This is a genomic window from Paenibacillus oenotherae (genome assembly GCF_019443105.1).
Lineage (GTDB): Bacteria > Bacillota > Bacilli > Paenibacillales > Paenibacillaceae > Paenibacillus_Z > Paenibacillus_Z oenotherae.
This window is the reverse complement of the sequence record NZ_JAHZIJ010000005.1, coordinates 173015-230685: the sequence shown is the minus strand read 5'-3', so window position 1 is coordinate 230685 and position 57671 is coordinate 173015. Positions and strand designations below refer to the sequence as shown.

Genomic DNA, 57671 nt, shown 5'->3' with positions numbered 1-57671 from the left:
ATCGGGTACGTGGAAGGACCTGACCGATACGGTTAATTACATGGCCAGCAATCTGACGATCCAGATGCGCAATATCGCAGGCGTTACAACGGCGGTGGCCAATGGCGATCTGTCGAAGAAGATTACGGTAGATGTGAAGGGCGAGCTGTTCGAGCTGAAGAATACGATCAATACGATGGTGGATCAGCTCAATTCGTTCGCCTCCGAGGTTACGCGCGTGGCGCGTGAGGTTGGTACGGACGGCAAGCTGGGCGGTCAGGCCCAGGTGCGTGGTGTTGGCGGGATCTGGAAGGATCTGACCGACAACGTTAATATAATGGCGACGAATCTGACGGATCAGGTGCGGGGAATCGCGAAGGTCGTAACGGCCGTCGCCAACGGCAATATGAAGCAGAAGCTGAATGTGGAAGCGAAGGGCGAGATTGCGGAGCTGACGGATACGATCAACAATATGATCGATACGCTGGCGACCTTCGCCGATCAGGTCACGACTGTAGCCCGCGAGGTAGGCGCAGAAGGAAAGCTTGGCGGACAGGCGAACGTACCCGGCGCAGCAGGCACCTGGCGCGACCTGACCGATAATGTTAACTACATGGCGAGCACATTGACTACTCAGGTGCGGGCCATTACGAATGTAGCAACTGCGGTGACGAAGGGGGATCTGTCGAGGACGATTGACGTTGCTACAGCTGGTGAAGTAGCTACACTCAAGGATAATATTAACGAGATGATCCGCAATTTGAAGGAAACGACCCGGATCAATACGGAGCAGGATTGGCTCAAGACCAATCTGGCGAAGTTCTCCCGGCTGCTGCAAGGGCAGCGGGATCTCAACGCCGTATGCCGCATGATCCTGTCAGAGCTGGCTCCGCTTGTATCGATGCAGCATGGCGTGTTCTACATCAATGAGCCGGCGGGCGGCGAGCAATCGCTCGCGCTGTTCGCCAGCTATGCCTATCAACAGCGCAAGCATCTGTCCAACAAGTTCCGCGCCGGCGAGGGGCTGGTCGGACAATGCCTCATTGAGAAGCAGCGTATTCTGCTGACTAATGTGCCAAGCGATTATGTTGCGATCTCATCCGGACTTGGCGAATCGCCGCCGCTTAATATTGTGCTGCTGCCGATTATTTTCGAGGATCAGGTGCTGGCTGTACTGGAGCTTGCATCATTCCGCTCCTTCAGTGGAATCGATATCGCATTCCTTGATCAGCTGACAGAGTCCATCGGTATTGTCATTAACACGATGCAGGCCAATCAGCGGACGGAAGAGCTGCTTATGCAATCCCAGTCGCTGACCGAGGAGCTGCAGAAGCAGCAGATGGAGCTGCAGAATACGAATGAGGAGCTGGAGGACAAGGCGAAGCTGCTCGTCATCCAGAAGGCTGAGGTGGAGAGCAAGAACAATGAGGTCGAGCTTGCCAAGCGCTTCCTGGAAGAGAAGGCGGAGCAGCTGGCACTGACGTCCAAGTACAAGTCCGAGTTTCTGGCGAATATGTCGCATGAGCTTCGCACGCCATTGAATTCCTTGCTGCTGCTCGCTGAACAGCTGGCAGAGAACCCCGATGCGAATCTGACGGAGTATCAAGTGAGATTCGCCAAGACGATTCAGGATTCCGGCATCGATCTGCTCCATCTGATCAATGATATTCTTGATTTGTCCAAGATTGAGTCAGGCACAGTGGCTCCGGATTATAATGAGCTGTCGATAGCGGCGCTTGCCGACGGTTTAGACCGAACCTTCCGCCATCTGGTGGATCATAAGGAGCTGGACTACCGGATTAAGACAGATCCCGATGTTCCCGGGACAATTGTGACCGATGCGAAGCGGCTGCAGCAAATTTTGAAGAATCTGCTGTCCAATGCCTTCAAGTTCACGCAGAAGGGACAGATTATGCTGCTGATCCGCCGGGCTTACGACGGCTGGAATGTGGAGAATGAGACGCTGAACAGGGCCAAGATGGTGGTTTGCTTCTCTGTCAGCGATACGGGAATCGGCATACCGGAGGAGAAGCAGGGCATTATATTCGAAGCCTTCCAGCAAGCGGACGGCAGCACCAACCGCGAGTACGGGGGAACAGGTCTGGGCCTTGCCATCTCCCGCGAGATCGCCACGATGCTGGGCGGAGAGCTGACCCTTCACAGTGCGGTGAACATCGGCAGCACCTTCAACCTGTACCTGCCGCTGAATGAGGTTGTTGAAGCTGATCCCAAGCCAAGATATGTGCCGGAAGTGATCGATGTGACGCCGCCCAAGCGCGGGCGCAGCTTCAGTCTGATTCCGGACGATGAGATCGTGGATGACAGGGACCATATTGAGCCGGGCGACCGCGTGTTTCTGGTCATCGAGGATGATCTGAAATTCAATGAGATTCTGCTGGGGATGCTGCGCAAGAAGGGGATCAAGGTTGTTATTACAGCCAAGGGCTCCAATGCGCTTGAGCTGGCGCACAGGTACAATCCTGTAGCCATTACGCTGGATCTGCGGCTGAAGGATACCGACGGGTGGCTTGTAATCGAGCATCTGAAGAATGACCTGAAGGTTCGGCATATTCCGGTGCTTGTTATAACCGTCGAAGAAGATGAGATCGAGCTGATGCGCAAGGGTGTCAAGGATTACATCTGCAAGCCCGTCAATAATGAAGAGCTGGATAACGCGCTGGACAAGCTTAATGAATATGCCGATAGAACTGTGCACAATCTGCTGATTGTGGTCAATGACGGGCAGCGGCGCAAGCAGTATGTAGAGATGATCGGCAATTCGGATGTCAAGATTGTCGCCGTCGAGACTGCCAGGAAGGCGCTGAACCAATTGAAGGCGAAGGACTTCGATTGTGTGCTGGCCGATAATGATCTGCCGGATATGAATCTGCCCAAATTCGTAAGAGAGATGCAGCTTAACCATAAGAATAAGTATACCCCTGTCGTCATTCACCCAAGCAGAAAGCTTACAGGGGATGAAGAGAACGAGCTGGAGGAATTAATGAAGTCAGCTGTGGTCAAGGAAGTGCGGTCACAGATGCAAATGATGGACGAGACGACCTTATTCTTGCACCGTCTGGCGGAGAATTTGCCGGATGGGGCAAGGGAGAAGCTGCTCAAGCATCAATCGGATGAAATGATTGAATACAAGAAGGTGCTTGTGGTCGATGACGATATCCGGAATATTTTCGCATTGACGACGATTCTGGAGCGGCATAATATGAAGGTAATTCCAGCAGAGAACGGACATGACGCCATCTCCATTCTGGAGGAATCCTCAGATATTGATATTGTCCTGATGGATATTATGATGCCTGTGATGGATGGCTATGAAACAACCCGCGCTATCCGCCAGCAGGAGCGGTTCAAGGATCTGCCTATCATTGCGCTGACAGCCAAGGCGATGAAGGGTGACCGTGAGCTGTGCCTGGAGGCCGGGGCCTCCGATTATATCACGAAGCCGGTCAACAGCGCGCAGCTGTTATCGATGATCCGGCAGTGGCTGGATCGCCAATCGGATGATAGCTAATCTAATTGCAGTCGCTCCCTACAGCAGGATGGCGCCTGCAAGTCAGAGAAAGGGGCAGTTGATTCATGATCCGGATCGGATTATGCGGATGGGGCGACCATCCCCGCTTGTATAAAGGCGTCCGGGCGTCGTCCCGCGATAAATTGCCAGCGTATGCGCATTGGCTGTCGACCGTTGAGGTCGACAGCTCTTTCTATGCGGTGCAGGCTCCGGTCTTGGTACAGAGATGGAGCGATGGGACGCCTGCGGATTTTCGCTTCGTTGTGAAGGCCTATCAAGGGATGACGGGACATTCGCGAGGACGTCCCTATGGGTTCTATGACAGCGAGGAAGCGATGTACCATGCTTTTCTTGAATCCATTGCGCCTATGAGAGAGGCGGGCAAGCTTCTGGCGGTATTATTCCAATATCCGCCGTGGTTTGATTGCACACGGACCAATGTTGAGGTGCTGCGTGCAGCAAAGGCCCGGATGGGCGATACGCCCTGTGCATTGGAGTTCCGCCACCAGAGCTGGTTCGCAGGAGTCATGCGGGATAGAACGCTTGAATTTGCCAGGCGGGAAGGGTGGATACATACGGTCTGCGATGAGCCGCAGGCAGGAGAGGGCTCCGTACCGATCGTCGAGGCTGCATCCGATGATCGACTGACCATTGTCCGGCTGCATGGACGGAACAAGGAAGGCTGGGTATCCGCCGCCGGGCAGCCGAATTGGCGGGATGTCCGCTACTTGTACCGCTACAGCGAGCAGGAGCTGGAGGAGTGGGCGGAAAGAGTGAAGCGGATCGAGCAGCTTTCCAGTGCGGTGTGCGTGCTCTTCAATAACAATTCCGGCGGCGATGCGGCGGATAATGCGCTGCGGCTTATGGAGATGCTTGGCCAGCTGCCGCCAAGGGGTTCTTTTGCATCGGGGATGGAGGAGCAGGTTGAACAGCTGGACTTGCTGGATTTATTCGATTGAAGGTTCATTCTGCGGGCAGGTGGTAATGTATAGATGTGGTTTGCCAATCACATAATAGAGCTGAATGTCCCTCGTTGACAAAAACAACTGTAACTGATATGATTACAGTACAAAGCGGGGTGCTGCAAAGCATGAACAGCGAATTTACGATTGCCGTACACAGTCTGGTCTATCTGGCTCATAAGAATGATCGGATGGCTTCAAGCGAAGCGATTGCCGATAATGTGGCCACGAATCCGGCTAGAATACGTAAGGTGATGAGCTGTCTCCGTCGCGGCGGTTATGTCGACACGCGGGAAGGCGCTGGCGGCGGATACCGGTTAACGCTTGATCCTGCTGTAGTCACCTTGGCTGATGTATATCGTCTCATGGCGCAGGGCTCTGTTATTCCGAGCTGGTGCTCGGGTGATCCGGATTCGGATTGCGTGGTGGGCTCCAACATGCGCGAGGTTATGGACGGGATCTTCTGCAAGGCGGAGAAGCAGATGGAAATTTATTTTGACGGCATTACGATCTCCGATGTACTCGGCCAAATTCATGAATGCGAAGAATGCTGAGGAGCGTGCACGATGGATCAGGTGTGACGGGAACTCCCTTATCATACACGGAGTCAGGAATAATTTAGAGAGGATGATTTCATATGGCAGTAGCATTGACGAAAGACAACTTCACTCAAAGCATCGAGAATGGCGTATCTCTGGTGGACTTCTGGGCACCATGGTGCGGACCTTGCAAAATGCAGCTTCCAATCGTCGAGGAGCTTTCTTCTGAACTGGAAGGCAAAGCAGTCATCGCAAAAATCAACGTGGATGAAGAGCCAGAGCTGGCTTCTAAATTCGGCGTTATGAGTATCCCGACGCTGATCCTGTTCAAAGATGGCCAACCCGTTGACAAAATGGTCGGTCTGCAGTCCAAAGATGCGCTCAAAAACAAAATCTCCGGACAACTGTAAGAAGCACCATCTGTAAGAAGCAATGCAAAGGCAGCGAGTATCGCTGTCTTTTTTGCGTGCGGTCATCTCCCGATCGGCAGAAAAGTAGAAATTTTATGCAACTTTTTGAAAATGTAAGCGTTTTATTGTATAATGGAGGTAGTAATCGACAGATAACGACGTAAAGCATATAGGGGGCATGATGATGATGATGAACAAACGGAGCAAAAGAAAAAAGCATTGGCTGCTGGCATTATCTGCCGCGGTTGCATTAACTGCAGCTGTGCCGGGCATTGTTCATGCCGATAAGGCCGTCCCGTCCAGCACACCGGCAAATGGTGGCGTGATGGAGGCCAAGACAGGATCTGAGCTGAATTGACGGGGAAGATGAAGCGTTCCATGATAAGACTTGAAATAAGGATCAGCTGAGTTCCCAAGGGGGGCCGGGCTGATCCTTTTGAATATCAGGCTGACTATTTGTCTGTCTTCTTCTTCACATTGGAGTAATTGCTTACAGACTTCGCGTCCTCGATCGTATCATTCACGAACGCCATGTCCTGATTCTCGGCTTTCATTTGCGTCGTTCCTTTGTAGTTTCCCTGATGCGTATTATTTTCCAATGCATTCACCTCCTGCTGGGTTAGTGATACCACCACCTAGTGTGCGCGATTCCTTGAGATGCCATGCAAAGTAGTCATCAGATGCTTCACTACTATATTATGGAGGTAAGGCAGTATGTATTGTACAGCATGTGGCACGAAGTGTGAGGGACCACAGACATTTTGCGGAAGCTGCGGTCATACGCTCGAAGCTGCGGCTCCAGCGCAGCAGCAAACCAAAACCCCGTCGGCAGATGTGCCGCAAGAAACAGGATCGGCCTCTGTGTCAGATACTGTTCCTGCCAGTGAAGGGGCTAACCATACATTCATTAAGGGCGTTGTTGCGCTTCTTATCATTGCGGTTATTATCTATGTCTTTGCCCAGAATAATCAGTCGGGCTCCGAATTTGCCTATCAGGGGATTGAGCTTGGTGACAGTCTCGACAGCGTGAAGGAAAAGCTGGGTGAGGGTGAAGAGGGAGACACATCGAATCCGGTCGGAGTTATCATGTACAGTTTTGATGATGGTGATATGCAGATTATGATCCGAGATGGTAAGGTTCACGGTATTACGCTGCCCAAAGAGGGGCAACGGCTCGACAATGGAATTGCAATTGGCGTCTCGACAGTCAAAGATGTGATAGAGGAATACGGCGAGGATAAGCTGAGGAATTTTCTTGATAATCAGGATACGATTATTTATATGACGGAGGATGCTATTATTGGCTTTGGAGTGATTTCTTCAGGGGATGATATGTACGAGGGAGATCGAGTTACCAACATGCAGGCATTTGATCGAAACACCCTTGAACGTCTGTCCGGGCAAGATTTCGAGAAAACCTTGAGCAGCGAGCCGCTGAAGTACAAGAGAGAAGCTGCCGAATAGGCGGATCAATAAGCAGACTTGCAAACGCGGTTGAGATTGTCCCGTTGACGGGCAGACTCAACTGTTTGTTTTTTATGAGGAAAAATATGACATGAGAGGAGTAACTTTTCCCGGTGATCTCCGTCTATTCTAATGATAAATGATGGGTAGAAAAGGGATGGGGATATGAAGAGATCTGCATATGTCATGATTGGAATGATGATCGGCATTCTGATCAGCTTCGGGATCGGAGCAAGCGGGGGCAGGCTGGACAGCCTGATCGGCAAGGGGATACAAGGCGAACGGGAGATGTACTTGAATGGGGAGAAGATCGGCACTGCCGTTATTTTCGACGGACAGACCTTTATTCCCGTGCGGTCAATGAATGGTTATTTTGGCATCAACTTCACATTGGACAGCAAAAAGATAGCGTTCGGTTCGGAACCGATCTATGCTATGCGTCCTGCCAAATATAGCTTGTACCAGATCAAATATTCTCGCAGCAAGCAGGAAGAATTGCTGAGAACGACAATTATGGAGATGAATAAGAAGCCGTCACTGTCGTTGGCGGAAAAAAATCATATCGCACTTCTCCGATTTTTACTTGCGAAGTATGAGCTGTGGGAAACAGAATTTCTTCTGGAAAATTCCTGATTCACCCGGTTGTTGATATACTGTAATAGGAATGAAAGGAGCGGCCTGCATGCCTAGAGAAACGATTCTGCTTGTCGATGACGAACCGGAAATTATTAAGCTGATCGAAATCTATCTGAATAATGAAGGATATCATCTGCTGACTGCCTCCAATGGTTTTGAAGCGTTAAGCCAGCTGAATGCAAACCATGTGGACCTGATTATACTTGACGGCATGATGCCGCTGATGGACGGATTTGAAGCGTGTATGAAAATACGCGAGGAGAAGGATACTCCGATCATTATGCTCTCAGCCAAAAGCCAGGATATAGACAAAATTACAGGGCTCAGCATAGGTGCGGACGATTATGTTACGAAGCCCTTCAATCCGCTGGAGCTGATGGCAAGGGTCAAGTCCCAGCTTCGAAGACATAGACGGTTTGGCAGCGTGCGAGAGGAGAATGAAATTGAAATTGACGATCTCGTCATTAATTTTGCCACTCATAAAGTAACAGTCGAGCGACAGGAGATCAAGCTGACTCCAAGGGAATTCGCGATTCTGAAGCTGCTGGCCGTCAACCGCGGCATCGTCCTTAGTATGGACAAGATCTACCAGGAGGTGTGGAATGAGCCCTTCATGGTGTCCAAGAACACCGTAATGGTCCATATCCGCAAGCTCCGCGAGAAAATAGAAAAGGACTCGCAAAATCCCCGTTATATTAAAACGGTATGGGGCATCGGGTACAAGATAGACAATGAGTAACGGACGGGAGGCTGCGCGTTGAATCAGAAATGGTTATATACAATTCGGTGGAAATTCCTTTTCTTCGGCATCATGAGTGCAGCCGCCACTGCTCTGACGCTCTATCTGGGCTATCTCCTGGCCCGGTTCCTGATCACTTATCCGCCGTTCATCCGTCCGCTGAGCTGGATCGTCAACAATATCGGGTCAACGCCTGTCATGATTGTAGCGGGTACGGGGGGATTCATTGCGTTGTTCTTCGTGATGAGCGGGAGCACGATCCGGTATTTGGAGGAGATTAACGACACCTTGCAGGAGATGGGCGAAGGAAGATTCAGCAATAAGCTCCCTGTCCGGACAGGCGATGAGCTGGGGCGGATTGCGGGCAGCATTAACCGGATTTCCAGTGAATTGCAGCATGCGCTGGGCGAGATCACCTCCGGTCTGCAAGCTATCGCGGGCGGCCGGTTCGAGCATCAAATTCCGGTCAAGACGGGAGAGCTTGCGCGGGTGGCGGAGAGTATTAATCAGATGTCGGCGGAGCTGCACCGTTCCATTCAGGATGAGCGCAATGCGGAGAAGACTAAAAATGACCTGATTACAGGCGTGTCGCATGATCTGCGAACGCCGCTCACTTCAATTCTGGGGTTCCTGGAGGTCATCGAGCAGGATCGCTATAAGGATGAGGTGGAGCTCCGTCATTATGTGAATATCGCCTATGAGAAATCGAAAAGCTTAATGAAGCTTATCGAGGATTTGTTCGAATATACCCGGATCGCGGGCGGTCTGCCGCTCAAGCGGGCAGAGCTGGATATCTCCGACTTCGTCAAGCAGTTGGTGGAGGAATATTCGCTGACCTTCGAGCAGGCTTCCATGGCCTGCCGCATTGAGGAAGCGCCGGAACCTCTTGTTATTCTGGCGGATGGCGATATGCTGGTGCGCAGCTTTGAGAATCTGCTGACCAATGCTATACGTTATGGTCACGAGGGCCGCTATGTTGATATTGTCATTGCGCGCTCCGGGGATCAGGCGATTATCCGCTTCATCAATTATGGCGAGCCGATCCCGCAGCATGACCTGCCGTATTTGTTCGATCGCTTCTATCGCGTCGAGCGGTCCAGATCCAAGCAAACCGGCGGCACCGGTCTTGGGCTTGCCATCACCAAGAGCATTATTGAAGCGCATGGCGGCGTCATCAGGGCAGAGAGCAGCCGGGAGCGGACGGTGTTCGAGGCTGCTTTTCCCCTCCACGATGCCGAACTTAAAGATTTGTAAGATAAACTTAAGCGTTTGTTAAGAACTCACGAACAGGGCTGTTAAGATTTCTCTTCTATACTTCTATCAGATGATGGGAGGCGGGAGAGGGACTAACAGCCCTGTTTGCTTTGCGTTCCCTGACATGGCTGCATGAGAGCAGGCAGGCATTGGAGAGGAGACCGTTGCTATATGCGCAAGTGGAAGGGTCGGCTTCAGCCGGCAATACTGCTGCTGATTGTTATTGTGGCTTTGGCCGCTTGGTTAAGAATTGATTTCGTCGCTTCGGTGTCTCATCATGTTTCGCACGATACGATTCATTACGATGCCATGATTCGGCAATGGCTGGAATCAGGCATCTACGCCTATAAGGATACGGAGCCGAACGCGCAGGTGACACCGGGCTACCCGCTCTTTATGGCTGCTGTCTATAGGCTTGTTGATTACACGCAGCATGACCCGTTTCTCTATATCCGTTATATCCAGGTGCTGATGGGAACTGCTATGGTCGTGTTTGTCTATCTGATCGCCCGCCGCTTGAGCGGCCCCTGGACAGGGCTGATCGCAGCAGCGACTGCGGCTGTATATCCATCATTCATATGGGCAACCGGTGCGATCCTGACGGAGACGCAAGCTGCATTGCTGTTCACCCTCTATCTCTACCTGCAATTGATAGTTTTCGACGGGAAGAAAGCAAGATATGCCCTGCTGGCCGGAGGCGCGATGGGGCTGACCGTGCTGACGCGCCCGGAGTTCCTCGTTCTGATGGGAGCAAGCTATCTCTTCTATTGGCTATGGAGCAGGGAAACGGCGCGTACGGCCAAGCTGCTGCTGTTCACGATACTGGGCACAGCTATTGTGCTTTCTCCCTGGGTGATCAGAAATATGGTGACTCTGCATAAGGTGGTAGTCGCTTCAACACAGGTGAATCCTTTTGCGGCGGGTACTTATCCCGATAAAAATTACGAAGACGGCCTGGTTGACCGGCATGGAAAGACCCAGATGGAAGTTGCTGTGGAGCGTCTGAAGGTCGGCTTCTCAACTAAGCCATGGGAATTTACGAAGTGGTACACGGTCGGCAAGCTGAAATACATCTATGCGAAAATGTTCTATGGCAGCGGGCACCAGCCCTACTATCCTGTCATTCCTTACGGCAGATGGCTCCATATGGGTATTGTCGGAATGGGGATCATCTCCTGCCTGGCATTGATCCGCAGCTGGAGGCAGCCCGCCGCGCTCGTTGTCGTGCTGTTGATTGTCTTATCGGTCACCAGGCTTGCTTTCGTACCGGAATATCGCTACAACTTTACGGCAATGCCGCTGCTCATTATTATCGACAGTCTGGTCGGCATGATGATGCTCAGCCGGCTTGCAGCCGCATATCGGATGAAATGGCGAAATTACTTACCTGGAGGAAGAAGAAATGAACAAAGAGATTTTGATCATCATACCGGCCTATAACGAAGCGGAGGGCATACGACAGGTCATCGCGGAAATTCGCGACGCTGTTCCTTATGCGGATATTCTCGTCGTCAATGACGGTTCGAGCGACCACACCGGCTTATTGGCCAAGCTGGAGGGTGCGCTGGTCGCCAATCTGAGCTGCAATCTCGGGATCGGAGGAGCGGTCCAGACGGGTTATCGGTACGCAGCGGCCCGCGGCTACACATTCGCGGCGCAGATGGACGGTGACGGGCAGCATAATCCGGCGGACTTCGCCCGCATGCTGGCGGCTGCGCGTTCGATGAATGCGGATATGGTGGTAGGCTCCCGTTTCGTAGAGAAGCAGGGCTTTCAGTCAACGGCGATCCGGAAGGTCGGGATCAGACTGCTGTCGGGACTGCTGACCGGGCTGCTCGGCCGGAGGGTGACGGATCCGACCTCAGGCTACCGCATTTGCGGCAGAAGGGCCATCGCCTTGTTCGCCCGTGAGTATCCGACGGACTATCCCGAGGTGGAGGCGCTTGTCCTGCTCGATAATTTCCAATATTCCTTTCACGAAATTCCTGTCGTGATGAGCGAGCGTTCCACGGGCACTTCGAGCATTACGTCCCTGAAATCGGTTTATTACATGGTCAAAGTGATTCTCGCGGTGCTGATTACTAGATCGAAGAAAAGAAAGTGGCGGATCGGCTATGAAAATTGACGTTTTTTTCATTAGTTTTCTTATCAGTATCGGTTTTATGGGTACGATTCTCTACCTTATTCGCGGCCGCAAGCTGAGGGAGCAATATTCCCTGCTATGGCTGCTGCTCAGCTTTATTATGATGGTGCTGTCGTTATTTCCCGGCCTGATCGATTGGCTGGCGGGGCAAATTCAGGTTGTTTATGCACCTTCGCTGCTGTACCTGCTGGGGCTTGCCGGGATTCTGTTCATTCTCCTTCATCTGACGATGGCTGTCTCGTCATTGACGAACCGGGTGATTGTGCTGACACAGACGGTTGCCCTGCAGGAGCAAATGCTGATGGAGCGCGATGCCAAGGAACAGGTTGAAGTGCAGGCTCAAATCCAGGAGGGACTATGAACGTTATTCGGCAAGTTGTATTGATCACAGCTGTGACATTGCTATCATTGACATTACTATCTCCGCTCTCGGCGCAGTCCTTGCAGCAGTTGCAGAATTCGGCGGCCGCTGTCAGTACGGGTGAACTGATCTTATATATGAACAGCAGCGTTATGGAGCAGGACGGGCGCAAATACAATGCGGCCCGCGCGCTCACTGTGAAGAAGGGAGTGACGTATGTCAGCTTGCGCGCGCTTACGGAGCGCTTGCAGGGGAGTATCGCCGCTGTTCCCAAGACGAAGGAAACGGTCGTTACCATTGGCGGCACCGAGCTGCGATTGAAAGCCGGAAGCAGCGTTATGCGTGTGAACGGGACGGCGTGGAAGCTGCGGGGTGCTCTGTATGCTGACCGGAACGTGCTGATGATACCAGTGACCGATATGGCGAAGGCGCTGAATATTGCCTATACAGTACCCCTCAATAGCAAAACAATCGTGCTTCAGCTTGCGTTCAAGCCTGTTGTTTCATTCACCGCTGGGCCGGATGAGATTATCGCGGGGGAGACCGTCGTAAACTATGCGACGATGTCTTACTCGCCGAGAGGTCTCGCGATCACCGATGAGCGATGGGAAGGCCGGCAGGAGATGTTCACAGAGCCTGGCGATTATATCGTGCGGTATTCCGCGATGGATTCCGGAGGACAATGGAGCGAGCCTTATGAACTGACGATAAAGGTTGTGCCCCCGAATACACCTCCGGTCGCCTCATTCTCGACAGATAAAGAGGAGTACCGGATGGGCGAGCCGGTTGTCATCAGGGATGAAAGCTCGGATGCGGATGGTGATACCATTGAGCGGAAGTGGAGCAACGGCTTCCCGGCATATTTTGAACCGGGCGAGGTGACGATTGGCCTTACCGTTACAGATGGGCGGGGAGCCTCGGCGGACTCAAGCAAGACAATCCGCATAACGGATGAGAAAATGTACGCGGAGGATGAATTTTACAAGCTGTTCGCGGATATTGGGAAGAGCTTCAGCATTAACAGCGCATCGGTCAAAAATATGGAAGCGATCCCCTTCACATACACGACGGAGCCAGCTACCCTTTTTCGCAGCAGCGGACCTGAATCGGTCTACTCTGAAGGGATTCTGTACCGGGATGATATTGCCGGCGATGTCCGTTTTATGCTTCATCATAAGAACAAGCTGGGGGCTAAGGCGAGGCTGTACATCCTCGCGCAAAATTTGGAAAGTGAGCCGGCCAGCCTATGGATAGGAGCCAGCGGCTCGGCCGGGCCAACGCCGATGCCGGAATTCGCGGGACGGATGTCACTTGCACGGTATTACGAGGCGACAGCAGCGGGAGACAATTCCAGGGAGCTTGTATTGGCGCCAGGGGAGAGCAAAGTTCTGTTCGAGGATATAAGCAGAAAGGCGATGCTGCAGGATGATATTATAACTTTCCACGGGGATGTCTACAGCAGCTCGCGCATTCGTTATACAGCATTGCTGATCGGCGCCGAGCGCGAGCCGATTGCGGCTGTGCCGCTGCTGCCCGCACTTGACCCCCGCCAATCGATTGTGAGGGGCACCTTCGAAGGCGCGACGCGCGTATTCGATTATGCCGGTGTGATCGGTGACCGGACGACGAAGCTTTCCTTGACCGACAATGCGGCAGATCCGTTCATGTCAGGGATGGACGGCTTGAACGGCATGCCAGCCACCAATTCCGGCAATTACGGGCTGCTGTACAAGGTTGTGCTGCGCAATGTCGCTCCGCGCTCATTGATTGCATTCAACCCGCGCGGAGGTTCCTATACGGGAGCGGCGCTAGTTAATGGGAATGTGGTCAGCTTCGCGCATCTCGGCACGGAGCTTTCAACTAATCAGGCGAGCGTGCTGTACCGGACGAAGGATAATGTGGAGACGGTCGAAATCTGGATTACGCCTTCAGCAGGAAGCAATATGCCGTTCTGTCTGCTGTTCATGCCGCTGCCGGAAGAGAAGCAATGAGGCGGCAGATGAACGAGAAACGGAAGATCAGAATAGTTGCTTGAACGGCTGGAGGCGACACTGGGTCTTTCAATGTTGGTTGTCTTCGTCTATAATGGCGGGAGACTATTTAATTAGAGGAGTTGTATAGCTATGCCACTCTCCTGTGGTATCGTCGGACTGCCGAACGTAGGCAAATCGACTTTGTTTAATGCAATTACGCAAGCGGGTGCGGAATCCGCAAATTATCCTTTCTGTACAATTGACCCGAATGTCGGTGTAGTAGAGGTTCCCGATGAACGGCTTGATAAATTGACCGAGCTTGTGACGCCGAACAAAACGGTGCCGACAGCGTTTGAATTTATCGATATTGCAGGTATTGTAAAGGGCGCCAGCAAAGGCGAGGGGCTCGGCAACAAGTTTCTGGCCCACATCCGCGAGGTTGACGCGATCGTTCACGTCGTGCGCTGCTTCCAGGATGAGAATATTACGCATGTCTCCGGCAAAGTTGATCCTATCGGAGATATTCAGACGATCAATCTGGAGCTCGTTCTGGCTGATCTGGATTCCGTCGAGAAGCGTATCGACCGTTCCCGCAAAAACTTAAAGGGCGGCGACAAAAAGTATGTGCAGGAGATTGAGGTGCTGGAGCGGATCAAGGAAGCGCTCTATGCGGATAAGCCTGCTCGCAGTTTGGAGCTAAGCGAAGATGAGCGGTTGCTCGTCCGTGACCTGCATCTGCTTACGATGAAGCCTGTGCTGTATGCAGCTAATGTGAGCGAGGCGGAAGCGGCCAATGCGGACGGGAATCCTTTCGTGCAGCTGGTTCGGGAGTTCGCTGCGGAGGAAGGCGCGGAAGTAGTGCCGATCAGCGCGAAGGTGGAAGCGGAAATTTCCGAGCTGGAGGGCGAGGACAAGGAGATGTTCCTTGAAGAGCTCGGGCTTGCGGAATCCGGCCTCAACCGGTTGATCCGTGCTGCATACAAGCTGCTCGGTCTGTACACCTACTTTACGGCGGGTGTTCAGGAGGTTCGGGCGTGGACAATTCGCAAAGGAATGAAAGCGCCGCAGGCTGCGGGCGTTATTCATACGGACTTTGAGCGTGGCTTCATACGCGCCGAGGTTGTCTCTTACGATGATTTGGTCGCCGCAGGCTCGATGAATGCTGCCAAGGAGAAGGGACAGCTGCGTCTTGAAGGCAAGGAGTATGTTGTGAAAGACGGCGATGTAATGCATTTCCGCTTCAACGTATAGAAGCTGCTGACAGAGGACCCGGGCGACCGGGTTCTTTTGCGCGTGAAGAGGGCTCGGGCCCGGCGCGCGGTGCCATCGCGGCACGCGGTGCCGGGTGCTGGGTGCTCGGTCACACGTCGGCAGCAGGGTATGCTGTTTTTTCTCTTTTGCCCACTATCCCCAAAGCTCAGAGAGAAGAGAACCCGGTGCTCGAAAAGAGTAAGGAATTAAGAAAGGGTTGCTGCACTTCTGTTGCTTGGCTTGCGCATAGAGCGGGTGCATTCACGCTATTGCCTGTCGCGATCGCTCGGCTGAGCGAAGGGGATAGTGGCCCAAGGCGGGGCTGAGCCGCTGCTTCGTATTGTTTTCCTGAAAAAGTCACGTTTATGGAATGTACCGCGATATGTTATACTAATAAGAACGACATGATGGCAAAAAATTAATGACTGTAGAGGTGAATAGCTGTGTTGGACCGTTTGCAAGCGCTCGCTGACCGATATGATAAGTTGAGTGAGCTGTTGTGCGATCCGGATGTGGCAAGTGATCCTAAGCGGCTGCGCGATTTGTCCAAGGAACAATCGGATTTGCAGCCTGTTTATGAGGCATATACGGAATATAAGGGGATCATCGACCAGCTTGAGGACGCCAAGGCAATGCAGGGCGAGAAGCTTGATGATGAGATGCGCGAGATGGTAAAGATGGAGATGGAGGAGCTCACTGGCCGCAGGGATGAGCTGGAGCAGGAAATTCACGTGCTTCTGCTTCCTAAGGATCCCAATGATGACAAGAATGTTATTGTGGAGATTCGCGGCGCGGCTGGCGGGGACGAGGCGGCATTGTTCGCGTCTGACCTGTACCGGATGTATATGAAGTTCGCCGATTCCCAAGGCTGGCGTGTGGAGCTGATGGAAGCGAATGAAAGCGATCTGGGCGGCTATAAAGAGGTCATCTTCATGATTACAGGCAAGGGCGCCTATAGCAAAATGAAATTCGAGAGCGGCGCGCACCGCGTACAGCGTATTCCGGTGACAGAGTCGGGCGGACGGATTCATACATCAACCTCGACTGTTGCTGTTATGCCCGAGGTTGAAGAGGTCGAGATCGAGATTCTTGATAAAGATATTCGGATTGATACTTTTTGCTCCAGCGGAGCTGGCGGGCAGTCCGTTAATACGACCAAATCGGCTGTTCGTGTTCTGCACGTTCCGACAGGCATTATGGCGCAGTGTCAGGACGGCAAATCGCAGAATGAGAACAAAGCCAAAGCGCTGCAGGTGCTGCGTGCGCGCATATCGGATATTCGCCGTCAAGAGGAAGAGGCGAAATATGCGGGTGAGCGTAAAAGCAAGGTTGGCACAGGCGACAGAAGCGAGCGGATTCGTACTTACAACTATCCGCAAAGCCGTGTAACGGATCATCGCATTGGTCTGACGCTGCACAAGCTGGATTCTGTAATGAATGGCGATATGGAAGAGATTATTAATGCGCTGACGCTCACCGCGCAAGCGGAAATTATGGAGCGCGAGAACCTGGCTTAATGCGCGGCTGAACGGAAGTGGCGCGGGCAGAAGATTGCCAGGGGAGCAACGCATGGTGCAATGGATATAGAGAGGGGCGCTGGTCATGAGAGACATGATGGATGGCGCTGGTTTCGGTGGTGGCGGAAGTCCGTCCCGGCAGCCGTTAACGATTGGGGAAGCCTGCATGCAGGCTTCTTTGTTTTTGGAGGGGCGCGGGGTTGGTGAACCGCGTGCGAATGCAGAGCGGCTGATCATGCATTTGCTCCGTTTGGAGCGGGCTGAGCTGCTGCGGGACTGGCGGGACGTATTTCCCGCAGATCTGACTGCAGCATGGGAGCGTCTGGTGAAACGGAAAGCTGACGGGGAACCCGTGCAGTATATTGTCGGCGAGCAATGGTTCTATGGCTTGCCGTTTGCCGTGACGCCGGCCGTCCTTATTCCACGGCCGGAGACGGAGCTGCTCGTCGAGGCCGTCATTGCGGCCGCTGACCTGCTGTGGCCGGAGGCGGCCGCTGGTGGAGGCGGCGCTGGTGGTGATAGCAGAGGCGGCAGCGACAGTGGTGAAGGCGGCAACGATGGCAGCGACGGTAGTGAAGGCAACGGCGATGGCGATTGTGGTACAGGAGACGGCAGCGGGGGCGGCGCCCCGCTTGGCAGTGGCGTGCCGACGGTGGTTGACGTCGGCACCGGCAGTGGCGCCATAGGCGTGACGCTTGCGGTGCAGCGTCCGCTATGGCGCGTGCGCGCGTCCGATCTGTCGCCGGACGCGCTGGCAGTCGCCCGCACGAACGCCGCCAGCCATCGGGCGGCGGCCCGCATGGCGTTCGTGCAGGGCGACCTGCTCGCGCCATTCGCGGAGCGGCGCGAGAGCAGCGAAGGTGCAGCGGATGCCGATGGCTCCGCTGGGCTTCGCATCGATGTGCTCGTCTCCAACCCGCCGTATATACCGGCTGGAGACATCGCTGGCTTACAGCGTGAGGTGCGCGATCATGAGCCGCGCCTAGCATTGGATGGCGGCTCGGATGGCCTCGCGCCATACCGGCGCATGCTCGCGCAGCTGCCGCAGCTTGCTGCGGTGCCTCGCATCGTAGCATTCGAGCTCGGCCTCGGGCAAGCCGAGGACGTGGCAGAGATGCTGCGCGCCTACGGTGCGTGGCGCGACATTCGTATCATCCGCGATTATGCCGGAATTGACAGGCATGTGATAGCTATTGACGCTGCACCTTCGCTGATCTGAATATGTCACAGTCACAGTAGCAGTAGCAGCTATACTTGTGATGTCACTGTGATTTGGTCGCAGTTCAGTTGCATGGTTGGCTGCGGTGTGGCTACGGTTGCAGGGTTAGTAGTTAGTAGTTAGTAGTTAGTAGTTAGTAGTTAGTAGTTAGTGGGTAGTAAATGTGAAGTGTAGTAGTTGAATAGTTGTAGGGTGCGGTAATGTGGTTATACTCGACAGGTAGAGAAAAAGCCTGCGTAAATACAGGAATTTCGGTTGAATTAGCCATATTTATTAGAATAACTGCGACACTGCAGGAATATCAGCTAAATTTGACCTATATCGGGCAAATACGGAATAATTCCTGCGTTTTGGCAGGCAATTGATCCCCAGCAAGCCAGAATGAGAGAAAGCCTGCACTATTGCAGGAATGCTCGACGCATAGACGTAGACGTGATCCTCCCTGGCACTATTGCAGGAATGCTCGACGCATAGACGTAAACGTGATCCTTCCAGGCTCTATTGCAGGAATGCTCGACGCATAGACGTAGACATGATCCTCCCTGGCACTATTGCAGGAATGCTCGACGCATAGACGTAGACGTGATCCTCCCAGGCACTATCGCAGGAATGTTCGACGTTTGCGTGGAATCGTTCCGCTAGGCTAAGGAAGCTCAGGCAGCTTCCTGCCGCTCAGTGCAGAGCAATGGCTCTATTCCAAATTGTTTTCATAGAGTCGATAGGTTTAAAGAGAAGAGAGTGCGGACATACTGGAACTATAGTCGTTCCGGGACGCAAGCTGGTGCACCGACGGGTGCCGCAAAGGAGCTTGTTGAATATGATCCGCACTTATTCTCGTTTTCCTTATCGTTCGTCGTATGGCTACTTGTTTCTAGCATTGATTATGCTGTTACTAAGCTGGGAGAGTCAAAAAGCCGATGCTGCTATTGCGGGCGGCGACATTCCTCAGGAGTCTATCCGTCTTCGCATACTTGCCAATTCTGATTCTGCAGCTGATCAAGCGGTCAAGAGACAGGTCCGTGATGCGGTCGTTGCTGAAATTAATAGTTGGATTGAAACTTCCGGCACGCAAACAATCGAGGAAGCACGCCAATCTATCCGTGGACATATGAAGGATATTGAAGGGGTAGTGGCGGCTGAACTGCGTGAGCGCGGATTTACATACAGCTTCAAGGCAGAGCTTGATATTGTCCCTTTCCCAACTAAAATATACGGCAGCAAGGTGTATCCGGCAGGAAATTACGAGGCGCTGCGCATTACGCTCGGCAATGGCGCCGGAGAGAACTGGTGGTGCGTGCTTTTCCCGCCGCTGTGCTTCGTTGATGCAGTTAGCGGTGAAGCGTCGGCAGCAGGCTCCGATCAAGCGGCAGAGGCCGCAAAGGCCGAACAAAAGACAGAGACCAATCAAGTGAGCGAGACTGTCCACAGTACTGTCGTTGATTCAATAGCCGCGGCTGCTGCAGGGCAGGCTGAGACTGCTGCCATTGGAGCAGAGGAAGCGCCGGAGGTTAAATTTTTCCTCTGGGAAATGCTTGAATCACTCTGGGGATTCCTCTCCGGTCTGTTCAGCTAAAGGTTGTCTCTCATCGCTCTGTTCAGTCAGAGGAGGCGTTCTCCATCGGGTTGTTCAGCTAAAGGTTGTCTCTCATCGCTCTGTTCAGTCAGAGGAGGCGTCCTCTCACCAGGTCTGTTCAGCTAGAGGCTGCTCGCTGATCGGCTTGTTCGCCTGCCAGGCCGTTCTCTGCTCGGTCATGCAAGAAGAAAGAGGTCGCTGCGGGCGGCCTTTTCTTGATCCTGCCTCTTATTCTCTTCAGTGAGTAAAGCTATGCGGTTTGCGGGTATGGTATAATAGGAGTTATTTGGCGTAATTCTAATACATTAAGGATTGAATTGTTGATGAGCTTAACACAACTGTGGCGAGTGGACGCTGATCCTGCGAATGCGCAGAACGGGGAACAATATGCCGAGGCTGCCCAACTGCTGCAGGGAGGCGGAACGGTCGCTTTTCCAACGGAAACGGTATATGGATTAGGTGCTGATGCCTGCAATACAACGGCGGTGGAGCGGATTTTCGCTGCAAAAGGAAGGCCGTCAGACAATCCGCTTATTGTACATATTGCTGACATGAAACAACTGGATGACCTCATACTGCCCACTGGCCAGCTGGCCCGGATGCTTATGAACCGATTCTGGCCCGGACCGCTTACGATTGTACTGCCGGTCAAGCCTGGTGCTGTGTCGCCAAAGGTTACCGCCGGACTGGACACAGTAGCGGTGCGCATGCCCGCACATCCTGTAGCGCGCCAGCTGATCGCCGCATCGGGACGCCCGATTGCAGCGCCAAGCGCGAATCGTTCGGGACGTCCCAGTCCGACCACAGCAGCGCATGTAATCGATGATCTGGACGGACGGATTGACGCTGTCTTGGACGGCGGGACAGCCGGAGTAGGCCTTGAGTCAACGGTCATCGAACTGGTGGACGAGGAAACGGTGCGAATTTTGCGTCCCGGCGGGGTAACCGCTGAACAGCTGCTTCAGCTTGCGGCAAAGGTGGAATATGATTCATCCAGCGCACCCGACGCTTCCGGGCACAACGACGGAGGAGGCGCTGCCGAGCCTGGGTTAGAGGCGCCGCGCTCGCCAGGGATGAAATATACGCACTACGCTCCGCGCGGAGATATGCAGCTCGTTCAAGGCGAGGCCGCCGAGGTGGCCGCTTGCATTCAATCGGCTGCAAGGCAGGCGCGATCCCGTGGCGAACGGACAGGCGTGCTGGTCTTCGCGGAGCATGCCGCTCTGTACGGGGAAGAGGAGCATGTCATCGTGCTCGGCCGATTATCGGCTCTGGATGAGGCGGCGCAAGGCCTGTATGCTGCGCTTCGTGCATTTGATGACCGCCAAGTGCAGCGAATATGGGCGGAGACCTGTCCGGAAGCGGGGATCGGCCATGCGCTGATGAACCGGCTCTCCAAAGCTGCCGGACATCGAATCACCCGAGTGTAGCCGAGTAGCTCTATCTCTCACCTGTCCTCTCTTCCAAGACGACCGTGAGCCGTCATCTTTCCAATCTTGTCCGCATATGCTTGGAGGGAGAATGCGAACAGGGGGAATTCGGGTGATGGAGGCGGGCATGGAGGCCGGGCAGCTGCTTACACTGCTCATCATAGCACTGGCTCTCGGTATGGATGCTTTTTCCCTCGGTATCGGAATTGGGCTTCGCGGGATACGGCTGCGGGATATTATCAAATTGAGCGCAATCATTGCGCTGTTCCATATAATAATGCCGTTAATGGGCATAATTACGGGCAAATATGTCAGCTCGATGCTCGGCAATGTGACGACGATCGTAGCTGGAGGACTGCTGCTTCTGCTGGGCGCCCATATGATCTACAGCTCTTTTCGCGGGAGCAATGAGTTGATTATTGATCATCGCTCGGGGCTCGGCGTACTTCTTTTCTCCCTGAGCGTCAGCATCGACTCCTTCTCAACAGGCATCTCTCTGGGGATGTTTGCTGCGGATATATGGCTGACGGTGCTGCTGATCGGATTTTTCGGCGGATTGATGTCCATCCTGGGGTTGATGCTCGGCACAAAAATCAGCTCCAGCCTTGGTGAATACGGAGAAGCTTGCGGCGGTGTCATTTTATTTACCTTTGGGCTGCTGTTTCTTTTTTAATGACATGACATGATCAAAGGAGTGCGATTGCTTTGAAACGGATCTTGTTCGTATGCACGGGCAATACGTGCCGCTCGCCTATGGCGGAAGCGATGTTAAAGGAACTGGCTAATAAAAGCGGGCTCCAGCTTGAAGTCCGTTCTGCGGGTGTTTCTACGATTGACGGATTGCCTGTCTCCACACATGCCCAAACGATATTGCGCAGCCGCAATTATCCTTCCTCAGGCAGCTCCAAAGCACTTGACGGCGGTTCGATCGGCTGGGCGGATCTGATTCTTACGATGACAACGGGGCATAAGCGCAATCTGCTGCAGCGGTTCCCCCAAGCGGTGGACAAGACGTTCACGCTCAGAGAATATGTTGCCAGCGATGAGTCTGTCCTGACGGATATTGCCGAGCTGGAGGCATTGTATACGGAATGGCAGATGAAGCAGGCGCTTGGGCAGCAGTTGGGCGGCGAGGAACGGGGCCGTCTGCTGGAGCTGGAGCAGCGCATCCCGAGCTTCGATATCGCCGATCCTTTCGGCGGATCGATTCAGGTGTATGAGCGAAGCGCGGATGAGATCGAGCAAATGCTGCACAAATTGATCGACAAGCTTGCAGCGTTATAAAATCGGTGTTTAGCGCATTGATTTTCCGGCGGCAATCCGTTATGATAAAGGCACATACAAGGTTTCCGATGTAACTGGCGACGAAAGTGGATGAAACCACGGTGGAGCATCGGATCATACGGCCGGTCGCCTGGGCAAAGAGCAGCGTGTAGTATACACGTGTTGCTCTTTTTTCGTTTTTTTCCATGGAATCAGGTATACTAGTATCGTTATGATTCGACAAATTATGCTTTGGGCTGCCTAGGCTCTGAAGCAGGTTGACGAGCAAGCTCTGCCCGCAGTTTCGGGGCCGGGATTTGCAACAACGTTTAGGAGGGTTATACGTTATGAAAATCGCCATTGGCGCTGATCACGGGGGATATCGCCTGAAAGACGAGCTGGTTCCGCTGATGCAGTCGCTTGGCCACGAAGTGGTGGATGTGGGCTGCAGCTGCGATCAATCGGTAGATTATCCCGACTACGCACTTCCGGTCTGTGATCTGGTTGCGCAAGGCAAGGCGGATCGCGGTATTCTTGTATGCGGTACGGGCATTGGGATGTCCATCGCTGCCAACAAGATCCCCGGCATCAGATGTGCGCTCGTCCATGACACATTCTCGGCCAAAGCTACACGCGAGCACAACGATACGAATGTGCTGGCGTTAGGCGAACGTGTCATTGGTCCCGGACTGGCACAGGATATTGTTCGAATCTGGCTGGAGACACCGTTCTCCCACACTGATCGTCATGTCGGACGTGTTAACAAGATTAAGGAGATTGAATCCAAATACGCCTCTCACCCTTAAAGGAGCGGGATAGCGATGAGTGAACAACAAGTACTTAACTTTACAACACTTGCAATCGACGTGGAAAAGGTGGTTCGCGAGCTGGCCGAAGCCGCCGGACTGCGCGCAGGAGAGCTGCTGATACTCGGAGTAAGCACAAGCGAGGTGCAGGGGCAGTATATCGGCACGTCAGGCACATTGGAGACAGCGGAGGCGATCTATCGGGGCGTCGAGGCTGCTCGGCGCGATATCGGATTCCATCCCGTCTATCAATGCTGCGAGCACTTGAACCGTGCACTTGTCATGGAGCGGGGGGTCGCTGAGCGATTGGGACTGGAGCTGGTCTCCGCGATTCCGATGCCAAGAGCAGGCGGGTCGATGGCGGCTTACGCCTACCGCCAGCTGGCGGATGCCTGCCTGGCAGAAACCGTGCAGGCTCATGCCGGTATCGATATCGGCGATACTTTTATCGGCATGCACTTGCGCCGGGTAGCGGTGCCGGTGCGTCCTTCCATAAGGACAATAGGCTTCGCGCATGTCACGATGGCTTATTCGCGCCCCAAGCTTATCGGCGGCAGCCGCGCCGTCTATACCGTAGAGGAATCTGCAGGCGGCACGTGCGATTAGCAATGGATATATAGAGTTTTTTTCGATTATTAAACCAATCAGGCGTACGCACAGAGCGCAGGATCATACCAAGGAGGATATTAGACAATGGAAAATTTGCGTAAACAAGACCCGGAAGTACTAAAGGCACTCGGACTGGAACTGCAGCGTCAACGCGACAACATCGAGCTGATCGCATCAGAGAATATCGTATCGGAAGCGGTTCTGGAAGCGATGGGCACCGTACTGACGAATAAATATGCGGAAGGCTATCCGGGCAAACGCTACTACGGCGGCTGCGAGCATGTCGATATCGTGGAGGATATTGCCCGCGAGCGTGCAAAAGAGCTGTTCGGCGCTGAGCACGTGAACGTGCAGCCACACTCCGGAGCGCAAGCGAACATGGCTGTATACCTTGCGGCGTTGCAGCCGGGCGACACGGTTCTTGGTATGAACCTCGCTCACGGCGGACACTTGACGCACGGCAGCCCGGTTAACGCATCCGGCTTGCTCTATAACTTTGTTGCTTACGGCGTGAATGAAGAGAGCTTCACCATTGATTATGAAGAGCTCCGCAAGCTGGCATTTAAGCACCGCCCTCGTATGATCGTTGCTGGCGCATCTGCGTATCCGCGCATTATCGATTTCGAGAAAATCGGCCAAATTGCCAATGATGTAGGCGCATTGTTCTTCGTCGATATGGCTCATATCGCTGGACTTGTAGCTGCTGGTCTGCACCCGAACCCAGTACCGCACGCGCACTTCGTAACGACAACGACGCACAAAACGCTTCGCGGTCCTCGCGGCGGTATGATTCTGTGCCGCAAGCCGTGGGCGGCTGCGATCGATAAAGCTGTATTCCCTGGTTCCCAAGGCGGACCGCTCATGCACATTATCGCTGCAAAAGCGGTTGCGCTTGGTGAAGCTCTTCAGCCATCCTTCAAAGAGTATGGCAAGAACGTTGTAGATAATGCTAAAGCATTGTCCGAGGCACTTATTGGACATGGTATCAACCTTGTATCCGGCGGTACGGACAATCACCTGATGCTGATCGATCTGCGCAACTTGAATATTACGGGTAAAGATGCTGAGCATGTACTGGATTCCGTTCAAATTACGGTTAACAAGAACGCGATTCCGTTTGATCCGACAAGCCCGTTCGTAACAAGCGGTGTTCGCGTTGGTACGCCAGCGGCATCGGCTCGCGGTATGGGTGTGGAAGCGATGAAAGTGATCGCGGAAGTTATTGCGATGACGCTCAAGAATCCTAAGGATGAAGCGGTACTTGAAAAGGCTCGCGGCATGGTTCGTGACCTGACTGCACAATACCCGCTGTACCCTGGTATGACTTACTAATTATTTCTATCGGTGAAAGCTGCTTCCGCCGTCTGTGATCAGACGCTGCGGAGGCAGCTTTTTTTGCGTTGCATCAAACTCCAAATATCAACATTGATGTTTACAATAGTTGACAATAATATACTATTTAGCTATATTATTTTTTGATTAGCAAATTTGGAGGTTTTTAAATGTATGATGCGATTATCATTGGGGCAGGGCTAGGCGGTCTTACAGCAGGAAGTATATTGGCGAAGAACGGCTATAAGGTACTTATGCTTGAAAAACACAGGATTGTCGGGGGTTTCGCCACGATATTTCGCAGGAAAAAATGGGCTTTTGACGTATCTCTCCATAGCTTGTGTGGACTTGCGGAGGGAGGAAGAATGAATAAAATTTTTCATGATTTAGGTATATTAGACAAAGTTAAATTCCATCGTTCTACAGTACTTTACAAAGCTTGGTTCCCTGATTTTGAAATTCATGCGGATGGGGACTTGGAAGTCTACAAATCTACCTTATTCGCGCACTTTCCCGAAGAAAGGGAAGGAATTAATGGATTATTTGATACATTCCTCCAAATAAGAGATGAGATTCTAAATCCAAAGGGTCCGATAGACGCATTAAAAAAATATCATGAAGCTACTTTGCAGGATATGATAAATGAATTTATTACAGATTTACGGCTTCAATCCATTATTGGCCAGTTATCTGGTTATTTCAGTTTGCCCCCTGCCGAACTTTCGGGAATTATGTTTGCCTATGCGTGGACGGACTATCACATTTATGGAGGCTTCTACCCGGATGGAAGATCGCAGGATATTTCTAATGCATTAAGAGACGTTATCCTTGAGAATAACGGGCTTATATTGACTGGGGAAGAGGTTACAGAAATAAAGATTGATGGAACGGCTTTGAAAACTGTACATACAAAAAAAGGCGGAGTCTATCAAGCAAGCAAGGTGATCTCGAATGCAGATCCTCTTCAAACGCTATCGCTGGTGAAATCAGACAATCCGATTTCCAAGAGATTCGTTGATAGAGTGAGCGGCATCGTGCCCAGCTATTCCTGTATACAGCTCTATCTTATTGTTGATTGCAACTTTGCCGAGGAGTATGACGAACGCAATCATGAAGTATTTGTGAACGAGGACTACCATATTAATGGGGTCACCGAACATATCTCTAATGGACACTACGATAAGATGTCATATTGTATTACCCTCTATGACAATTTAGTTCCGAACTATCAACAAGCAGATGGATCAACGATTATTTTAACGCAATGGGTGGATTATGAAGATTGGGCTCATTTAAGCGAGGAAGATTATACGGATAAGAAACGCAAGTTGACTGATCTTCTAATCGCCAGGCTGGAAAAGCTGTACCCCTCTATTAGCACAAAAATATTGCATGCAGAGCTAGCGACTCCCAAAACAGTAAAGCGATACACCAATCATTATAACGGAGCTGTTTACGGCGCAGCGCCTACTGTTGCTCAATCGATGAATAGAGGCGTATCACCTGTAACCCCCATCAAAGATCTATTTCTTATCGGGGGCTGGGTACGGCCTGGCGCAGGGTACAGCGGAGTGATCTCCGGCGGGTATGATCTGGCTAATTTGATGCTTGCAAATAAATAATAGTCGCAACTACGCTCCTTCCAGTCCTATACAGTATGCTTTGAAACCGTTATCAATGAGGTGAACCCATGACTTTGGATCAGCAGTGCAGATGGAATGATACGGAATGGGAATATAACCAGGAAGAGACCGTGCATCGCCGTATTGAGCAGCAGGCGGCGCGGACGCCGGAGCAGGTGGCGATTCTCCATAAGGAGAGGAGCATGACCTATCGCGAGCTGAATGAGAGCGCGAATCGGCTGGCAGAGAAGCTGAGAGCGGGAGGCGCGGCCCGGGGGACGTTGGTCGGCGTGATGGTGGAGCGCGGTCCGGACATGCTGGTCGCGATTCTGAGCGTGCTCAAGACCGGCGCAGCGTATGTGCCGATTGACCCGGAGTACCCGGTGGAACGGATCGGGTACATGCTGGAGGACAGTGGAGCGGAATTTTTGCTGACGCAATCCGGCCTGGCGGAGGGACTTGCGTTCCAGGGCAGGACGCTGGATGTTGGGGATGCGGAGAATTACATCGGGGACGGCGGCAATCTGAACGCTGCAAGCGAACCGATGGATCTGGCTTATGTGATCTATACATCGGGATCCACCGGCAAGCCCAAGGGTGTCATGATTGAGCATCGTTCTGTGGCTAACTTCGTCGAGGGAATGGTCAACGCCATCGCATTCCGGGAAGGGAAGACGATTCTTGCCTTGACGACGGTCTGCTTCGATATCTTTCTGGTCGAAACCTTGCTGCCGCTAACCTGCGGGATGCGGGTGGGAATCGGCGGTCTGGAAGAGCAGCGCGACCCGCGCGCATTGGCCCGTCTGATCGAAGCATTCGAGGTAGACATGCTGCAGGCGACCCCGTCCAGAATGACGCAACTGCTGCTGCGAGAGGCGACAGCGGGACGGTGCTTGGGCAGGCTGTCCGAGATTCTGCTTGGCGGGGAAGCGCTGCCTTATCCATTGCTGGAGAAAATAAGAGGATACACAACAGGGAGAATCTACAACATGTACGGCCCGACGGAAACGACAATCTGGTCGGCGGCACAGGATGTCACGGCAGCGGAGAAAGTGGATATCGGCAAGCCGATTGCCAACACCAGAATGTATATTGTGGATGACAGCGGCCAGATGGCGCTCCCTGGTGTTACGGGAGAGCTTGTCATCGCGGGGGATGGCCTGGCAAGGGGATATAAGAACAGGCCGGAGCTTACAGCAGAGAAGTTCGTTCGTCATGCCTTAGAACCGCGAGGGTTGATATACCGGACTGGAGATTTGGCCAAATGGGCCTCTGACGGCAGTATTGAAGTGCTGGGCCGGGCAGACCAGCAGGTGAAGATTCGCGGATACCGTGTCGAGGTGGGAGAGGTGGAGTCGATCCTGGCCCGGCATGAGAGCATCAGCGACATCGCGATCGTGGCCAAGGAGGAGACGGACGGCTACAAAAGCTTATGTGTGTTCTATGTTTCGGACACCGAGCTGGCATCTGGAGAACTGCGGTCCTATGCCCAGCGGCATCTGCCGGGGTATATGGTTCCCTCTTACTACTTCCAACTGGATGAGATGCCGCTTACTTTGAATTATAAAACAGACCGTAATGCACTCCTTCGCCGGCTGGAGCGCAAAGAAGCGGAAGTGGACACGGCGCGGCAAAATACAAGTGTCAGCAATCAACTGGCCGAGATTTGGTCAACGGGGATCGGGATCGATACAGTAGCTGACAACGACCACTTCTTTGCTGTTGGAGGAGATTCGATGAAGGCGATTAAGGTCGTCTATCAGGCGAATCAAAGGTTCTCGACAGTGCTGGAGGTTGCGGATCTATATCATTATCCCGTTTTTGCCGATTTTGCCAAGCGCGTCTCGGATCAGTTGTCCAAGCCTCGCGAGCCGGTCCCGCTATATGAGGATCAAAGGAAGCACGTATTGCAATGGAGGGAAGAGCTCCTCAGGCAGTCGGAGGGAGCCCCGGATGCGGAAGCGGAGCCTGCAATAATCGACATCTATCCGCTTTCGGATATTCAGCACGGAATGGTGCTTCAATCGCTCATACATCCCGATCGATTTGTTTATCATGAGCAGTATGTTTTTTATCATACCGATCCGGGCGGGCATCAGCTGGAATTGCTCCAAGAAGCGCTAGGGCAGCTCGTATTGCGGCATCCAATGCTGCGAACCAGCTATGAGTTGAACCGCTATCCGGTTCCGATGCAGCTTGTCTATTCCGCTGTGGAGATCCATTTGACAGTCAATGATCTTCGCCATCTGGACGTTGCGGGGCAAGAGAAGGTCATTAAAGCATATTTGGAGCAGGACAAACGGAACCCGTTTGAGCTGACGAAGGCTTCAAAGCAGCCTTTGTGGAGGCTCGCGATATTTCCGTTATCGGCGGATGGTTCGGCGTGCATGTGCTTGACCTTCCATCATTCCATTATGGATGGCTGGAGCATCGGCTTGTTTATGAAGGAGTATTTGCAGATATATGAAGATCTTAAGCAGGGGAACAGCGCTAGTCCCGTACATAGGATCAACAGCACTTATCAGGATTATATTGTTGAACAAATGTATGTCCGAACGAACGAAGAGCATTCCGCTTTCTGGAAGAGAGAGCTGGAGAATTACCCGGAAATGCAATGGTTCGGAGAAAGCAGTGCCGATGAGCGCGCGGAGCATAACCACATCTATGAATTCCCAATTGAAGAGCGGTTAATGCAGCAGATGGCTCTTTTGTCCGATGGGCTGCAGATGAGTATTCAAAGCGTCTTTTTCGCTGCCTTTTCATACATGATCCAGATGCATGCGGATGACAAGAATGTAGTCGTAGGATTGGTCGGGCATAATCGGCCTGTCAGCAGTGACAGCGATGGGATTATCGGCTGTTTTCTCAACACACTTCCTGTCCGGATCGCATTCACTCCAGCTCCAGTTACGTGGCAAGACTGGATATGCCGAATCAATGACAAGGTGGCGGAGGCCAAACGGTTCGGGCGATATCCGCTTATGAAGATGCTGGAGGATTGCAAGGGGAGCAGGAGCCGTTTATTTGACACCTTTTTTAACTATACAGATTTCCGTTCATTTCCAAGCTGGCAAACACGTCACACATCACTTCGTATCGATCATCATGAACAGACGGAGACCGGATTGGATTTTCATGTTGTTGAGGAGCCTGACCGCACTTTTGTCCGCATCCATTACTTGCCTTCCTTCGTTGCTCATGATGAAGTGCGGGTGATGGCTGCTATTTTCCGGCAGATGCTCTCCTTGTGGGGAGAGCATGCCCAGGCGCCAATTGATCATGTCCAAGTATTCCTGGAAGAGCACACTCGTCCGATTCAGCTATGGAATGATACGGAATGGGAATATGACAGGGAAGAGACCGTGCATCGCCGTATCGAGCGGCAGGCGGTGCGGACGCCGGAGCAGGTGGCGATTCTCCATAAGGAGAGGAGCATGACCTACCGCGAGCTGAATGAGGGCGCGAACCGGCTGGCAGAGAAGCTGAGGGCGGAAGGCGCGGCCCGGGGGACGTTGGTCGGCGTGATGGTGGAGCGCGGCCCGGAAATGCTGGTCGCGATTCTAAGCGTGCTCAAGACCGGCGCAGCGTATGTGCCGATTGATCCGGAGTACCCGGTGGAACGGATCGGGTACATGCTGGAGGACAGTGGAGCGGAATTTTTGCTGACGCAATCCGGCCTGGCGGAGGGACTTGCGTTCCAGGGCAGGACGCTGGATGTTGGGGATGCGGAGAATTACATCGGGGACGGCGGCAATCTGAACGCTGCAAGCGAACCAATGGATCTGGCTTATGTGATCTATACATCGGGATCCACCGGCAAGCCCAAGGGTGTCATGATTGAGCATCGTTCTGTGGCTAACTTCGTCGAGGGAATGGTCAACGCCATTGCATTCCGGGAAGGAAAGACGATTCTTGCCTTGACGACGGTATGCTTCGATATCTTTCTGGTCGAAACCTTGCTGCCGCTAACCTGCGGGATGCGGGTGGGAATCGGCGGCCTGGAAGAGCAGCGCGACCCGCGCGCATTGGCCCGATTGATCGAGGCATTCGAGGTAGACATGCTGCAGGCGACTCCGTCCAGAATGACGCAGCTGCTGCTGCGAGAGGCGACAGCGGGACGGTGCTTGAGCAGGCTGTCCGAGATTCTGCTTGGCGGGGAAGCGCTGCCTTATCCATTGCTGGATAAAATAAGAGGATACACAACAGGGAGAATCTACAACATGTACGGCCCGACGGAAACGACAATCTGGTCGGCGGTACAGGATGTCACGGCAGCGGAGAAAGTGGATATCGGCAAGCCGATTGCCAACACAAGAATGTATATTGTGGATGACAGCGGCCAGATGGCGCTCCCTGGTGTTACGGGAGAGCTTGTCATCGCGGGGGATGGCCTGGCAAGAGGATATAAGAACAGGCCGGAGCTTACAGCAGAGAAGTTCGTTCGTCATGCTGTAGAACCGCGAGGGTTGATATACCGGACCGGGGATTTGGCCCAATGGTCCCCTGACGGCAGTATTGAAGTGCTGGGCCGTGCAGACCAGCAGGTGAAGATTCGCGGATACCGTGTCGAGGTGGGAGAGGTGGAGTCGATCCTGGCCCGGCATGAGAGCATCAGCGACATCGCGATCGTGGCCAAGGAGGAGACGGACAGCTACAAAAGCTTATGTGTGTTCTATGTTTCGGACACCGAGCTGGCATCTGGAGAACTGCGGTCCTATGCCCAGCGGCATCTGCCGGGGTATATGATTCCCTCTTACTACTTCCAGTTGGATGAGATGCCGCAAACTGCCAATGGTAAAACGAACAGGAAGGAATTGCAGAACCGGGCGGATGCACAGAGCCTCAAGAAGCCGCCGGTTGCAGCGCGTACAGAGCTGGAGCGAAGGTTGACGGATATTTGGTCCCAGTTGCTGCAAAGAGACAGCATTGGTGTAAACGAGCATTTTTTTGAAGTGGGCGGAAATTCAATCTCTGTCCTTCAATTGTTGGAGCAGATTCAGCAGCTGGATAACAAGATAACGGGCTCTGATATTTTTTCGTATCCAACGATTCAGAGAATGGCTGAATTTATGGAACGCTCTCAACAGTCGCTGCAGTATCGTCCGGTAGTCTGTTGTTTTCCGCAGCAGTATGCGGCCCGTCTTCATGAACCCGGTGCCTCCGGCTTTCAATCATCCATGGATGCAGCGACGCTTCGGGACATGGAGAGGTTATCGGATCAGCATCACGTACAACCAAGTGATCTATTTGCCGGGGCATTCGCCTATTTATTGAGCAAAGTTGCGGATCAAAGCAAGCTGGAGGTCCATTATCATTGGGGCGGCGAGGAGATTTCTGCACTTCGATTCGATATGGAAGCCGAGACTTCGATGTCCTCCCTTTTCCAGAGTGCGCGCGATCAGAGACAACAGGCTGTACCCGTCGATTCTGAGAAGCTGCTCCTTATGCGCAGAATGAGAACGGCCAAGGCGGATCATGATACGGTGCCTGTAATGCCGTTAATAGCCGCTTATGGCGGTCAGGCAGCGGGTGCCACATTGGAGGAATATGATCTCATCCTAAAAATTAAAGAAACGCCTGAATTCCAGGTGATTTGCGAATTTCGGCCGGATAAGCTTAACCGCGACAAACTTAAATCGTTCCTTAACAATTACGTGTTTCTTATCAAAAAAATGAGTGCGCCAGGGGGATTGAGCGAATGAAAAGAATCGCTTTGATATTTGCGGGGCAGGGCTCGCAATATGTAGGAATGGGCAAAAAGTGGATCGACCAGCCTGTCGTCAGTCGAACGTTCGAAGAGGCGAACGATACGCTAGGGTTCGATTTGACCAAATTATGCTTTGAAGGAGATCTGCAGCAGCTGACTCTGACCGAGAATGCGCAGCCTGCTATCGTCACGGTCAGTGTTGCCGCATTCAGGCTTTATATGCAGGAGATTGGCATCGAACCGGTGCTGAGTGCCGGACATAGCTTGGGAGAATATTCAGCGTTATGCTGTGCGAATGTCATTTCGTTTGATAATGTGCTGCGCCTCGTGCGGCTTCGCGGAAAGCTTATGCAGGAAGCGGTGCAGAGCGGCGCTGGCGCAATGACGGCAGTTATCGGGGTGCAAAGATCGCTTATCGAGGAAGTATGCACTGATATGAGTACTGCTGGGGAGTTTGTCGGCATTGCGAATGTCAACTCGAAGGAGCAAGTAGTCATCTCGGGCCATTTGCCTGCAGTGCGCCGGGCAAGCCAGAAGCTTGCGGATGCTGGCGCGAAAGTAGTGGAATTAAACGTCAGCGCCCCATTCCATTCGCCTCTGATGCAGCATGCGGCTGACGGAATGGAGCAGCAATTGAAGGAGACAATCTGTTCTCCGATGAAGTGGCCGGTCATATCGAATATCGACGCCAAGCCATACAATCATTTTGACGCTGCCAATCGTTTGATCCGGCAAATTACGAATCAAGTGGAATGGGCACACACGATGGATTATATGGAGAACCAGGGAATTGAGCTGGCAATTGAGATGGGGCCTCAAACCATACTGAAAAAACTGGCGTCCCAGCATGAAGTCGGCTTTCCGGTGTTTGCTATGGATCAAGACAACAGCATGAGCGCGATTCAGAAAGAACTGGAAGGCAGCTTGAGGCCGATTAAGACTGATTTTATATCCAGATGCCTGGCGATTTCGGTCTGCACTAAAAACAGAAACTTCGTAGAAGAGGAATATAAGCGCGGGGTTGTTGAGCCTTACCGCAATATGCAAAACCTGCAATCCCAATTGGAAGAAGCAGGGCAGAATCCGACGCCGGAGCAAATGAGAGCGGCATTGCTGCAGCTTCGCACATTGTTTGAAACCAAAGGGGTTCCATTGCAGGAGCAGCTCGAGAGATATCAGCAGCTATTTCTTGAGACCGATACGCTGCAGATGTTCAAAGCTGAGTTTTTGACCACGCTCGTAGCGGCAGGGGATCGCACCAATGGCTATTGATTGGATCGATCTTCCCGATCTTCAAGAGGATCATAAGCTCTTTGGCGAAACGGGCCAGCCTATGGAGCTGCATAATCGGGATATCGCCATCATCGGCATATCAGGCCGAATCGGCCATCTGGAGAATATAGCGGACATCTGGGAATTCCTCTCTACGGGGCAAGATGGCATTCGCCCGCTATCTTCCGAGCGGCATCAGGATATCGCTGATTACATGAAGGCGAAGGGAGTCCATGCGCACACCTATAACCGCGGCTCTTATTTCAATGAAATTGATAAATTTGACTACCGGTTGTTCTCCCTGTCTCCAATGGAAGCGGGCTTGATGGATCCCAACCAAAGAATTTTTCTGGAAACGGCTTGGTCGGCAATCGAAGATGCGGGCTATATGAACAGAATCAAAGGGAGCCGTACAGGAATTTTTGCCGGTTTCAGCGGCGACTTTGGCGGCGATTACAAGGAGTGGGTCCAGCAATTCGCCCCCTCCCTCAAGGGAGTATCCACAGCCGGGAATATCAAATCCATTATTGCAAGCAGAATTGCGTATTTATTGGATCTTAAAGGGCCGAGCCTGCTGGTGGACACGGCATGCTCTTCCTCTCTGGTAGCTGTGCACCTGGCTTGCAAAAGTCTTCAGCATCGAGAATGCGAGATGGCGCTTGTCGGCTCCATTAAAGTTAATTTATGTCCTGTGGCAGAGGATACGCTCCGTGAAATCGGCATCCAATCCAGCGACTTTAAGACGCGGACCTTTGATCATCAATCCACTGGCACCGGCTTCGGGGAGGGCGCGTTTGCCATTCTTCTCAAACCGCTCCATAAAGCGCTTGAGGATCAGGATCACATCCACGCTGTAATAAAAGGAAGTGCCGTGAACCAGGACGGAATGTCAATAGGCGTCACGGCGCCGAACGCTCTGTCGCAGGAAGATGTATTGCTGCGGGCTTGGGAGGATGCGGGAGTTGATCCGGAGACCGTGTCCTACATCGAAGCGCACGGCACCGGAACGAAGCTGGGAGATCCGATCGAGGTGCAAGCCATTCATCATGCGTTTGACAGGCATACGGCAAAACGCGGATTTTGCGCAATCGGTTCGATTAAGTCCAATGTCGGTCATCTGGATCATGCGGCTGGCCTGGCAGGGCTGCTTAAAGTGGTTTGTGCATTGAAGCACCGGACGCTCCCTGCCACTCTCCATTTCAGAAGAAGCAACAGTGCGATTCATTTTATCGATTCCGCGCTGTATGTGAATGATCGGCCTCAAGCATGGGATGCGGCAATACGAAGAGCAGGCGTCAGCGCCTTTGGGCTGAGCGGCACGAATTGTCATGTCGTGCTGGAGGAGCCGCCGCAAATGGCGCAAACCTGCTCCGATGGTCCGGGCGTGGCAACGATTTCGGCTCTATCGAAGAAAGGGATTGCCAGCATGATTGGCAAGCTTGATGAATGGGTTCGCTCCAACCCTGCCGTCGACGTGGAGAATCTTTGCTACACGCTCAATACGGGAAGAAAGCATTTCAACCATCGGTTGGCCGTCGTGTTCTCCAACAGGCTGGAGCTGTCTGATAAACTCCGGGACTTAATTAAACACGGCGTTGATGCTGGCATTGAAGGCTGTCATTTCGCTTCTTACAAGCTGGTGGGCTTGAAGAAAAAGACTGCAGCTGCAGGTGAAATAACCGAGGAGACGATTCGCGGTCTGGCAAGAGAAGCGGATCTGCTTATCCAGGATAACAGTGAGCTCAGGGACATCGGCTTTCTTGGCGCATTAAGCGAGTTGTACATACAGGGAGCTGACATCGCATGGACTTCTGTATATCCTGCTAATTCCGGAAGAATCCTCCCTCTTCCCACCTATCCTTTCGATAAACAGCGGGTTTGGCTGCCGAGCAATGAGCCGCATGGGGCTGTTCCGGAAATTCGCCGCATAACCTCGTCAGTGGACGGAGACATCTATGAAACGGAATTGAATGCCGACCGCCATTGGATCTTGTCTGAGCATCAAGTGGAGGAGAGCTTCGTCGTTCCGGGAACCGCGTATTTGGACATGATCAGAACGATCATGATGACTACGGAAGAGGTTCTCGCCAATCAGTATGTGCGGTTCGAGAACGTGCTGTTTGTTAAACCATTCGCACTACAGCGGGATCAGGCAAAAGTATTGCAAATCCTTATACGCCACAAGGGAGCAATGAAAACATTCACGGTTGCAAGCCAATCCTTGGACGGATCATGGGATATTCATGCAGAGGGCGGCGTGATGCTGGCTGATCCTGTATCGATACCCGGCAGAGTCGATCTTAACGGCATGATGCATGATGCCAATCCTATTCCGTTGAATGATGAGAATCTGGTTTCGGCCAAAGAGGTCATTACCGGAAAACGCTGGGACAATATGGTCGGCATTTATGAGAAAGGCAGCGTAGTTCTGTCGCATTTGAAACTGCGTGAAGAATTGGCCGGAGACCTGGAGCATTATGCAGTCCATCCCGCATTGATGGACAATGCGGTTCATCTGTCCATGAACTCCGGCAAGCAGCATCTGTATTTGCCCTGGTCTTACAAGGCGATTCATATGTATAAGCCGTTCCCGGGGGAAATTTACAGCTTAATGTCTAAAGTGAAGGAAAATGAGGAGACAGCTACGTTCAACATTGGGATTGTCGATGCCGAGGGCGAGCCGGTGGCGGGCATTGAGCAGTATTCGATGAAGAAGGTTTATTCGAGAAAAGCCGGGCCGCATAGCGGAGACGGCAAGTTCTATGGCGTTAATTGGGTCAGCAAAGCCCTGCAAGGGAATACGAAATCAATTGCAGACAAAGTATTTATTATTTTGCTGGACGGGAAAGGAATCGGACATGCCCTTGCAGAGGCTCTTCACATATGCGGAGCGCGGATTGTGAAAGTCCGCTATGGAGAGGCATTCGATAGACTGCCCGATGGCACATTCACGATGCGCCCTGTGGAGTCGGACTGCATACGTTTATTGGAGCAGTTCAAGGAAACGGAGCTTGGCGGAATCATACATCTGGCCTCCATTGCAGCAGATGCTGAATGGGCAGCGCTCGATGGGCTGAACGGCTCAGTGGAAACGATGATCGAGGGCCTGTTTCACCTGGGGCGCGTCTTAGCCAAAAGAAAAGCAAGGGTGGATCTGTCCCTCATTACACAACATGCCAATGCGATAGATAAAGAAGAGAAAGCGGCCAATGATGCAATAGCGTCTTCATTAATCGGCCTGGCGAGAGTAATTGGCCAGGAGAATTCGCACATTGTTTGCAGAAGTCTGGATATTGGCTCCAGCTTCAAGATAGAGCAGATCCTCCCGGAGTTGATTACTGACCATGCAGATTACGAGGTTGTACTCCGGGATGACCAGCGCAGAACGCCTTGTCTGAAGCCTGTTCTTATCGAAGAGGCCTCATTGAAACCTGACCTCTACAGGGAAGGCGGGGTCTATGTCATAACAGGCGGGCTTGGCGGACTAGGACTGGAGATTGCGAGGCATATCTCAAGCGGCAGAAGGCTGAGAATTGCATTGATCAGCCGGAATGCTGCATCAGTGCCCCATCATCTTCCGGAGCATCCCGCGAGCCGTATTTTGAATGCCATAGAGCAAGGCGGCAGCGAGGTGCGGAAGTATAGCGCCGATATCTCTGACGAGCAGGCCGTAACCGCTGTGCTGGACAGAATCCGCGTTGAATTGGGGCCGATCTCCGGCATATTCCATGCTGCTGGCGTAGCGGGAGACGGCATCCTTGTACGTAAAGAAATGAGCGCATTTCAGGAAGTGCTGGCTCCGAAGATACGGGGAACGTGGCTGCTGGATCGTTATACGGATCACGACCCGATTGATTTTACAGTTCTTTTCTCGTCCGTTACTTCATTATTGGGCGGAGTAGGACAGGGGGATTATACCTGTGCCAACGCCTTCATGGATGCTTATGCAGCAGGCAGTGCCAATAAAGGCAGACGGATGTTGAGCATCCATTGGCCGCCATGGAAGGAAACCGGGATGGCGGTCAACTATGGCGCCAACCATGATCGCGGCCTGTTTAAGGCGATAGCTACAGGGGATGCCTTAACCGCAATGGATTCAGCAATTGCCAGCCCATATAGCCGTCTGATTATAGGCGAGTTGAATACTGCTCCCGACGGGGAATATGTCCGTTTCAATTACGGTATAAATACGGTTCCGGTTGCTGCTGAAGCCCCGCTCTCCAGTGAGATGAAGGAGCAAGGGAAGCCGTCAGGACAAACGCCGGCAGCAGTGGGAGAGCGGGCAGTAAAGGAAGGCAGGAAGCATTCGCGGAGTATTGCAGATGACATACGGGATGCCTGGCAGACGGTTCTCGGCCTGCCGGAATTCGATGATGAGGACACATTCAGTGATCTGGGCGGCGATTCCATTATTGCAACCCGATTGTTGAAGGAACTGAATCATTACTTTCCTGGCGTATTTGATATAACCGATATGTTCACCTATTCAAGTGTCAAGGAAATGACAGACTATGTTGCTTCGACCGTTCAAGAAAACCTGGGACCAAGTGACTCTCAAGCTTCACAATCCAACCAATCGGCAGATCCTCATGATGATATCGATTTGCTGCTGGCCAGATTGGCAGAGGGAGAAATCGCCGCAAGCGAAGCAGAGCAATTATTTCGCGCCCATAAGCGAGATAACAAGCAGATGTAGAGCTATAAGAAATCGATTGAAGAGAGATGAACAAATTGGAAACCATAAGAAAGTATATATTTGATCAGGTAGCAGCGCAAAAGCTGACGCCCCTTGAAGCCAAAGGACTGTTGAATGAACTTGTAAAGTCGGAAGGGCAGGAGAAGCAGCCGATTGCTATTATCGGAATGGCCTGCCGTTATCCTGGAGCAAGCTCGCCGGATGACTATTGGTCGCAGCTGTCTGGCGGAGTTTGTTCGATCGGAAAGTTCCCGGACTTGCGAAAGAGGGACATCGACACCTATTTGTCCCAGCCTTCGTCGGCGCTTCTGTTAACTGAAGAACCGCTGGAGAACCTTAGCGGGGATATCTACGGGGAAGGAGCTTTTCTGGATCGGATTGATTGCTTCGACGCTTCCTTTTTCTCTATCCCGCCTTCAGAAGCCAGCTTTATGGACCCTTACCAGAGAATTCTGCTGGAAACAGCGTATGAGGCGATGGAAGACGGCGGATATGGCGGAAAAAGCCTGCATGGCAGCAGGACCGGGGTATTCGTGGGCAGGGATCATACGGAAACGCCCTACTACAAACTCGTATCCACGGCCGATCAGCTGCATCTTACAGGCTCATATGCAGGGATACTCTCAAGCCGGATATCGTATCTGTTCAATCTGAAAGGGCCAAGCATCGTACTGGACACGGCCTGCTCTTCGGGGCTTGTCGCGGTTCATACCGCATGCCGATCCCTGCAGAGCAAGGAATGCGATATGGCAATAGCCGCAGGAATCAATCTCATATTCTTCCCTAATAAAAATCATTCGCTGAATATGATCGAATCCAGGCAAAGCAGGGTCAGAACATTCGACAATGGGGCCGATGGGACGGTACTGGGGGAAGGAGCCGGTGTTGTTCTGTTAAAACCGTTGAAACAAGCATTGCTGGATCGGGATCATATCTATGCTGTAGTCCGGGGCAGCGCAATCAACAACGATGGCGCTTCAAACGGAATAACAGCTCCGAATCTGGAAGCGCAGGAAGAAGCTATTATTCGCGCGTTGGAAGATGCAGCTGTTCCTGCTGAATCTATCAGTTATATTGAGGCGCATGGAACCGGAACCGCGCTGGGGGATCCTATCGAAATTAAAGGCATTACGAATGCCTTTCGCAAGCAGACGAGCAAGAGGCAGTTCTGTGCAATTGGCTCGGTAAAAACCAATATCGGGCATACGGTAGGAGCATCTGGCCTCGCGTCTCTGATGAAGGTTGTATTGTCTCTCAAAAATAAAGAGATTCCGGCAAATTTATTCTTCACGAAAAGCAATATGCACATTCCTTTTGAAGACAGCCCTCTGTATGTCAACGATAGAGCTATACACTGGGAAAGCTCGAACACATTGCGCAGAGCAGGTATTAGCTCCTTCGGATTCAGCGGTACGAATTGCCATCTCATCGTGGAGGAGTTTCAAGGGGAGGAGAATAAGCACGGAACAGACGGCAGCGTCTCCTCTCCCGCACTATTCGCCTTCTCGGCGAAAAGCCTGGAGGGTCTTCGCACACTGGCTCACAAGCACTACGACTATGCAGGCCGGGCAGCAGAGGCGGATTACCTGGATTATTGCCGTACCTCGCTGGCAGGCCGGGGGCATTACGCCTATCGCTATGCGCTGGTCGCAGACTCCTTTAAAGAGCTGAAAAGCAAGCTATCCTTTATTCTGAATCATTGTGGCGATGAAGCAGAAGACGAGGGGATCTTGTACGGCTATCACCAGGTCGTGCCCAATCTGAAAAGCGAAAGAGCCCGCGGCGATGTAACCGAAGCCGAAAAGCGTCAATTGGGCAGTGCGGCCGAGCAATTGGTTGAAGCGTATTTGGCCGATGGGTCCATGCCGTACGATCGCAATCATGCTCGCCATCTCTGGTCACAGGTGGCCCGATTGTATATTGGCGGTGCTGACTTGCGCTGGTTTGAAATTTTGAGAGGCCAATATGACAAATGCAGCATTCCGACCTATCCACTGGAACGCAAGCGCTTCTGGGCTTCCCCGCGCAAATTCGCTGACTCTTCTGCAAGCATGTCTTCTGATTTGCTGCACAGGCTTGTCTCGGATTCGGTGAATGGGCTCGTATTCGAAACCGTCTTTGATACCCGCAAGCATTGGGTGCTGTCGGAGCATAAAATTCTTGGCCGGTATGTCGTTCCGGGTACCACGTATCTGGAGATGGTTACACAGGCATGCCGAACTTTTGGCGCGATGTTCAGCTATCGCAATATTCTGTTTCACAGTCCGCTCATCCTGAATGATGATAGCCGCATGCTTGTACAGACGACGGTGACGAAGCCCGATGCCAATAATGAGGTCAAGTTCACGGTGGCGAGCAGGCAGGATGACAGCTGGGTTGTGCATGTTGAAGGCGAGGGAGTTGGCCGGCAGTCGGCAGCCCCTGCTTACAATCTGAACGAGATTCTTCAGCACTGCACAGAGACAGAAGGGCTTCTGGAAGATGAAGACAGGCAAAAGCCGTTTGCACTTGGCCCAAGATGGCAGAATATACGGAGCTTTCGCTACAAGGGCCATCAATTTCTCGTTGAATTGCACTTGCCAGATTCATTGACCGAGGATTTGAGCGCTTATTGCCTCCATCCTGCTTTGTTGGATAGTGCTGTCAATGCCGTCAGCCAACGATACGGGAACGGGATGTACCTGCCGCTGTCATACGGAGAGCTGGCCATATACAAGCCAATCCCGCAGACGTTCTATTGCTACCACAGATTAATAAGCAATCCGGACCACCAGGAGGCGATGTTATTTGATATTGCGCTGCTGGATTCGGAGGGTGAAGTGATCATCGAGATCAAGAGCTTTGCTATTAAGAGAGTTAATGATACCCGTCTCTTTACTATGGATGCTTCGAATTCGCTGCCTGATTTGCACCGGATAACATGGAAGCCGGTGCAGATGGCTGATATCTCCAGCATATCCGTGAATCAGAAGCGCATCTTGATTGCAGCCTTCGAGGAGGATCCGTCGCGTGAGGTCATCGCTGAACTGCGGAATTCGGGACATGAAGTAACCGTTATTCGCAGAGGTGAGCGCTTCTTAGCCAGCCTGGATCAAAAAGAGATCACAGTTAGTGATTCGGAAGAGGATTATGACAGAGCATTAGCTTTAGTAGCCGACTCGGCACTGGATCATGTCCTGTGCATTCCATCGTGGAACAGCTCTTTCATCCCCGAGGAAGCGAACGATCGCATGCAGCGATATATGTTGAACTTCCAGCGTTTGATTAAGTGTCTGCTGAACAGGGAGCATCGGGAACATAAATTGCCGCTTACGATTCTCTGCCAGCATGCGAATGCGGTCACTAATGAGGAAGCAGCCATTGACCCGGTCTTATCCGGCATTGCCGCAATGGGGAAAATTATCTCGAAAGAGTACCCGCAGTTCATTTGCAACAGCATCGATACGGATAGTGAAACCTCTACAGCACTGGTGTGCGCCCATTTGTTTGCCCAGGATGACAAATATTTGGTTTCCTTCAGATCCGGGATCAAATATGTGCCGCATCTCGTCCGATATCCGGCGCCGGCAGCAGGGAATGAACAATCCGCTGATGGAACAGCGGGCGGCCTGTATGTGGTAACAGGCGGGCTGGGCGGTATCGGTCTTGAAGTGTCCGCTTACCTTGCAAGCAAGGAAAAAGCCGTGCTCGCTTTATTGAACCGCAGCAGATTTCCAGAGCGTGATGAGTGGGACGATCTCCTGCAAACGAATGAGGAGCCCCGGATTTGCGAGACGATCAGGAAGATTCTAAAGCTGGAAGAAAACGGATCGCGGGTTCTTCTTATTCAGGCGGATGTCACCGACGCTGCGGCTATGGAGAGGGCGGTAGAAGGCCTTCGCGCTGCTTACGGCCGTATTAAAGGGATTGTCCATTGTGCAGGTGAAGCGGGACAAGGGTTTCTGCTATTCAAGGACGCATCTGCTATCGGGAAGGTATTGGCACCGAAGATTGAGGGCGTCTATCTGTTGGATCATCTGACGCGCAATGATCCCCCTGACCTGTTTATGATGTGCTCTTCTGCTATGTCATTGACCGCAGAGCCGGGGCAAATGGATTATGTTGCGGCGAATGCCTTTATGGATGCTTATTCGGATTACCGCAATAAAGCCGGACTGAGAACGATTTCGATCAATTGGCCTTCGTGGAAGGATGTCGGGATGGCAGTCAGGTTCGGGGCGGATGCCGACTCATGGATCTGTGCGATGAGCAATAGCGAAGCAATAACCTGCTTGAATCATATCTTCGAGTCCTGCTCGGGCACAGTTGTACCAGGACGGATTCAGAAGGACGCCGCTTCGAAGGAGGAGACCGCGCCGTATTTCGACTATGCGGGCTACGCCTCTCAAGGCGAGAAGAAGCAGTATGCAGCGGTGGAAGAAGAGAAGGGGATGGAGATCACTTTGCTGGGAAGACACAATCAGGGCTACTCCGAGGTCGAGAAGAAATTGGCGGAAATATGGTCCCATGTTCTTGGTGTCGCCGAAGTCAGCATCTATGACAACTTCTATGAGCTGGGCGGCGATTCCATACTGGCGACAAAATTTATTGTAGAGGTCGGCAAGCATTATCCCGGCAAGGTTAATATTACGGATTTGTTCTCGCATCCTTCGATCGCTCATTTATCGCAAATGATAGGGGAGCGTTCCCAGTTGGAGCAAGCAACAAGCTCATCCGTGCCGGAAGAGAATGAGTCGATGGTTGAGATATTGAAGAAGCTGGAAAGTGGCATGATTTCGATCGATAGCGCCCAGCAAATGACGCTGAAAAGTCGGACAAGGGAGTGATATGGCAATGAGTCAGATCGGGAAATACATCCTATCGCAATTTTCGGAGAAGAAACTGTCTCTAAATGAAACAACAGCTTTATTAACGGAGCTGAACGGCTTGAATGGCGAGCAAGAAAATCGTGAAATCGCTATTGTCGGAATCTCTTGCAACTATCCGAGCGCCAGCAACCCCGATGAATTCTGGGAATTGCTAAGTCAGGGAAGATCGGCCATCGCCCCTTTCCCCCAGTCCAGAAGAGCGGATGTGGAGCGGTTCCTGAAGGCTGATCACAAGTATCGCAACGGCGGATTCCTGCAGGAGATTGATAAATTCGATGCTTCTTTCTTCCGGATATCCCAGAAGGAAGCAAAGCTGATGGATCCTTATCAAAGGCTGTTTCTGCAAGCTGCATGGGAGGCCATTGAGGATAGCGGGATCGGTCCTGCGCAATTATCCGGCTCCAATATGGGCGTGTTCGTAGGGATGGAGACGACCTATTTCCCTGAGTATTGCAAAATGACGAACATTGAAGATCCCCTGTTGATGACAGGGTCTATCGCCAGCATTATTGCCGGAAGGATCTCATATATTCTAAATCTGCAGGGGCCGACTCTGGTCGTCGATACGGCATGCTCATCAAGTCTGATTGCCTTACAGAATGCGTGCCAATCGATTCATAATGGAGATTGCACCTCGGCGATTGTAGGAGGGGTCAATTTAGGGGTCATGCCTTTCGAGGTCAGCGTGCTGGAATCGCCGGATGGTCATGTCAGTACATTTGACCGTGATGCGGACGGTACGGTATGGGGCGAAGGGATTGCAACCATTGTCATTATGCCGCTTGAAGAAGCGAGAAGAAAAAGAGTGCCGGTATACGCACTAATAAAGGGAATTGCCTCTAACGGAGACGGCACATCAAACGGAATAACAGCACCGAATTCGGAAGCGCAGACCAAATTGCTGGAACGGGCCTGGAAGAACGCCGGGATCGAACCGGAGTCGATTTCTTATATTGAAGCGCACGGCACGGGCACCAAGCTGGGCGATCCGATCGAAATTCAGGGAATTAGCGATGCGTTCAAAAAATATACAGATAAAAAACAATTTTGCGGAATCGGAAGCGTGAAGACGAATATCGGACATTTGCTGGGCGGTGCCGGCATTGCTTCCATTATCAAGATGATTTTATGTATGAAACATCAAAAGCTGACTCCAACCGTCGGATTCCGCAATCCGAATCCGTATATCAATTTTACTGAGTCTCCGGTATATCTGGTCGATCAGGTTATCGACTGGCAGGCATCGGGGCCGCGAAGATGCGGAATCAGCTCTTTCGGCATTAGCGGAACCAACTGTCATGTCATTCTGGAGGAGGCCCCTGACGAAGCGAAGGTCGAAGGCAGCCGTTCCGGCGAGTATATTTTCACGCTGTCGGCAAGGTCGGAGAATGCGCTGCGCCAATTGATCGCCTCTTATACGCGTTATCTGCGGACGGCTGCATCCGATATTGCTGATATTTGTTATACAGCAAGCGTCGGGAGAGGGCATTACAGTCACCGGCTGGCGATCATTGTTTCGAGCAAGGAAGAGTTGCTGGAGAAGCTGCTCGGCTGCGACAGCAATCCGTTGGAGCAATGTGCTGGCGAGGGCTCGAACCTCTATTACGCCCACCACAAGATTGCAACGCACAATCAGGAGCTGAAGGCTGGCGAGCTTAAGGAAGAGGACAAGATCCTGTTGTCCAGACAAGTCAATCAAAGTCTTGCTTCCGGTACGGCCGCCGAATTAGTGGCGATGTGCGATTACTACATTAAGGGCGCCGATATACAATGGGAGCTTCTGTATGAGAAGGGCGAATACAGCTTCCTTCATCTTCCAACCTATGCTTTCGAGAAAAATCGCTGCTGGCTGGAAGAAGGAGAGCTGCTGGAGAAAGGCAAATCATTCAAGGAAATCAAGCATCCTTTAGTTGACAGATGTCTCGTGGAGTCGCAGAACCAATGGTTTTATGAAACGGAGTTTACGGTTGATGGCCACTGGGTGCTTCAGGAGCATCTAATAGTCAATCATTATACAATACCGGGGACAACCTATCTGGAAATGGCCACTCAAGCTGGAAGCCTGGCTGTCAATACTGCCGTGACGGGACTGGCAAACCTCCAGTTCTATTCCCCCTTGGTTATTGAGCCGGGCCAAACCCAGAAGGTGCATGTTCATATTGTCAGAGAAGAGAAGAAGTACAGCTTCCAAATACAGAGCATTCATGAAGACGGGGGAGAGAAGAAGTGGACCGTTCATGCAACGGGAGAGATTCTGTACGACCAGTTGCCTCCTATGACGCCTGTCAATGTAACGGACATTCTGGAGGGCTGTCATGAACGCCATGTCGATATGCCTGAAGGTGTAGGCGATACGATGGGGATTATGGAATTCGGACCAAGGTGGAAAACCATCCAATATTATAAATCAGGTCCGCAGGGAACGGTCTTTTATTTGAAGCTGCCTCAAGCCTATGAGAAGGAGGTCGGCTTGTATACGCTGCATCCATCTCTGATTGATGTTGCTACCTCCCCATTCGTAGATATGGATACGCGATCGTTCGCTTTGCCGTTCTCTTACAAGAAAATATCCGTATATCGTTCATTGCCTTCTTCCTTCTACAGCTACTCCCAGCCGATTACAGAGGAAGGCGGAGAGTTCTCGCAATACAACATTACGCTGTTTGATGAGAAGGGCGACATTCTTGTATATATCGAGAAGTTTATGCTTAAAAAGGTGCATGATGTGCAGGCTCTTATGAGATCCACGAGCGGCAGGAAGAGTGAGCTTTATACGCTGGAGTGGATCAACCGTGACCGTCCTTCTGACGTCATAAAGCATCGGTCGGCAATCGTGATTGGCGCAGGGCCAACAGCCCAGGGGCTGCTAGGCAAGGCAGCGGAATACTGCGACGAGCTTCTCACCGTGTCGATTCATGAAGAGGACGGGGAGAGCCAAGGGGATCATTCCTATTCGGTCGGCTGTTCTGCGGACGACTACGAGCGTCTGGTTGAAGACATGATCGCCGGCAGAGGGGTTTCCAAAATTATCTTCTTTGCTGATGCAGAGAAATTCGCAGCCGATGCAGCCAAGGCGCCTGCACAGCTCATGAAGCCTGCTGTACACTTGTTCCACTTGACCAAGGCGCTAGTAAATAAGCGGATGAAAAATATTGAACTGGTGCTCATGGCGAGCAACGCGCATGCAATCAGGGGAGAAGAGGCATCGTTCCCTGTCGCGGCCAGCGTTTTTGGATTAGGAAAAACGATCACAATGGAGCATCCTCATATCCAGTGTCGCGCCATTGACATGGATTGGCATACGGATGCAGCGGTAATTGCGGAGGAAATATTCTCGAATCCGTCCCATTATTTGACAGCCTATCGCAAGGGAGAACGATTCATCGAGCGGCTAACCGAGCTCGATTCCGGCCCTGAGCTTACGGCAGAAGACACTGGGTTTCTCCGTGCAGGGGCGGTCATAGTCACCGGAGGGACGGGTGCGATTGGGTTGGAAGCGGCCAATTATGTGGCCGGAAAAGGCGCTGCCTATATTGCGCTGGTCAATCGCTCCAAATTCCCGGAACGCCATGAATGGGACAGTCTGCTGAGTGGCGAAGAAACCGGCATACAACGTGCTATTCGCTCGATTATGGATATGGAATCCAAGGGAGCCAAGGTCATATGCTGCAGCGCTGATGTATCCGATCTCCAGAGCATGGAACGCATTGCCGCAGAGATCAAAGCGGAAGCCGGGGCTATCGTCGGGGTTATTCATAGCGCAGGGGTTGCAGGAGACGGATTTATTATGAACAAGGATGAGAAGACGTTCCGGGGTGTCCTGTCTCCCAAAATTGCAGGCACGTACGTTCTGGATGCGGTCACCGCAAATGAGCCTGTGCAGCTGTTCATGACCTTCTCCTCAGTCGCAACTATCACTCCTGTCCAGGGACAGGGCGACTATATAGCCGGCAATAGCTATATGGATGCATTCGCAGGCGCCAGAAATCTGACGGGGAAGAAAACGGTCAATATCAACTGGCCGGCATGGAAAAACATCGGCATGGCAGCTCAATACGGGGCTGATCATGATTCATTTTTTGCAGCGATCCAAATGGAGTCGGCGATCGAGGTCTTTAATGCGGCCATGTCCCAGCAGCAGGGGGGAAGCATTGTAGCAGGCTCGATTACAAATACGGGAGAAATACCAAGACTGCCTCACACCAAACTGTTCGAAGTCACTTCTGCCATAGATAAGCTGGTCAGAAAAGCCGGCGGCGGAAGCTCTACTCAGGATCTGAATGATTTTAATATCGTCATTACCGGCAGGGATAACGGCATCTATTCGGATAACGAAATTAATATCGCGAAGATATGGTCCCGCGAATTCGGCGTTCAGGAAATCGGGATTTACGATAATTTCTATGATTTGGGCGGAGATTCATTGATTGCAATCAAGATCGTCAATCAAATCAATACGCATCTGAATAAAGGGATGGACATCACTGATCTGTTTGAGCAGATGAATATTTATCAAATTTCCCAAGCCTTCGAACAAGAAGAGCTGGAGGTCAAGCAGGATGGCCAGGAGCCAGTGGGATTGGCAGAAATAGCGGCTACCGTTGTCGCGCCGAATGGCAGCGATCCGATTGAATGCCCGGCTACCTCTGTTCAATACAGGATGTACAGGCTGAACCAGCGGGATACTGTAGGCAGCTATAATGTTCCGGTCGCCTTTGATGTAACAGGTGAATGGCAGCCGGAGGCAGTGGAAGAAGCGATCAAGGCCATCGTCCAGAGACATGAGGCGTTAAGAACTTCATTTGAATGGCAGAATGGAAAATTGCTTCAAGTGATCCATCCGAGCGTAGAGGTAACGGTTGATTACATGGAGTGTTCGCGAGATGAGCTGCCCCAGGTGGAGAATAAGTGGGTCAGACAATTCGATCTATCAGCGGCTCCATTGTTCCGTGCCGCTTTCATCAAGCTTGACGCTCATCACCATTGCATTTTATTTGATTCTGCCCATATCATCTCAGACGGCGTCTCTTTAACAGTCATTGTAAAAGATTTCTTCTATCTCTTGAACGATGCTCCGCTCGCTGAGGTGAAGCAGTACAGGGAATACGTTCAGCAGGAGGAGGCGTTCCTCAATTCTGCTTCCTACCAGTCTGAATATGAGTACTGGAAGGATCAGATGCAGGGGAAGAATGCCAGTCTGCATCTGCCTTATGATTTCGACAAGAACGGAGTGACATCGCATGAAGGAGACACATTGCCTTTTGTGATCTCAAGCTATTTGACAATAGAGCTGGTTCGAATCGCCAGAGAGCAGCGGATTTCGCTGCAGGCACTGCTGCTTGCTTTATACGGGCTGCTTTTGCAGACGGAGGAGCAGAATGAATTCTTTATCGGATCGGTAGTATCCGGCCGCAATCATCCTGCCTGGGAGAGTACGGTGGGCGTCTTCATTAACTCGCTGCCTATTCATATCCATGCTGAGTCTGATCTGTCGCTGCAGCAATATGTCCAGCAAACCTATCAGACTTTCATAGCAGGCTTGCGCCATCAAGGAGTTCCGTATCAAGAGATTGTTGGCATGACGGATAAAGAGGCGGCCAAAAACCTGTTTAACGCTATCTTCGTCTACCAGAATCAACTCAATACAATCGTGAACCAAACCATATCCGCAGGCTCAATGGAATTTGCGCAGAGGAGAATTATGCGAAAGGCCGCGGAAGTGGATTTGAAATTGGAAATGTTCCTGTATGAGAATAATATCTTGCACGGACATTTCAATTATAATGTGGGCTTGTTCCGCGACTCGACGATTTCGGGGCTGATTGACCGGTTTCTGTTGATTATCGAGTCCTTCGTCCAGTTTGATTTGTCCAAGCCTATATCCGGGCTGGTTGAGGCTATGATACCTCCTGCTGAACCGGTAAGAGATCATGTGATTCCGCACGAAGAAAGCATCGAATACCGGGCAGATGAACAGGAACAAGCAGAACAAGCAGAACAAGCAGAACAAGCAGAACAAGCAGAGAACCTTGAGCAGAAATTGCTTGCGGCATGGAGCATGATCCTCGAATTTGAGGCAACGCTGGATGATGATTTCTTTGAGTCTGGAGGGAACTCCATCAAGCTGGTAGCTCTGACGGTTGAATTAGAGAAGATGGGGCTGTTCATAGAGGAAGAGTGGGTTGCAAACCACAGTACTGTAAGAAAGCTTAGTGAATTCTTGAACGAATCAGGCAAAAAGGTATATGAGGTTTGAAAGTAAAAGGCTGCTGCTTCAGGCGGGGGGTGTAAAGCCCTGCCTGAATGCTGCTTCTTAAACCCAAACTCGGTGGGCCCAGTGGCCGGAGGACAAAGTGGAAACCAAAACAGATGCGTGCATATTGTCCGATTTTCATCCTTTTAACGATTTTCACTATAAGGGATGTGCATACAACGCGCTTGTACCTATATTAGGGTATTACAAAAGAAGTCCGCTTCATTTGTTTATTAATGACATCGCCATTTATAGCACCCAGGATTGTGCTTCGTCTGTATCCGTTCGCTATATTTCGCAGCAGAGCATTGAGGAATCGCTTCTTGAGCTGGGCATAGAGATGGCGCCTGTCGCATTTAATGAACAGCTGCTGAGCGGTCTGCAGAGAGCCATCAGAAACAACAACCCCGTCATGCTCTGGGTAGATAGTTATTACCAGGAAATGAGAAGGGATACCTATGGCAAAATGCATTGGCCTCATGCCCTGGTGGTGCATGGCTTCGACAACGTCTCCCGGCAGTGCCATATTATTGAACATAAGCATAGAGAAACGCTGTCGTATACGAATACGACGATAACTTTTGACTGCCTGGAGAGATCCTATAACGGCTTTCGTGAAACCTTTATGGGGCAAGAAGGCATTGAGCAGGTGCATATTTTCTCGGATCAACCAAGCTATGTGGAGTTTAATATGCAGGACGCCGAGAGAATCCCGGTATTGGAGGATCAGTATGCAAGATATCTTCAATTCGTAGAGGCTCATCAGGAGGAAATCCTTGAAGGCATTGCTGTTCTGGAGGAGTTCGCATCCGGTTTACCGGAGAAGTTTAGAAGCGGAGAGGCGGACCCCGCACTCGCGAAGGAATGGATCGAGCAGTTCAACCACATCGTAAGCGGGAAGCAGGCTGAAATGTTGAAAGTCCAGCAGTTTAATAATCCTGCTTTGTGTGAGATCGTGAGCAGCATCATTCTGCACTGGGTAGCGGTGAGAAAGATTGCTGCCAGGTATGCTTTTGCAAAAACATTATCTGACGAATCTGTTATCGAAATTCAAACGGGAATAGAGAAGATTTGCCTTGAAGAAAGGCAGTACTTAAATACTTTATTATCCGGTTGTCAGGATTAGGGGGTAAACGATGTTGAATGATGAATTATATCCATTGATCCTCCGCGGTCTTCAAGAGGTGCTTGAGATTGACGACAACATTCCGGCTGACGAGGATTTATTGAACTATGGCTTCAACTCCATTAGAATGGTCGAATTTGTGCTGTATCTGGAGGAGAAAGCGAATATTATGATCGAGGACGACCTTTTATTATATGACAACTTCCAAAATATTGAGGCAATCATGACTCTGATCAGAAATGAGCAAGAGGCAGAAAAAGGGTGATGTCCCGCAATGTCTCATGCTATGATGAACCTATACCAACGACAAGCGGGTGATTAGTATGGGTGAGATGGGAGCAGTTATTCTAGTTCTATTCATAGCTATAGCTATTATTGCGGTTGTTGTTAATCAAAGCGGCAAGAAGGGGCAGAAGGGGAGCGGAAGGGGTTCCTCGCGGATGACGAGAATTTATCCGTCTGTCTTCGCAGGCAAGCCGCCGGCTGTGCTTGGTGTTCCGGAGGGGCATCCGGCAAGATCCGCTGCGGAGCGGCTGGAAGCGGGTCTTGGTCCTGATTTTGAGGCCCGGGTGAAGGATCGTGTGCTCAAGGCGCAGCCCCGGCTGCGTGATGACGAGTGGAACTGGCTGTGGTTTGAGCTGAAGCGATATTTTCTGATGTGCGCCTTGCTGCGCCATGTGCCGATGTACAGTACGAGGATAGATGACGTATGGCATGAGATGCTCATGTTCACTTGGGAATACGAGCAATTCGGCAAGCAGCTGTCGGGCAGCATTATTCATCATGCGCCTCATGCGCCGGGAAGCAAGCCGGAGGCTGGTGAGCGGGCATGGTTCGATTGGGTGTATGGAGAACTGTTCGGGCCGGCAGCGGCCAGCGCCAGACTATGGGGGCCTTTCTACCGGACACCGCTCTCCAAAGAGCGTATTGCGGAGCTGCATAATTGGAGCAGGGAACAGCTGCTTGAGCGGAGGTTCAATGCGAGCGGGGCAGAGGCGTTTGCTGATCTTCGCCGGGCTGTGGACTATTTAATTGATCGCGGCTCATCCCTTGCGAGAGCTTCGCTTAATCGTGATTCTGCAAGAGAGTCTTCCGTCCGTGATGCGGCGAGATGGGGAGACCCCGCGTATATGACAGGAGTACTGTCGGGTGCGCTGTTCTTTGCTTCGACGGGCTCGGACGATGACTTCAAACATCAGATGGAGGAAGCGCAGACGAAGGAGCAGCTAGAGGCCAACAGCGGCGGCGTGGGGTCATCGGGTTCATCTGGCGTGGATGGCCATTCCTGGAACGATGGCGGCTCGCATGGCGATGGAGGCAGCGGCTGTGATAGTGGCGGGGGCGGCTCCTCAGGCGGCGACGGCGGCGGAGGTTCCTCGTGTGGAGGAGGATCCTCATGCGGCGGAGGCGGCTGCGGCGGGGGCGGCAGCTAGAACAAAGGGGAAAACTAGTGAAACCGGTAGCTCCGACGAAGTCGGAAGCAGCCGGTTTTTTATATTTATATTCCATTAAAATACAGAAATAAACCGTTTACATGATTGCCCCTCAATCGGTCTGCGGGAAGTGTGCAGAATGAAGCTTCCGATGCTATAATAGACAGGATTGTGACTCAATTGTAAAAAAATCGAAGTTCCGCAGGCGAAGCAGTCTTCACAGGAGGATGATGATCCATATGGGCAAACTAGTGGTTTGTGACCATCCGCTCATTCAGCATAAGCTGACACACATTCGTGATAAAAATACGAATACGAAAGATTTCCGCGATCTTGTAGATGAAGTGGCGACATTAATGGCTTATGAGATAACAAGAGATGTACCTCTCCAATCGATTCCGGTTGAGACACCGGTTACGGAAGCGGAAGGGAAGGTGATTTCTGGCCGGATGCTCGGCCTTATTCCTGTGCTGCGCGCCGGTCTTGGCATGGTGGATGGCATGCTGAAGCTCATTCCTTCCGCGAAAGTCGGCCACATCGGACTGTTCCGCCATCCCGATACGCTCGAGCCGGTGGAATATTATGTGAACCTGCCCTCTGATGCAACCGAGCGCATGCTGATCGTCATCGATCCTATGCTGGCCACAGGAGGCTCGGCTTGCGCAGCGATTGAAACCTTGAAGCAGCGCGGCTGCGCCCAGATTAAGCTGATGTGCCTGATCGCTGCTCCTGAAGGCGTTGCGGCGGTTCATCAGGCGCATCCCGATGTGGATATCTACATTGCGGCGCTGGATGAGAAGCTTGATGATCACGGATACATAGTGCCAGGTCTTGGCGATGCTGGCGACCGGATGTATGGCACGAAATAATGACGGCAGGACGTTGATGGCGGGACTCAGGCAGCAGAAATGTGAATCAGTTTTAATAGGAGTGACTTTCATTGGCTAAACTTAAAGTAATGACTATATTTGGAACACGTCCAGAGGCTGTGAAGATGGCCCCGCTCGTGCTGGAGCTGGAGAAGCACAAGGATGAGATCGAATCGATCGTATGCGTAACGGCACAGCATCGGCAAATACTGGATCAGGTTCTGGATTTCTTCAAGATCGAGCCGGATTATGATCTGAACGTCATGAAGGAACGGCAGACGCTGACAGAAACGACTGTCCGCGTGCTTGAAGGGTTGGAACCCATCCTTAGCGAGGCGAAGCCGGACATCGTGCTCGTGCATGGCGATACACAGACGACTTTCCTGGCCAGCTACGCCTCATTCCTTCAGCAAATTCAAGTCGGCCATGTAGAAGCAGGCCTTCGCACATGGAACAAGCTCTCCCCTTACCCGGAGGAGATGAACCGTCAGCTTGCGGGTGTGCTCTCCGATGTTCATTTTGCGCCTACCGAGTGGTCAGCAAGCAATCTTCGCAAGGAGAACAAGTCGGAATCGACCATCTATGTGACGGGCAATACAGCGACCGATGTCTTCCAATATACGGTTGACGAGTCGTTCTCCCATCCTGTCATTGACTGGGCGCAGGGCAAACGGATGATCCTGATGACGGCTCATCGGCGCGAGGCGCTGGGCGAGCCGCATCGGAATATTTTTCGCGCGGTCAAGCGTATCGCCGATGAGTTCGAGGATGTCGCGATCGTCTACGCCGTTCATCCGAATCCGGCTGTGCGCGAGCCCGCGAATGAAATTCTCGGCAGTCATCCGCGCATCAAGCTGATTGAACCGCTGGATGTCTTTGAATTCCACAATTTCTATCCGCATTCCTATATGATTATGACCGACTCGGGCGGTCTGCAGGAAGAGGCGCCTTCGTTCGGCGTGCCGACGCTGGTGCTTAGAGATACGACCGAACGTCCTGAAGGAATCGAGGCGGGTACGCTGGAGCTCGTCGGCACCGACGAGGCGCTGGTCTATGACCGTGCGTTCGCGCTTCTGACAGATTCTGCGCTTTACGACCGGATGAGCCAAGCGGCTAATCCATATGGCGACGGACAAGCATCGGCAAGAATTGTCGAGGCCATTCTGCATCACTTCGGACGCGTGAGCGAGCGCCCCCGGCCGTTCACACAACGTTCATAGATTATGCGGAGGAACAGGCATCATGAAGAAGGTTACAGCGTACAGTGCTACTGTATGGTTTGATAGGCCGTAAAACCTTGATAAATCAAGGCTTTACGGCGAACCGTTCACTAAATGTTTGAATTTATATCAATTGACAAAAGACATGTCGCTTCGATAAAATGTATGAGGGTTGACAGGGGTAAAAGTCATGAAAAAAAAGGGTAGCGGAGACAATCCATGGCGGGCTGCAGGGCTCGTTGGTGTAATGGGAATAGACTTCGCAATTTGCATCTTCTTGGGCTATTATGTCGGCACGCTTTTTGGAGACTCGCCAGGATGGATTATAGGCGGTGTACTTGTCGGCCTGGCGGCTGGCATTTTATCCTGCGTCTTACTGGTCAGGCTCGTATTGGAGGACACCGATGGATGAGATCTTGAAGAAAGCAATGCGATCGGCTCTTTATATGATGTCGCTATTCATGGTGGTATGGGTTCTCGTTCCGGATGGCAGAGCGGTTGCAGCAGGTATTGTGCTTGGCTGCGGTGCCAGTCTGTTCAACGGAATACTGCTGCGCCGGCGTATTGATTACATCGGGCGTACAGTTGTCGAGCAGGGAGCAAGGAAGATGAGTCTTGGCTTGGCCGGAAGGCTTGCCACTGTATTGTTAGCCGTCATGATTGCCAACAAGTATCCGCAACATCTGAATGTCGCAGCGACCTTGTCCGCAGCCTTTTATGTACAGATAATGGTTTTTCTGATTGGTGCAGTTACCTATTCTAAGCGCAACAGCGGAAAGGGGTGAAAACACAATATGCATATTTTTCCGGTTATTGAGATTGCAGGTTTTCACATTGATCTCTCTACATGGATTTCGGTCATTGTATCCTGCTTAATCGTATTCATTGTCGCGCGGGTAGCCGTGAGCAATCTGTCTGTTCACAATCCCTCGAAGATGCAGAACTTTATGGAGTGGGTCATCGAATTCGTACACGACACTGTCGCTAGCACGATGCCGCTCAGCAAGGCGAAGCACTTCATTAATCTCGGGATTACGCTGATTATGTTCATCTTTATTTCGAACCTGCTCGGTCTTCCTTTCGGTGTCGTCACAGAACATCATGAGCCATTGGAAATTGCAGGCTCCATGGTCGTTACTGAAGCTGACATCACCAAGTATGACGGACATGCCCATATCGCATGGTGGAAGTCTCCGACAGCGGATTTGTCCGTAACAGCTGGTCTGGCGATTATCGTTATTTTCCTGGTTCACTTCCTCGGGGTAACGAAGAATACGAAGCATTACCTGAAGCACTACTTTGAACCGTTCCCGATCTTTTTCCCGCTGAACATTATGAAGGAGATTTCCAAGCCGCTTACGCTTTCACTGCGTTTGTACGCGAATATTTTTGCCGGCGAGGTACTTATTTCGACGATTCTGATGCTTGGCTGGGTCGGTATTCCTTTGATGGCCGTATGGCAGGGCTTCAGTATATTTGTCGGCGGTATTCAGGCGTTCCTCTTCACAATTCTAACAATGGTGTATATCTCTCAAGCGACAGTGCATGACGAGGATCACTAAGGCAAGGTGCTTAATTTCCCGGCTGTACCGAGCGACTCGTGCGCAAGGCGGGAATCACAATATACAAGCAACACAAAAAATAACCTATTTTTAGGAGGATTTCAAAATGGAATTTTTGGCAGCTGCTTTGGCAATCGGTTTGGGCGCACTTGGCGCAGGTATCGGTAACGGTTTGATCGTAAGTAAAACAATCGAAGGTATTTCCCGTCAGCCTGAGCTTCGCGGTACGCTTTCCACAACGATGTTTATCGGTGTTGGTATCGTAGAGGTAGTTCCTATCATCGGCGTAGTTATCGGCTTCCTTCTTTACTTCGGAGCTTAGTTTTCCATATAACGGTTGGCGCGGTTGGCCTATGCCATCCACGCCTTCGTTTTGATTGGCACATCAATTAAGCAATGAACGAAGAAAGGAGTGTCATAGATGGATAATTTTGTATGGGAATCGACCGTATTTACAATGATCGCGTTCCTCGCGCTGTTGTGGCTCCTTAGCAAATATGCATTCGGACCATTGATGGGTATTATGGAACAACGCAAGAAGCTCGTTCAAGAGCAAATGAGCACCGCTGAAGAGAGCCGCAAGCAAGCTGGCGAGCATCTTGAAGCACAGAAAAAAGCGCTTGAGCAAGCACGCAAGGAAGCTTACGAGATTATTGAATCCGCTAAAGTTACAAGCTCGAAGCAAGCAGACGATATTATGAATGCTGCCAAAGCGGAAGCTAATCGTCTGAAGGACGAGGCAGTTAAAGATATCGATAGCGAGAAAAATAAAGCGATTGCAGCACTGCGCAGCCAAGTGGGCGGCATGTCTGTTATGATCGCTTCTAAAATTATTGAGAAACAAATCGACGAGAAATCGCAAGAGCAGCTTGTTGACCAATACTTGAAAGAGGTTGGAAACAAATGAGCCGCGAGAGCGTTGTAGCCAAGCGCTACGCTAAGGCGTTGTTCGAGCTTGCGCAGCAGCAGAATGTTGTTGCAGAAGTTGAACAACAGCTGAAAATCGTCGTTCAAGCACTTGAAGGAGATGCGGAGATCCGCAGCTTCCTCGGGTTTCCGAATATCGATACTTCGAAGAAAACCGCGCTTATTAAAGGCGCGTTATCCGGTAAAGTATCTGACGTTGTTCTGAATACACTGGAGCTTCTTATTGCACGCGGACGCCAAGGGGCGATCGGCGCTGTATATGAGGCTTATACCAAAGTTGCAGGCGAGGCGCTTGGACAAGCGCATGCAATTGTATATACGGCAAAGCTGCTGACGGCAGATGAGCTGGCGAAAGTGGTAGAGAAGTTCAGCGCTGTTGCAGGCAAGAAGATTGTAGCGGAGCAAGTGGAAGATTCGTCATTGCTCGGCGGTGTGCAGGTTCGTATCGGTGACCGTCTGTTCGACGGAAGCCTGTCCGGCAAGCTGGCACGTTTGGAAAAATCGTTGAAAACTCAAGCATTGTAGATAGGGGTGAACGGAATTGAGTATCAGACCTGATGAAATCAGCACGCTGATTAAACAACAGATCGAACAATATAAATCCGAGATTCAAGTCGTAGATGTCGGAACGGTCATCCAAGTCGGTGACGGTATCGCTCGCGTACACGGACTGGAGAACGCGATGTCCGGCGAGCTTCTCGAATTCTCGAATGGCGTTATCGGCATGGCCCTCAACCTTGAGGAGAACAATGTCGGTGTCGTAATTCTCGGACCATACAAGGATATTCGTGAAGGCGACCAAGTGAAACGCTCTGGCCGTATCATGGAGGTTCCTGTAGGTGAAGAACTGCTTGGCCGCGTTGTTAACGCGCTTGGCCAACCAGTTGACGGCAAAGGCCCGATCAACACGACAACGTTCCGTCCGGTTGAATCACCGGCGCCAGGCGTTATCGACCGTAAATCGGTTCATGAGCCGATGCAGACCGGTATTAAAGCAATCGATGCGATGGTTCCGATCGGCCGCGGACAACGTGAGCTTATCATCGGTGACCGTCAAACAGGTAAAACGGCTATCGCTATCGATGCGATCATCAACCAAAAGGGCAAAGGCGTTAAATGTATCTACG

General features: G+C 51.9%; 42 protein-coding genes and 1 riboswitch (2 of these 43 running past the window's edge). Of the genes, 41 read left to right on the top strand and 1 reads right to left on the bottom strand.

Features of this window, described 5'->3' with window-relative positions:
* From K0T92_RS10175 to K0T92_RS10155, 5 genes are all read left to right on the top strand, one after another.
* A protein-coding gene (locus tag K0T92_RS10175) for a HAMP domain-containing protein (protein WP_219872350.1) crosses the window boundary here: on the top strand, nucleotides 1–3508 show its 3' portion. Its footprint begins 2207 nt before the window's first position; only the last 3508 of its 5715 coding nucleotides appear in the window; the start codon falls outside the window, past its left edge; the stop codon is at nucleotides 3506–3508.
* Nucleotides 3509–3573: 65 nt separating this feature from the next.
* On the top strand, nucleotides 3574–4467 hold the full coding sequence (locus tag K0T92_RS10170; protein WP_219872349.1) for a DUF72 domain-containing protein: 894 nt from the start codon (nucleotides 3574–3576) through the stop codon (nucleotides 4465–4467).
* A gap of 131 nt (nucleotides 4468–4598) precedes the next feature.
* Nucleotides 4599–5024, top strand: coding sequence for an RrF2 family transcriptional regulator (locus tag K0T92_RS10165; protein ID WP_219872348.1), 426 nt, complete (start codon nucleotides 4599–4601; stop codon nucleotides 5022–5024).
* A gap of 83 nt (nucleotides 5025–5107) precedes the next feature.
* The gene (trxA, locus tag K0T92_RS10160; RefSeq protein WP_219872347.1) at nucleotides 5108–5419 is read left to right on the top strand and encodes a thioredoxin; all 312 of its coding nucleotides are present in this window, start codon (nucleotides 5108–5110) and stop codon (nucleotides 5417–5419) included.
* Nucleotides 5420–5603: 184 nt separating this feature from the next.
* Nucleotides 5604–5777, top strand: coding sequence for a hypothetical protein (locus K0T92_RS10155; protein WP_219872346.1), 174 nt, complete (start codon nucleotides 5604–5606; stop codon nucleotides 5775–5777).
* A 94-nt stretch (nucleotides 5778–5871) separates the two neighbouring features.
* On the opposite strand, the gene K0T92_RS10150 is transcribed toward K0T92_RS10155, so the two are convergent.
* Nucleotides 5872–6018 (bottom strand): hypothetical protein, encoded by a 147-nt coding sequence (locus K0T92_RS10150; protein WP_219872345.1) that lies wholly within the window; start codon nucleotides 6016–6018, stop codon nucleotides 5872–5874.
* Between the two features lie 115 nt (nucleotides 6019–6133).
* Here K0T92_RS10150 and K0T92_RS10145 point away from each other — a divergent pair, with 115 nt between their 5' ends.
* From K0T92_RS10145 to atpA, 36 genes are all read left to right on the top strand, one after another.
* Nucleotides 6134–6883 (top strand): hypothetical protein, encoded by a 750-nt coding sequence (locus K0T92_RS10145; RefSeq protein ID WP_219872344.1) that lies wholly within the window; start codon nucleotides 6134–6136, stop codon nucleotides 6881–6883.
* A gap of 165 nt (nucleotides 6884–7048) precedes the next feature.
* Complete coding sequence (locus tag K0T92_RS10140) at nucleotides 7049–7516, top strand: copper amine oxidase N-terminal domain-containing protein (protein ID WP_219872343.1); 468 nt, start codon at nucleotides 7049–7051, stop codon at nucleotides 7514–7516.
* 49 nt (nucleotides 7517–7565) lie between these two features.
* Nucleotides 7566–8258 carry a response regulator transcription factor gene (locus K0T92_RS10135; protein WP_219872342.1) on the top strand — a complete coding sequence of 231 codons (693 nt, stop codon included), beginning with the start codon at nucleotides 7566–7568 and terminating at the stop codon, nucleotides 8256–8258.
* 18 nt (nucleotides 8259–8276) lie between these two features.
* Nucleotides 8277–9512 (top strand): sensor histidine kinase, encoded by a 1236-nt coding sequence (locus K0T92_RS10130; RefSeq protein WP_246628043.1) that lies wholly within the window; start codon nucleotides 8277–8279, stop codon nucleotides 9510–9512.
* 171 nt (nucleotides 9513–9683) lie between these two features.
* The gene (locus K0T92_RS10125; RefSeq protein WP_219872341.1) at nucleotides 9684–10952 is read left to right on the top strand and encodes an ArnT family glycosyltransferase; all 1269 of its coding nucleotides are present in this window, start codon (nucleotides 9684–9686) and stop codon (nucleotides 10950–10952) included.
* Nucleotides 10915–11637, top strand: a complete 723-nt coding sequence (locus tag K0T92_RS10120) for a glycosyltransferase family 2 protein (protein WP_219872340.1) — start codon at nucleotides 10915–10917, stop codon at nucleotides 11635–11637. Before K0T92_RS10125 ends, K0T92_RS10120 begins: the two co-directional genes overlap by 38 nt.
* Entirely contained in the window at nucleotides 11627–12016 is a 390-nt protein-coding gene (locus tag K0T92_RS10115) for a DUF2304 domain-containing protein (protein WP_219872339.1), read from the top strand. Before K0T92_RS10120 ends, K0T92_RS10115 begins: the two co-directional genes overlap by 11 nt.
* A complete protein-coding gene (locus K0T92_RS10110; RefSeq protein ID WP_219872338.1) occupies nucleotides 12013–14007 on the top strand; it encodes a copper amine oxidase N-terminal domain-containing protein in 1995 nt (664 codons plus the stop codon). Before K0T92_RS10115 ends, K0T92_RS10110 begins: the two co-directional genes overlap by 4 nt.
* Before the next feature lie 132 nt (nucleotides 14008–14139).
* Complete coding sequence (ychF, locus tag K0T92_RS10105) at nucleotides 14140–15240, top strand: redox-regulated ATPase YchF (RefSeq protein WP_219872337.1); 1101 nt, start codon at nucleotides 14140–14142, stop codon at nucleotides 15238–15240.
* Between the two features lie 443 nt (nucleotides 15241–15683).
* Nucleotides 15684–16757, top strand: coding sequence for a peptide chain release factor 1 (prfA, locus tag K0T92_RS10100; protein ID WP_219872336.1), 1074 nt, complete (start codon nucleotides 15684–15686; stop codon nucleotides 16755–16757).
* 94 nt (nucleotides 16758–16851) lie between these two features.
* On the top strand, nucleotides 16852–17976 hold the full coding sequence (locus K0T92_RS10095) for a N5-glutamine methyltransferase family protein (RefSeq protein WP_246628066.1): 1125 nt from the start codon (nucleotides 16852–16854) through the stop codon (nucleotides 17974–17976).
* Between the two features lie 817 nt (nucleotides 17977–18793).
* Nucleotides 18794–19549 carry a stage II sporulation protein R gene (spoIIR, locus tag K0T92_RS10090; RefSeq protein WP_219872335.1) on the top strand — a complete coding sequence of 252 codons (756 nt, stop codon included), beginning with the start codon at nucleotides 18794–18796 and terminating at the stop codon, nucleotides 19547–19549.
* 323 nt (nucleotides 19550–19872) lie between these two features.
* Nucleotides 19873–20979: an L-threonylcarbamoyladenylate synthase gene (locus K0T92_RS10085; RefSeq protein ID WP_219872334.1), complete on the top strand. Its 1107-nt coding sequence runs from the start codon at nucleotides 19873–19875 to the stop codon at nucleotides 20977–20979.
* Nucleotides 20980–21070: 91 nt separating this feature from the next.
* A complete protein-coding gene (locus tag K0T92_RS10080) occupies nucleotides 21071–21652 on the top strand; it encodes a manganese efflux pump MntP (RefSeq protein ID WP_246628041.1) in 582 nt (193 codons plus the stop codon).
* Between the two features lie 32 nt (nucleotides 21653–21684).
* On the top strand, nucleotides 21685–22263 hold the full coding sequence (locus K0T92_RS10075; protein WP_219872333.1) for a low molecular weight protein arginine phosphatase: 579 nt from the start codon (nucleotides 21685–21687) through the stop codon (nucleotides 22261–22263).
* Nucleotides 22264–22323: 60 nt separating this feature from the next.
* Nucleotides 22324–22406: riboswitch (ZMP/ZTP riboswitch) on the top strand.
* Between the two features lie 183 nt (nucleotides 22407–22589).
* Complete coding sequence (gene rpiB / locus K0T92_RS10070) at nucleotides 22590–23048, top strand: ribose 5-phosphate isomerase B (RefSeq protein ID WP_219872332.1); 459 nt, start codon at nucleotides 22590–22592, stop codon at nucleotides 23046–23048.
* Nucleotides 23049–23063: 15 nt separating this feature from the next.
* Nucleotides 23064–23654 (top strand): TIGR01440 family protein, encoded by a 591-nt coding sequence (locus K0T92_RS10065; RefSeq protein ID WP_219872331.1) that lies wholly within the window; start codon nucleotides 23064–23066, stop codon nucleotides 23652–23654.
* A gap of 87 nt (nucleotides 23655–23741) precedes the next feature.
* Nucleotides 23742–24989: a serine hydroxymethyltransferase gene (locus K0T92_RS10060; protein WP_219872330.1), complete on the top strand. Its 1248-nt coding sequence runs from the start codon at nucleotides 23742–23744 to the stop codon at nucleotides 24987–24989.
* 170 nt (nucleotides 24990–25159) lie between these two features.
* Nucleotides 25160–26611 (top strand): phytoene desaturase family protein, encoded by a 1452-nt coding sequence (locus K0T92_RS10055; RefSeq protein ID WP_219872329.1) that lies wholly within the window; start codon nucleotides 25160–25162, stop codon nucleotides 26609–26611.
* 68 nt (nucleotides 26612–26679) lie between these two features.
* On the top strand, nucleotides 26680–32313 hold the full coding sequence (locus K0T92_RS10050; protein WP_219872328.1) for a non-ribosomal peptide synthetase: 5634 nt from the start codon (nucleotides 26680–26682) through the stop codon (nucleotides 32311–32313).
* On the top strand, nucleotides 32310–33590 hold the full coding sequence (gene fabD, locus K0T92_RS10045) for an ACP S-malonyltransferase (RefSeq protein ID WP_219872327.1): 1281 nt from the start codon (nucleotides 32310–32312) through the stop codon (nucleotides 33588–33590). The genes K0T92_RS10050 and fabD overlap by 4 nt, the downstream gene beginning before the upstream one ends.
* Nucleotides 33580–38286, top strand: a complete 4707-nt coding sequence (locus K0T92_RS10040; RefSeq protein WP_219872326.1) for a type I polyketide synthase — start codon at nucleotides 33580–33582, stop codon at nucleotides 38284–38286. The genes fabD and K0T92_RS10040 overlap by 11 nt, the downstream gene beginning before the upstream one ends.
* Nucleotides 38287–38321: 35 nt before the next feature.
* The gene (locus tag K0T92_RS10035; RefSeq protein WP_219872325.1) at nucleotides 38322–43112 is read left to right on the top strand and encodes a type I polyketide synthase; all 4791 of its coding nucleotides are present in this window, start codon (nucleotides 38322–38324) and stop codon (nucleotides 43110–43112) included.
* 7 nt (nucleotides 43113–43119) lie between these two features.
* Entirely contained in the window at nucleotides 43120–49410 is a 6291-nt protein-coding gene (locus tag K0T92_RS10030) for an SDR family NAD(P)-dependent oxidoreductase (protein WP_219872324.1), read from the top strand.
* A 97-nt stretch (nucleotides 49411–49507) separates the two neighbouring features.
* The gene (locus tag K0T92_RS10025) at nucleotides 49508–50533 is read left to right on the top strand and encodes a BtrH N-terminal domain-containing protein (RefSeq protein ID WP_219872323.1); all 1026 of its coding nucleotides are present in this window, start codon (nucleotides 49508–49510) and stop codon (nucleotides 50531–50533) included.
* Between the two features lie 10 nt (nucleotides 50534–50543).
* Nucleotides 50544–50798 (top strand): acyl carrier protein, encoded by a 255-nt coding sequence (locus K0T92_RS10020; protein WP_219872322.1) that lies wholly within the window; start codon nucleotides 50544–50546, stop codon nucleotides 50796–50798.
* Nucleotides 50799–50856: 58 nt separating this feature from the next.
* On the top strand, nucleotides 50857–51966 hold the full coding sequence (locus K0T92_RS10015) for a glycine-rich domain-containing protein (RefSeq protein ID WP_219872321.1): 1110 nt from the start codon (nucleotides 50857–50859) through the stop codon (nucleotides 51964–51966).
* Between the two features lie 239 nt (nucleotides 51967–52205).
* Complete coding sequence (gene upp / locus K0T92_RS10010) at nucleotides 52206–52835, top strand: uracil phosphoribosyltransferase (RefSeq protein WP_219872320.1); 630 nt, start codon at nucleotides 52206–52208, stop codon at nucleotides 52833–52835.
* A gap of 71 nt (nucleotides 52836–52906) precedes the next feature.
* Nucleotides 52907–54055, top strand: a complete 1149-nt coding sequence (gene wecB, locus K0T92_RS10005) for a non-hydrolyzing UDP-N-acetylglucosamine 2-epimerase (RefSeq protein ID WP_281423134.1) — start codon at nucleotides 52907–52909, stop codon at nucleotides 54053–54055.
* Between the two features lie 190 nt (nucleotides 54056–54245).
* The gene (locus K0T92_RS10000) at nucleotides 54246–54467 is read left to right on the top strand and encodes an AtpZ/AtpI family protein (protein WP_219872319.1); all 222 of its coding nucleotides are present in this window, start codon (nucleotides 54246–54248) and stop codon (nucleotides 54465–54467) included.
* Nucleotides 54460–54840: an ATP synthase subunit I gene (locus K0T92_RS09995; RefSeq protein ID WP_219872318.1), complete on the top strand. Its 381-nt coding sequence runs from the start codon at nucleotides 54460–54462 to the stop codon at nucleotides 54838–54840. The genes K0T92_RS10000 and K0T92_RS09995 overlap by 8 nt, the downstream gene beginning before the upstream one ends.
* Nucleotides 54841–54849: 9 nt before the next feature.
* Entirely contained in the window at nucleotides 54850–55617 is a 768-nt protein-coding gene (gene atpB, locus K0T92_RS09990; RefSeq protein ID WP_219872317.1) for a F0F1 ATP synthase subunit A, read from the top strand.
* 106 nt (nucleotides 55618–55723) lie between these two features.
* Nucleotides 55724–55939, top strand: a complete 216-nt coding sequence (gene atpE, locus K0T92_RS09985) for a F0F1 ATP synthase subunit C (protein ID WP_219872316.1) — start codon at nucleotides 55724–55726, stop codon at nucleotides 55937–55939.
* A gap of 99 nt (nucleotides 55940–56038) precedes the next feature.
* Nucleotides 56039–56524: a F0F1 ATP synthase subunit B gene (gene atpF, locus K0T92_RS09980; RefSeq protein ID WP_219872315.1), complete on the top strand. Its 486-nt coding sequence runs from the start codon at nucleotides 56039–56041 to the stop codon at nucleotides 56522–56524.
* Nucleotides 56521–57069 carry a F0F1 ATP synthase subunit delta gene (locus K0T92_RS09975; RefSeq protein WP_219872314.1) on the top strand — a complete coding sequence of 183 codons (549 nt, stop codon included), beginning with the start codon at nucleotides 56521–56523 and terminating at the stop codon, nucleotides 57067–57069. The genes atpF and K0T92_RS09975 overlap by 4 nt, the downstream gene beginning before the upstream one ends.
* A gap of 16 nt (nucleotides 57070–57085) precedes the next feature.
* On the top strand, nucleotides 57086–57671 hold the beginning of the coding sequence (gene atpA / locus K0T92_RS09970) for a F0F1 ATP synthase subunit alpha (RefSeq protein ID WP_219872313.1). The gene runs 929 nt beyond the window's last position; the window shows 586 of its 1515 coding nt (coding positions 1–586); the start codon lies at nucleotides 57086–57088; its stop codon lies off the right edge, out of view.

Excerpts from the sequence above, each read along its gene's own strand:
- K0T92_RS09975 (WP_219872314.1), top strand. The coding sequence starts at position 56,521 with ATGAGCCGCGAGAGCGTTGTAGCCAAGCGCTACGCTAAGGCGTTGTTC.
- K0T92_RS09995 (WP_219872318.1), top strand. The coding sequence starts at position 54,460 with ATGGATGAGATCTTGAAGAAAGCAATGCGATCGGCTCTTTATATGATG.
- spoIIR (WP_219872335.1), top strand. The coding sequence starts at position 18,794 with ATGATCCGCACTTATTCTCGTTTTCCTTATCGTTCGTCGTATGGCTAC.
- K0T92_RS10080 (WP_246628041.1), top strand. The coding sequence starts at position 21,071 with ATGCGAACAGGGGGAATTCGGGTGATGGAGGCGGGCATGGAGGCCGGG.
- rpiB (WP_219872332.1), top strand. The coding sequence starts at position 22,590 with ATGAAAATCGCCATTGGCGCTGATCACGGGGGATATCGCCTGAAAGAC.
- K0T92_RS10170 (WP_219872349.1), top strand. The coding sequence starts at position 3,574 with ATGATCCGGATCGGATTATGCGGATGGGGCGACCATCCCCGCTTGTAT.
- K0T92_RS10145 (WP_219872344.1), top strand. The coding sequence starts at position 6,134 with ATGTATTGTACAGCATGTGGCACGAAGTGTGAGGGACCACAGACATTT.
- K0T92_RS10165 (WP_219872348.1), top strand. The coding sequence starts at position 4,599 with ATGAACAGCGAATTTACGATTGCCGTACACAGTCTGGTCTATCTGGCT.
- K0T92_RS10060 (WP_219872330.1), top strand. The coding sequence starts at position 23,742 with ATGGAAAATTTGCGTAAACAAGACCCGGAAGTACTAAAGGCACTCGGA.
- atpE (WP_219872316.1), top strand. The coding sequence starts at position 55,724 with ATGGAATTTTTGGCAGCTGCTTTGGCAATCGGTTTGGGCGCACTTGGC.
- K0T92_RS10055 (WP_219872329.1), top strand. The coding sequence starts at position 25,160 with ATGTATGATGCGATTATCATTGGGGCAGGGCTAGGCGGTCTTACAGCA.
- ychF (WP_219872337.1), top strand. The coding sequence starts at position 14,140 with ATGCCACTCTCCTGTGGTATCGTCGGACTGCCGAACGTAGGCAAATCG.
- K0T92_RS10030 (WP_219872324.1), top strand. The coding sequence starts at position 43,120 with ATGAGTCAGATCGGGAAATACATCCTATCGCAATTTTCGGAGAAGAAA.
- K0T92_RS10125 (WP_219872341.1), top strand. The coding sequence starts at position 9,684 with ATGCGCAAGTGGAAGGGTCGGCTTCAGCCGGCAATACTGCTGCTGATT.
- K0T92_RS10155 (WP_219872346.1), top strand. The coding sequence starts at position 5,604 with ATGATGATGAACAAACGGAGCAAAAGAAAAAAGCATTGGCTGCTGGCA.
- K0T92_RS10050 (WP_219872328.1), top strand. The coding sequence starts at position 26,680 with ATGACTTTGGATCAGCAGTGCAGATGGAATGATACGGAATGGGAATAT.
- K0T92_RS10040 (WP_219872326.1), top strand. The coding sequence starts at position 33,580 with ATGGCTATTGATTGGATCGATCTTCCCGATCTTCAAGAGGATCATAAG.
- upp (WP_219872320.1), top strand. The coding sequence starts at position 52,206 with ATGGGCAAACTAGTGGTTTGTGACCATCCGCTCATTCAGCATAAGCTG.
- atpB (WP_219872317.1), top strand. The coding sequence starts at position 54,850 with ATGCATATTTTTCCGGTTATTGAGATTGCAGGTTTTCACATTGATCTC.
- trxA (WP_219872347.1), top strand. The coding sequence starts at position 5,108 with ATGGCAGTAGCATTGACGAAAGACAACTTCACTCAAAGCATCGAGAAT.
- K0T92_RS10015 (WP_219872321.1), top strand. The coding sequence starts at position 50,857 with ATGGGTGAGATGGGAGCAGTTATTCTAGTTCTATTCATAGCTATAGCT.
- K0T92_RS10135 (WP_219872342.1), top strand. The coding sequence starts at position 7,566 with ATGCCTAGAGAAACGATTCTGCTTGTCGATGACGAACCGGAAATTATT.
- K0T92_RS10095 (WP_246628066.1), top strand. The coding sequence starts at position 16,852 with ATGATGGATGGCGCTGGTTTCGGTGGTGGCGGAAGTCCGTCCCGGCAG.
- K0T92_RS10110 (WP_219872338.1), top strand. The coding sequence starts at position 12,013 with ATGAACGTTATTCGGCAAGTTGTATTGATCACAGCTGTGACATTGCTA.
- atpF (WP_219872315.1), top strand. The coding sequence starts at position 56,039 with ATGGATAATTTTGTATGGGAATCGACCGTATTTACAATGATCGCGTTC.
- K0T92_RS10065 (WP_219872331.1), top strand. The coding sequence starts at position 23,064 with ATGAGTGAACAACAAGTACTTAACTTTACAACACTTGCAATCGACGTG.
- K0T92_RS10085 (WP_219872334.1), top strand. The coding sequence starts at position 19,873 with ATGAGCTTAACACAACTGTGGCGAGTGGACGCTGATCCTGCGAATGCG.
- K0T92_RS10020 (WP_219872322.1), top strand. The coding sequence starts at position 50,544 with ATGTTGAATGATGAATTATATCCATTGATCCTCCGCGGTCTTCAAGAG.
- fabD (WP_219872327.1), top strand. The coding sequence starts at position 32,310 with ATGAAAAGAATCGCTTTGATATTTGCGGGGCAGGGCTCGCAATATGTA.
- K0T92_RS10115 (WP_219872339.1), top strand. The coding sequence starts at position 11,627 with ATGAAAATTGACGTTTTTTTCATTAGTTTTCTTATCAGTATCGGTTTT.
- K0T92_RS10120 (WP_219872340.1), top strand. The coding sequence starts at position 10,915 with ATGAACAAAGAGATTTTGATCATCATACCGGCCTATAACGAAGCGGAG.
- K0T92_RS10000 (WP_219872319.1), top strand. The coding sequence starts at position 54,246 with ATGAAAAAAAAGGGTAGCGGAGACAATCCATGGCGGGCTGCAGGGCTC.
- K0T92_RS10140 (WP_219872343.1), top strand. The coding sequence starts at position 7,049 with ATGAAGAGATCTGCATATGTCATGATTGGAATGATGATCGGCATTCTG.